The organism is Mycoplasmopsis sturni DSM 22021 (assembly GCF_000701485.1).
GTDB lineage: Bacteria > Bacillota_I > Bacilli_A > Mycoplasmatales > Metamycoplasmataceae > Mycoplasmopsis > Mycoplasmopsis sturni.
In genome coordinates this window covers 1-57,671 of record NZ_JNIZ01000003.1, presented here as the reverse complement: position 1 = coordinate 57,671, position 57,671 = coordinate 1, and the positions used below count along the sequence as shown (strand labels likewise).

60 protein-coding genes, 5 tRNA genes and 1 rRNA gene (1 of these 66 running past the window's edge) are annotated in these 57,671 nt (G+C 29.6%); 48 read left to right on the top strand and 18 right to left on the bottom strand.

Annotated features, from left to right (window positions below; genetic code table 4):
- The 6 genes from Q349_RS00330 to Q349_RS00305 form a co-directional block, all read right to left on the bottom strand.
- Positions 1-114: the beginning of an MAG3240 family lipoprotein gene (locus Q349_RS00330; RefSeq protein WP_036463652.1), read on the bottom strand. The gene continues 1,542 nt to the left of window position 1, outside the view; 114 of the gene's 1,656 nt are visible here — the first part of the coding sequence; the start codon lies at positions 112-114; its stop codon lies beyond the left edge, outside the window.
- A 71-nt stretch (positions 115-185) separates the two neighbouring features.
- Positions 186-269, bottom strand: a tRNA-Leu gene (locus Q349_RS00325).
- Between the two features lie 39 nt (positions 270-308).
- Positions 309-384, bottom strand: a tRNA-Thr gene (locus tag Q349_RS00320).
- Between the two features lie 2 nt (positions 385-386).
- Positions 387-462 (bottom strand) — tRNA-Val (locus tag Q349_RS00315).
- Between the two features lie 5 nt (positions 463-467).
- Positions 468-543 (bottom strand) — tRNA-Glu (locus Q349_RS00310).
- A 4-nt stretch (positions 544-547) separates the two neighbouring features.
- Positions 548-622 (bottom strand) — tRNA-Asn (locus Q349_RS00305).
- Positions 623-1,155: 533 nt separating this feature from the next.
- Here Q349_RS00305 and ptsP point away from each other — a divergent pair.
- From ptsP to Q349_RS00270, 7 genes are all read left to right on the top strand, one after another.
- The gene (gene ptsP / locus Q349_RS00300) at positions 1,156-2,859 is read left to right on the top strand and encodes a phosphoenolpyruvate--protein phosphotransferase (RefSeq protein ID WP_036463650.1); all 1,704 of its coding nucleotides are present in this window, start codon (positions 1,156-1,158) and stop codon (positions 2,857-2,859) included.
- A gap of 97 nt (positions 2,860-2,956) precedes the next feature.
- Positions 2,957-3,772 carry a DNA adenine methylase gene (locus Q349_RS00295; RefSeq protein WP_036463647.1) on the top strand — a complete coding sequence of 272 codons (816 nt, stop codon included), beginning with the start codon at positions 2,957-2,959 and terminating at the stop codon, positions 3,770-3,772.
- Between the two features lie 4 nt (positions 3,773-3,776).
- Positions 3,777-4,661, top strand: coding sequence for a DNA-binding protein WhiA (whiA, locus tag Q349_RS00290; RefSeq protein WP_036463644.1), 885 nt, complete (start codon positions 3,777-3,779; stop codon positions 4,659-4,661).
- 72 nt (positions 4,662-4,733) lie between these two features.
- Entirely contained in the window at positions 4,734-5,720 is a 987-nt protein-coding gene (locus tag Q349_RS00285) for a hypothetical protein (protein ID WP_036463641.1), read from the top strand.
- A 1-nt stretch (position 5,721) separates the two neighbouring features.
- On the top strand, positions 5,722-6,597 hold the full coding sequence (gene grpE / locus Q349_RS00280; protein ID WP_036463638.1) for a nucleotide exchange factor GrpE: 876 nt from the start codon (positions 5,722-5,724) through the stop codon (positions 6,595-6,597).
- Between the two features lie 99 nt (positions 6,598-6,696).
- Complete coding sequence (dnaK, locus tag Q349_RS00275; protein ID WP_036463635.1) at positions 6,697-8,490, top strand: molecular chaperone DnaK; 1,794 nt, start codon at positions 6,697-6,699, stop codon at positions 8,488-8,490.
- 858 nt (positions 8,491-9,348) lie between these two features.
- Positions 9,349-9,549 (top strand): hypothetical protein, encoded by a 201-nt coding sequence (locus tag Q349_RS00270; RefSeq protein ID WP_036463633.1) that lies wholly within the window; start codon positions 9,349-9,351, stop codon positions 9,547-9,549.
- 724 nt (positions 9,550-10,273) lie between these two features.
- Here Q349_RS00270 and rpmB read toward each other — a convergent pair.
- Entirely contained in the window at positions 10,274-10,465 is a 192-nt protein-coding gene (gene rpmB, locus Q349_RS00265) for a 50S ribosomal protein L28 (RefSeq protein ID WP_036463632.1), read from the bottom strand.
- A 217-nt stretch (positions 10,466-10,682) separates the two neighbouring features.
- On the opposite strand from rpmB, the gene Q349_RS00260 reads away from it, so the two are divergent.
- The 23 genes from Q349_RS00260 (at position 10,683) to rplO (ending at position 23,384) form a co-directional block, all read left to right on the top strand.
- A complete protein-coding gene (locus tag Q349_RS00260) occupies positions 10,683-12,350 on the top strand; it encodes an MBL fold metallo-hydrolase RNA specificity domain-containing protein (RefSeq protein ID WP_036463630.1) in 1,668 nt (555 codons plus the stop codon).
- Positions 12,328-13,581: a hypothetical protein gene (locus Q349_RS00255; protein ID WP_036463628.1), complete on the top strand. Its 1,254-nt coding sequence runs from the start codon at positions 12,328-12,330 to the stop codon at positions 13,579-13,581. The genes Q349_RS00260 and Q349_RS00255 overlap by 23 nt, the downstream gene beginning before the upstream one ends.
- A complete protein-coding gene (locus Q349_RS00250; RefSeq protein ID WP_036463626.1) occupies positions 13,581-13,916 on the top strand; it encodes a thioredoxin family protein in 336 nt (111 codons plus the stop codon). Before Q349_RS00255 ends, Q349_RS00250 begins: the two co-directional genes overlap by 1 nt.
- 281 nt (positions 13,917-14,197) lie before the next feature.
- A complete protein-coding gene (gene rpsJ / locus Q349_RS00245; RefSeq protein ID WP_036463624.1) occupies positions 14,198-14,503 on the top strand; it encodes a 30S ribosomal protein S10 in 306 nt (101 codons plus the stop codon).
- Positions 14,504-14,537: 34 nt separating this feature from the next.
- Positions 14,538-15,332 (top strand): 50S ribosomal protein L3, encoded by a 795-nt coding sequence (gene rplC / locus Q349_RS00240; protein WP_036463622.1) that lies wholly within the window; start codon positions 14,538-14,540, stop codon positions 15,330-15,332.
- A gap of 2 nt (positions 15,333-15,334) precedes the next feature.
- Positions 15,335-15,985 carry a 50S ribosomal protein L4 gene (gene rplD, locus Q349_RS00235; protein WP_036463619.1) on the top strand — a complete coding sequence of 217 codons (651 nt, stop codon included), beginning with the start codon at positions 15,335-15,337 and terminating at the stop codon, positions 15,983-15,985.
- Entirely contained in the window at positions 15,985-16,434 is a 450-nt protein-coding gene (gene rplW / locus Q349_RS00230) for a 50S ribosomal protein L23 (protein WP_036463617.1), read from the top strand. The genes rplD and rplW overlap by 1 nt, the downstream gene beginning before the upstream one ends.
- Before the next feature lie 124 nt (positions 16,435-16,558).
- Positions 16,559-17,404, top strand: a complete 846-nt coding sequence (gene rplB / locus Q349_RS00225; protein WP_036463614.1) for a 50S ribosomal protein L2 — start codon at positions 16,559-16,561, stop codon at positions 17,402-17,404.
- Positions 17,404-17,682, top strand: a complete 279-nt coding sequence (gene rpsS, locus Q349_RS00220) for a 30S ribosomal protein S19 (protein ID WP_036463610.1) — start codon at positions 17,404-17,406, stop codon at positions 17,680-17,682. Before rplB ends, rpsS begins: the two co-directional genes overlap by 1 nt.
- Positions 17,682-18,023, top strand: a complete 342-nt coding sequence (gene rplV, locus Q349_RS00215; RefSeq protein ID WP_036463607.1) for a 50S ribosomal protein L22 — start codon at positions 17,682-17,684, stop codon at positions 18,021-18,023. Before rpsS ends, rplV begins: the two co-directional genes overlap by 1 nt.
- On the top strand, positions 18,023-18,694 hold the full coding sequence (gene rpsC, locus Q349_RS00210) for a 30S ribosomal protein S3 (RefSeq protein ID WP_036463604.1): 672 nt from the start codon (positions 18,023-18,025) through the stop codon (positions 18,692-18,694). The genes rplV and rpsC overlap by 1 nt, the downstream gene beginning before the upstream one ends.
- Entirely contained in the window at positions 18,672-19,097 is a 426-nt protein-coding gene (gene rplP / locus Q349_RS00205) for a 50S ribosomal protein L16 (protein WP_036463601.1), read from the top strand. The genes rpsC and rplP overlap by 23 nt, the downstream gene beginning before the upstream one ends.
- Entirely contained in the window at positions 19,097-19,288 is a 192-nt protein-coding gene (rpmC, locus tag Q349_RS00200; RefSeq protein WP_036463598.1) for a 50S ribosomal protein L29, read from the top strand. The genes rplP and rpmC overlap by 1 nt, the downstream gene beginning before the upstream one ends.
- Positions 19,288-19,551: a 30S ribosomal protein S17 gene (gene rpsQ / locus Q349_RS00195; RefSeq protein ID WP_036463595.1), complete on the top strand. Its 264-nt coding sequence runs from the start codon at positions 19,288-19,290 to the stop codon at positions 19,549-19,551. The genes rpmC and rpsQ overlap by 1 nt, the downstream gene beginning before the upstream one ends.
- Positions 19,551-19,916 carry a 50S ribosomal protein L14 gene (gene rplN, locus Q349_RS00190; RefSeq protein ID WP_036463592.1) on the top strand — a complete coding sequence of 122 codons (366 nt, stop codon included), beginning with the start codon at positions 19,551-19,553 and terminating at the stop codon, positions 19,914-19,916. The genes rpsQ and rplN overlap by 1 nt, the downstream gene beginning before the upstream one ends.
- Positions 19,917-19,928: 12 nt before the next feature.
- Complete coding sequence (rplX, locus tag Q349_RS00185; RefSeq protein ID WP_036463589.1) at positions 19,929-20,258, top strand: 50S ribosomal protein L24; 330 nt, start codon at positions 19,929-19,931, stop codon at positions 20,256-20,258.
- 1 nt (position 20,259) lies between these two features.
- Positions 20,260-20,805 carry a 50S ribosomal protein L5 gene (gene rplE, locus Q349_RS00180; RefSeq protein ID WP_036463587.1) on the top strand — a complete coding sequence of 182 codons (546 nt, stop codon included), beginning with the start codon at positions 20,260-20,262 and terminating at the stop codon, positions 20,803-20,805.
- A complete protein-coding gene (locus Q349_RS00175) occupies positions 20,805-20,990 on the top strand; it encodes a type Z 30S ribosomal protein S14 (RefSeq protein WP_036463585.1) in 186 nt (61 codons plus the stop codon). The genes rplE and Q349_RS00175 overlap by 1 nt, the downstream gene beginning before the upstream one ends.
- A gap of 2 nt (positions 20,991-20,992) precedes the next feature.
- Positions 20,993-21,388, top strand: coding sequence for a 30S ribosomal protein S8 (rpsH, locus tag Q349_RS00170; protein ID WP_036463582.1), 396 nt, complete (start codon positions 20,993-20,995; stop codon positions 21,386-21,388).
- 7 nt (positions 21,389-21,395) lie between these two features.
- Complete coding sequence (gene rplF / locus Q349_RS00165) at positions 21,396-21,935, top strand: 50S ribosomal protein L6 (RefSeq protein WP_036463579.1); 540 nt, start codon at positions 21,396-21,398, stop codon at positions 21,933-21,935.
- 21 nt (positions 21,936-21,956) lie between these two features.
- The gene (gene rplR, locus Q349_RS00160; protein ID WP_036463576.1) at positions 21,957-22,307 is read left to right on the top strand and encodes a 50S ribosomal protein L18; all 351 of its coding nucleotides are present in this window, start codon (positions 21,957-21,959) and stop codon (positions 22,305-22,307) included.
- Positions 22,307-22,942: a 30S ribosomal protein S5 gene (gene rpsE, locus Q349_RS00155; protein ID WP_036463574.1), complete on the top strand. Its 636-nt coding sequence runs from the start codon at positions 22,307-22,309 to the stop codon at positions 22,940-22,942. The genes rplR and rpsE overlap by 1 nt, the downstream gene beginning before the upstream one ends.
- A gap of 1 nt (position 22,943) precedes the next feature.
- Entirely contained in the window at positions 22,944-23,384 is a 441-nt protein-coding gene (rplO, locus tag Q349_RS00150) for a 50S ribosomal protein L15 (RefSeq protein ID WP_036463571.1), read from the top strand.
- 117 nt (positions 23,385-23,501) lie between these two features.
- Here the strand turns inward: rplO and Q349_RS00145 are convergent, their stop codons facing one another.
- A complete protein-coding gene (locus Q349_RS00145; protein WP_036463568.1) occupies positions 23,502-24,806 on the bottom strand; it encodes a glucose-6-phosphate isomerase in 1,305 nt (434 codons plus the stop codon).
- Between the two features lie 192 nt (positions 24,807-24,998).
- On the opposite strand from Q349_RS00145, the gene Q349_RS00140 reads away from it, so the two are divergent.
- The 10 genes from Q349_RS00140 (at position 24,999) to Q349_RS00095 (ending at position 33,534) form a co-directional block, all read left to right on the top strand.
- Positions 24,999-25,433: a hypothetical protein gene (locus Q349_RS00140; protein WP_036463565.1), complete on the top strand. Its 435-nt coding sequence runs from the start codon at positions 24,999-25,001 to the stop codon at positions 25,431-25,433.
- The gene (locus tag Q349_RS00135; protein ID WP_036463562.1) at positions 25,433-26,209 is read left to right on the top strand and encodes a F0F1 ATP synthase subunit A; all 777 of its coding nucleotides are present in this window, start codon (positions 25,433-25,435) and stop codon (positions 26,207-26,209) included. Before Q349_RS00140 ends, Q349_RS00135 begins: the two co-directional genes overlap by 1 nt.
- 9 nt (positions 26,210-26,218) lie before the next feature.
- On the top strand, positions 26,219-26,542 hold the full coding sequence (gene atpE, locus Q349_RS00130; RefSeq protein WP_036463560.1) for an ATP synthase F0 subunit C: 324 nt from the start codon (positions 26,219-26,221) through the stop codon (positions 26,540-26,542).
- A 6-nt stretch (positions 26,543-26,548) separates the two neighbouring features.
- A complete protein-coding gene (atpF, locus tag Q349_RS00125) occupies positions 26,549-27,145 on the top strand; it encodes a F0F1 ATP synthase subunit B (RefSeq protein WP_051616709.1) in 597 nt (198 codons plus the stop codon).
- Complete coding sequence (gene atpH, locus Q349_RS00120; RefSeq protein ID WP_036463558.1) at positions 27,145-27,708, top strand: ATP synthase F1 subunit delta; 564 nt, start codon at positions 27,145-27,147, stop codon at positions 27,706-27,708. Before atpF ends, atpH begins: the two co-directional genes overlap by 1 nt.
- Positions 27,698-29,275, top strand: coding sequence for a F0F1 ATP synthase subunit alpha (gene atpA / locus Q349_RS00115; RefSeq protein ID WP_036463555.1), 1,578 nt, complete (start codon positions 27,698-27,700; stop codon positions 29,273-29,275). The genes atpH and atpA overlap by 11 nt, the downstream gene beginning before the upstream one ends.
- Positions 29,276-29,277: 2 nt before the next feature.
- The gene (gene atpG / locus Q349_RS00110; protein WP_036463552.1) at positions 29,278-30,138 is read left to right on the top strand and encodes an ATP synthase F1 subunit gamma; all 861 of its coding nucleotides are present in this window, start codon (positions 29,278-29,280) and stop codon (positions 30,136-30,138) included.
- Positions 30,139-30,148: 10 nt separating this feature from the next.
- Entirely contained in the window at positions 30,149-31,546 is a 1,398-nt protein-coding gene (gene atpD, locus Q349_RS00105; protein ID WP_036463550.1) for a F0F1 ATP synthase subunit beta, read from the top strand.
- A complete protein-coding gene (gene atpC / locus Q349_RS00100) occupies positions 31,546-31,965 on the top strand; it encodes an ATP synthase F1 subunit epsilon (RefSeq protein WP_036463547.1) in 420 nt (139 codons plus the stop codon). The genes atpD and atpC overlap by 1 nt, the downstream gene beginning before the upstream one ends.
- 123 nt (positions 31,966-32,088) lie before the next feature.
- The gene (locus tag Q349_RS00095; RefSeq protein ID WP_036463545.1) at positions 32,089-33,534 is read left to right on the top strand and encodes a hypothetical protein; all 1,446 of its coding nucleotides are present in this window, start codon (positions 32,089-32,091) and stop codon (positions 33,532-33,534) included.
- A 153-nt stretch (positions 33,535-33,687) separates the two neighbouring features.
- Here Q349_RS00095 and Q349_RS00090 read toward each other — a convergent pair whose 3' ends face one another.
- From Q349_RS00090 to Q349_RS03455, 3 genes are read right to left on the bottom strand one after another with little or no spacing between them, the layout of a single operon-like run.
- A complete protein-coding gene (locus tag Q349_RS00090) occupies positions 33,688-36,132 on the bottom strand; it encodes a DEAD/DEAH box helicase family protein (protein ID WP_036463543.1) in 2,445 nt (814 codons plus the stop codon).
- Entirely contained in the window at positions 36,119-37,432 is a 1,314-nt protein-coding gene (locus tag Q349_RS00085) for a site-specific DNA-methyltransferase (RefSeq protein WP_245601324.1), read from the bottom strand. Before Q349_RS00085 ends, Q349_RS00090 begins: the two co-directional genes overlap by 14 nt.
- A gap of 5 nt (positions 37,433-37,437) precedes the next feature.
- Complete coding sequence (locus Q349_RS03455; protein ID WP_036463538.1) at positions 37,438-37,830, bottom strand: hypothetical protein; 393 nt, start codon at positions 37,828-37,830, stop codon at positions 37,438-37,440.
- Positions 37,831-38,106: 276 nt separating this feature from the next.
- Here Q349_RS03455 and Q349_RS00075 point away from each other — a divergent pair, with 276 nt between their 5' ends.
- Positions 38,107-44,184 (top strand): MGA_1079 family surface serine endopeptidase, encoded by a 6,078-nt coding sequence (locus Q349_RS00075; protein WP_036463535.1) that lies wholly within the window; start codon positions 38,107-38,109, stop codon positions 44,182-44,184.
- A 325-nt stretch (positions 44,185-44,509) separates the two neighbouring features.
- On the opposite strand, the gene Q349_RS00070 is transcribed toward Q349_RS00075, so the two are convergent.
- From Q349_RS00070 to gmk, 7 genes are all read right to left on the bottom strand, one after another.
- Positions 44,510-47,101: a DNA topoisomerase IV subunit A gene (locus tag Q349_RS00070; RefSeq protein ID WP_036463533.1), complete on the bottom strand. Its 2,592-nt coding sequence runs from the start codon at positions 47,099-47,101 to the stop codon at positions 44,510-44,512.
- 81 nt (positions 47,102-47,182) lie between these two features.
- A complete protein-coding gene (locus Q349_RS00065; protein WP_051616707.1) occupies positions 47,183-48,763 on the bottom strand; it encodes an APC family permease in 1,581 nt (526 codons plus the stop codon).
- 106 nt (positions 48,764-48,869) lie between these two features.
- Positions 48,870-49,556: a ribulose-phosphate 3-epimerase gene (locus Q349_RS00060; protein ID WP_036463531.1), complete on the bottom strand. Its 687-nt coding sequence runs from the start codon at positions 49,554-49,556 to the stop codon at positions 48,870-48,872.
- A 9-nt stretch (positions 49,557-49,565) separates the two neighbouring features.
- Positions 49,566-50,399: a ribosome small subunit-dependent GTPase A gene (gene rsgA, locus Q349_RS00055; RefSeq protein WP_036463529.1), complete on the bottom strand. Its 834-nt coding sequence runs from the start codon at positions 50,397-50,399 to the stop codon at positions 49,566-49,568.
- Positions 50,389-51,393, bottom strand: coding sequence for a serine/threonine-protein kinase (locus Q349_RS00050; RefSeq protein ID WP_036463527.1), 1,005 nt, complete (start codon positions 51,391-51,393; stop codon positions 50,389-50,391). The genes rsgA and Q349_RS00050 overlap by 11 nt, the downstream gene beginning before the upstream one ends.
- Positions 51,377-52,138, bottom strand: a complete 762-nt coding sequence (locus Q349_RS00045; RefSeq protein ID WP_036463525.1) for a PP2C family protein-serine/threonine phosphatase — start codon at positions 52,136-52,138, stop codon at positions 51,377-51,379. Before Q349_RS00045 ends, Q349_RS00050 begins: the two co-directional genes overlap by 17 nt.
- Complete coding sequence (gene gmk / locus Q349_RS00040; RefSeq protein WP_036463523.1) at positions 52,113-52,736, bottom strand: guanylate kinase; 624 nt, start codon at positions 52,734-52,736, stop codon at positions 52,113-52,115. Before gmk ends, Q349_RS00045 begins: the two co-directional genes overlap by 26 nt.
- Positions 52,737-52,877: 141 nt before the next feature.
- Between gmk and truB the strand changes: the two genes are divergently transcribed.
- The 7 genes from truB to Q349_RS00005 all read left to right on the top strand — a co-directional run.
- Positions 52,878-53,711 (top strand): tRNA pseudouridine(55) synthase TruB, encoded by an 834-nt coding sequence (gene truB, locus Q349_RS00035; RefSeq protein ID WP_036463521.1) that lies wholly within the window; start codon positions 52,878-52,880, stop codon positions 53,709-53,711.
- A gap of 2 nt (positions 53,712-53,713) precedes the next feature.
- Positions 53,714-54,529, top strand: a complete 816-nt coding sequence (locus Q349_RS00030; RefSeq protein ID WP_036463519.1) for a YcsE-related riboflavin metabolism phosphatase — start codon at positions 53,714-53,716, stop codon at positions 54,527-54,529.
- On the top strand, positions 54,529-55,335 hold the full coding sequence (locus tag Q349_RS00025; RefSeq protein ID WP_036463517.1) for a YcsE-related riboflavin metabolism phosphatase: 807 nt from the start codon (positions 54,529-54,531) through the stop codon (positions 55,333-55,335). The genes Q349_RS00030 and Q349_RS00025 overlap by 1 nt, the downstream gene beginning before the upstream one ends.
- The gene (locus tag Q349_RS00020) at positions 55,335-56,171 is read left to right on the top strand and encodes an FAD synthase (protein ID WP_036463515.1); all 837 of its coding nucleotides are present in this window, start codon (positions 55,335-55,337) and stop codon (positions 56,169-56,171) included. Before Q349_RS00025 ends, Q349_RS00020 begins: the two co-directional genes overlap by 1 nt.
- 111 nt (positions 56,172-56,282) lie before the next feature.
- Positions 56,283-56,549 carry a 30S ribosomal protein S15 gene (gene rpsO / locus Q349_RS00015; RefSeq protein ID WP_051616706.1) on the top strand — a complete coding sequence of 89 codons (267 nt, stop codon included), beginning with the start codon at positions 56,283-56,285 and terminating at the stop codon, positions 56,547-56,549.
- A 70-nt stretch (positions 56,550-56,619) separates the two neighbouring features.
- Positions 56,620-57,294, top strand: a complete 675-nt coding sequence (locus Q349_RS00010; RefSeq protein ID WP_156932505.1) for a hypothetical protein — start codon at positions 56,620-56,622, stop codon at positions 57,292-57,294.
- Positions 57,295-57,494: 200 nt separating this feature from the next.
- Positions 57,495-57,671 (top strand): 16S ribosomal RNA (locus tag Q349_RS00005); the annotation flags it as partial.

The window sequence follows — 57,671 nt, the reverse complement described above, 5'->3', positions numbered from 1 at the left end:
CATTTGAAAAACATCTTCTTTATATTGAAAGTCTATTTGATCTTGCGAACAACTAATTGCCAAAATTGGTGAGAAGATTATCGGTGCAGTAAACAATAATTTAACTTTTTTCATTAATATTCCTTTTTTACATTATATACAAAAAAATAAAAAAACTCACACCGTGAGCCATTTTATAAATTAATTGGTGCGCGAGGAGGGACTCGAACCCTCATGCCGGAGGCACTAGAGCCTAAATCTAGCGTGTCTGCCAATTTCACCACCCGCGCACAAACGAAAAAAAGTAATAAAAAAAGCGCTAAGCTTATTGGTGCCGTCTATAGGACTCGAACCTACGACCTACTGATTACAAGTCAGTTGCTCTACCAACTGAGCTAAGACGGCAATGGTGGAGAATAAGGGACTCGAACCCATGACATTCGCCTTGTAAGGGCGACGCTCTCCCAACTGAGCTAATTCTCCATAAATGGCAGTCTGTACGGGGATCGAACCCGTGTATGCATGGATGAAAACCATGTGTGTTAACCGCTTCACCAACAGACCATAATGGCGCCGATTATTGGGATTGAACCAACGACCAACTGGTTAACAGCCAGCTGCTCTACCGCTGAGCTAAATCGGCAATTTGCTTAGCTTAAATATTATAACATTAAAAAATTATTATCAAAATATTTTTTAATTATTTATTTTATTTATATTGATTCTTGTACAAACACCGCCTAATGTGATTGCTAACAAATAATACCATAATTTTTAAATAGTTCAAAGTATTTTTTTTATTTTTTTAAATAATTTTATTTTGATAGTTAAAGTTAAAATTCTAAAAATCTGTTTTATAAATTTTTAAAATTTAAGAAATCATATAAAAATATAAAAATAAAATATTTAATTGTGAGTTTATGAACTCAAACAAACTAATCATATTTTATTTATAATCTAAATATAAATATTAATAATTTTAGGTATTATTAACTAATTTAATTACTAGATTAAAATCGGTAATTTTAGTTGTTTTAAATCAAGAAAAGCAACTTTCTAAATATGGAAACGGTTTCATATTAAAAAAATAAAGCACTCAAAATAAAAGGTCAATATATAAAATACTTATATTATTTAATTACATAAAATACTATATTTAAGTTTAAGGAGATACTTATGAAAATTAAAGGTATCGGAGCCTCAAAAGGTGTGGCAATCGCAAAAGCTTTTAAAATAGAAGAAGTTCATGTTAAATATGAACAACAAACCCAAAATAAAGAAGAAGCTTTAAAAGCTTACGAAAAAGCCAAAGAAGTGGTTTTAGCAGGTATTGCAAAAACAAAAGCATTAGCAGCTGACCCAGAACATGCAGCGATTTTTGAAGCTCATGCAAATTTTGTAACTGATGAATATGCTAATAGTTCAATTGTTGATTTTATTTCAAATCAAGGATATACAGCTGAATTTGCTATTGAAACTTTCTATAAACAATTTGCTGAAATGTTTGCTGCAATGGATGATGAATACATGCGTGAAAGAGTAGCTGATGTTAATGACGTATCTAAGAAACTTATTTTTGCTGTTCAAGGTGTTGTTGAAACCGATTTAGGTGCAATTAACGAAGAAGTAGTTATTATTGCTGAAGACCTTTCGCCAAGTCAAACTGTACAACTTAATAAACAATTTGTTAAAGGTTTTGTAACCAATATCGGTGGGACTACTTCACATACAGCTATTATGGCTCGTAGTTTAGGAATTCCATCTGTTGTAGGAACAAACTCAATTATGGAAAAAGCACAATCAGGTGATTTAATTGCTTTGGATGGTTCAAAAGGAGAAGTAATTGTTAACCCTGATTCGACTCAATTAGAAGAATACAAAAAAGCTCAAACAGCTTACTTAGAATACTTAGAACGTTTAAGCGCTCTTAAAGGAAAAGCGTCAGTTTCAAAAGATGGACATAAAATCGAATTAGCTGCTAATATTGGGACTCCAAAAGATTTAGCAAGCGTTGTTGAAAATGATGCAGAAGCTATTGGGTTGTTCAGATCTGAATTCTTATATATGGATAATGAAAACTGACCAACTGAAGAAGAACAATTTGCAGCTTACAAAGAAGTTGCACAAGGTATGAAAGGTAAAAAAGTTGTTATTAGAACATTAGATATTGGTGGTGATAAAACTTTAAAATACTTTAAATTCCCTTATGAGTTAAATCCTTTCTTAGGGTACCGTGCAATTAGATTTTGTTTACAAAACAAAGATATCTTCAAAACCCAATTAAAAGCTTTAGTTCGTGCAAGTGAATTTGGAAAAATTGGAATTATGTTCCCAATGATTACCAATGTGCAAGAATTTTTAGATGCTAAAAAAGTTTTTGAAGAAGCATACGAAGAAGTAGTTAAACAATATCCAAATGTTGCACCAAAAAACGAAATTGAAGTTGGTCTTATGATGGAAACTCCAGCTGCTGCGGTTCTTTCTGACCAATTCTGTAAGTATGCAGACTTTGTTTCAATTGGAACAAACGACTTAATTCAATACTCAATGGCTGCTGATAGAATGAACGAAAATATTTCATATCTTTATCAACCACTTAATCCATCAATTTTAAGATTAATTAAAATGGTAATTGATGGAGCTCACAAACATGGTAAATGAGCTGGAATGTGCGGTGAAATGGCCGGTGATAAAGAAGCCTTTCCAATTTTACTTGGACTTGGACTTGATGAGTTTTCAATGTCTGCTTCAAGTGTTTTAGCAAGTAGAGAACTTGTGCAAAAACTTAGCTATGCGGAAATGAAAGAATTAGCCCACAAAGCTCTTGAATTAGATACTGAAGAGCAAGTCAAAGAATTATTTAAAAATGTAACCAAATAATAAAAAATCCATCATTAGATGGATTTTTCTTCACCTGACTTATTTATTCAACTAAATTTCAAGTATAATGATATTAAGAATTTAAAAAAGGAGCATTATGGAATTACACCCTTTTGTTAAGTGAGTCGGAGGAAAGCGGCAATTAATTACTGAAATTCAAAAAAGAATGCCAAAACAATTTAATAATTATTATGAACCATTTGTTGGCGGAGGTGCAATTTTACTTGCAATTCAACCACAAAAGGCTTTTATTAATGATATTAATGATGTGTTAATTAATGCTTTTGAAATTGTCAAAAAGTCTCCAAAAGAACTAGTTGACATGCTCCAAATTATGGACCATTTTTCAATCTCAAAAGATGATTATTACTATTTTAGAGATCTTTTTAACCAAAAGTTGCTCAATCAGGAATTGGATTTGTTTAACGCTGCTTTATTTATTTATTTAAATAAAAGATGTTTTAATGGTCTTTATCGCGTTAATTCAAAAGGTCTTTTTAATGTTCCTTTTAATAACAAAGCCAAAATTCAAAGTGCCGATCCCGAAAATTTGCTTAAATTAAGTCAATTTTTACAAAATGTTCAAATTACTAATGTTGATTTTGAAGAAGCGGTTAAAGATGCTCAACCTGGGGATTTTATTTTTTTTGATAGTCCCTATGCTCCGCTTAAAGCAACTTCATTTGATTCGTATACTAAAGAAGGCTTTAGTTATGATGATCATGTTCGTTTATCTTCTGTTTTCAAGAAACTGGACCAAAAAGGTTGTTTTGTTATGATCACTAACAATAATACTGATTTAATTCAAGAACTTTATAAAGACTATAAGATTGAGGTGTTACAAACTAAACGATTGATTAACTCTAAAGGTGACAAAAGAGCTGGTGAAGAATTAATTATTACTAATTATTAAATCAATGATGCAAAAAAATTCATTTACAAGTAAAATCAAAAAAGAAATCATTCAAAAACCTAAAAAAATCAAAGAAATACAAGTGTTTATGGATGGTTTTTTATTTGCTATTTCGCATATTCACAAGAACCCTAGTTATCTTGAGTTTCAAGTTAAAGACCCATTGGTGTTCAAGCATGTAGAAAACTTTTTAAAGAAATTAAAATGAGATTTTACAACAAAAGGTAATTTGTGAAAAACAATTACTATTGATGAAAATCCTTATTTTAACATCCGAGAAATAGATTTTAATAAGTACCATAACGTTATGTCGCTTTTTTTTGCAGGCTTTTTCTACGCAACAGGATCTGTTTCTAATTTAGATAAAACCTCTTATTATCTTGAATTATCAAGCAAAAACGAAGGAATTCTTCTTCAAATTCAAACCTTTTTAAATCAATATAATTTCAACTTTAAATATAAAAAACAACAAAATAAGTCTTTTATTTATCTTAGAAGTTCTGATACCTTATTAGAATTTTTAAGTGCCATTGAAGCAATACGAGCGTACTCACATTTTCTTGACTTAAAAATTAGTAGAGATATGAAAAATACCGTTAACCGAATTAATAACCTTGATTTTGCAAATTTACAAAAGATCGCAAAAGTTTCAATTGATTATATTTCTTATATACTATATGTTTTTGAACACAATTTAGAGAATCATTTTTCGGAAAATGAAATGGTTTTTTTTCGTTTAAGACTTGAAAATCCTGAATTTTCTCTAAATCAAATCCGAGAAAAACTAGAAAGTGAGCACAATATTTTTATTTCCAAGTCAGGTTTAAATCATTGAAATATTAAATTAAAGAAAGTTGTCGAAGATCATAAAACTACTCAATTGTCTTAGCAATTGAGTTTTTTAATTTAAATAATTTAGCAATTTACTTTATGATTTGCTAAATTGTGCTAAAATTATTTTATGAACAAAATTAAAGAAAAGCTCGAGTGTGTTCTTACCTGAACAATTGAAGAGTACATTAAAACAAATGCTCCTGTTTCAAGTAATCAGTTAATTAAAAGTAATCCAAATATTACATTTTCAAGCGCTAAATTAAGGTATTTAATGAATGAGCTTGAAACTATGGAGTATTTAAAAAAAGCACATAGTTCAAGTGGGCGTATTCCAACTCCGCAAGGACTCAGCTACTACGCTAAATATATTGCTAAGGCAAATGAAAAAGCGCTCGAAACCAGATTAAAGAAAGAATTTCTAAAAAAAGAAGATTCATTTAATGTCACTGTTTCACAAGCAGTAGAAGCCATTTCTGATATTACTGGTTTAACTTTAATTACAACAAAATTTGATAAATCATTAATTTTAAAAGGGATCAATTTAGTCGTAATTGATGATACTACCGCAACAGTTGTTATGGTTGTATCAAATGGAGAAGCCTATTCAAAAATTATTAAAATTAATCCTAAAGAAGTTCAAATTAATGATTTAAAAGTAGCTGTTAGAGTCTTTCAAGAGCATCTAATTGGTTCATCAATTGATGAATTAGTTTATAAAACAAATCAATTAAAAATGGTTCTTAAACAACAAATTAATAATTACATGCAAGTTATCCATCAATTTGTAGATAAAGTGTTTAATACTATTAAAACTAAAAATAATGTCTATGGAAAAAATCAACTAATTTTAAATAAACAAATAACTCGCGAAGAAATTGATATTTTGTTGTATCAAATCGAGAATTTTTCAATTTGAGAGCAAATTGAAGAAAAGATGGATGAGCAAGAACAAATGAAAATTGAAGTTAGTCGAACTAATTCATATATCTCAAAACGGATTCAAACTAATAATGGAATGACTGAAATTTCAATTATTGGAAACCATAATGCTAATTTTAGTGAAATGAAGGCAGCCATTGCTTTGATAGAAAAAATCTTCAAAAAGGAGAAATAAAATGAGAAATTATAGTATCAAGAAAATTAAAGAAGGAAATGTACTTAATGGAGAGTTTCAAGTAACTTTAAATGGAGAAATTCTACCTGAATTAAGTGGTGCAAAATCAATTGTTATAGGAGAAAACGATTTATTACCTGAAATTGATTCAGCATTAATTGGTCAAAAGTTTAAACGTCATTATGCTTTTAGCATTAATATTTCGCCAGATTTTACAAACGAAAAATTAAGAAATCAAACTTTAGAAGTTTCTATAAATAATGTTAATATCACTCTTCATCCAAATCATGAGACAAATACTAAGGCTAGGCCAAAACTAAATCTTAAAGAAAATCAAAACGCAGAAATTGAAGCACTAAGAAAACAAGTGGCCGAATTAATTCAAAGAAACCAGAAATTAGAAACTGATATTAAAATTAATGAAATTTCTTTTAAAGCAAAAATTGAGGAAGCCTCAAGAAAAGCAAAAGATTTAATCGAAGAAAAAGTGGCGCAAGCCACAGCTAAACTAAATGCCGAAAAAGATCAGGCAATTAAATTTTCAAACCAAAATTTAATTCAAGACTTAGCGTTGCCATTTAATAACTTTGTTCTTGCTATTAAAGCAGGTGAAAATTCAGATATTGATCAAGTAAGAAATTACTGTATAGGCTTTACTATGATCGCCAACCAATTTGAGCAAGCCTTTGAAAGTAATGGAATTACTTTAATTAGACCAACTGTTGGTGCTTTATTTAATGCTCATCAAGAAGAAGCTATTGATTTTGTTAGTGACTCATCATTAGAACACGAAACAATTGTTCAAGTAGTTAGATTAGGAATGGGAATAAATGGCAGAGTTATTGTGCCAGCTCAGGTAAAAGTAAATAAATTATAAAATTTAGCAATTAATTACTTTGATTGCTAAAAAATATGTTATAATATTAATAATTAAATAATCAAATATCATGTTTTGACATGTGTAAGGAGATTGAGAATGGCTAAAGAAATTGTATTAGGAATTGACCTTGGAACAACTAACTCAGTTGTTTCAATTATCGAAAATAAAAAACCAGTTGTTTTAGAAAACCCAAACGGAAAAAGAACAACTCCATCAGTTGTTTCTTTTAGAAATGGTGAAATTATTGTTGGGGACGCTGCTAAAAGACAAGTAGAAACAAACCCAAATACCATCGTTTCTATTAAAAGATTAATGGGAACTAATAAAACAGTTCATGCAAATAATAAAGAATATAAACCAGAAGAAGTTTCAGCAATGATTCTTTCATATTTAAAAGATTATGCAGAAGCTAAAATTGGTAAAAAAGTAACTAAAGCAGTAATTACTGTTCCAGCTTACTTTGATAATGCACAAAGAGAAGCTACTAAGATTGCAGGAAAAATCGCAGGTCTTGATGTATTAAGAATCATTAACGAACCAACAGCTGCCGCTCTTGCATTTGGACTTGATAAAACCGATAAAGCAATGAAGGTGCTTGTTTATGACCTTGGGGGAGGAACCTTTGACGTTTCTGTTCTAGAACTTGAAAATGGAACCTTTGAAGTTCTTTCAACTAGTGGAGATAACCATCTTGGTGGAGATGATTGAGATCATGCTATTGTAGATTGAATGATTAAAGAAATTAAAGACAAATATAATTTTGATGCAAAATCAGATAAAATGGCAATGTTTAGACTTAAAGAAACAGCCGAAAAAGCAAAAATCGATCTTTCAGCTCAATCAGTAGCAAGCATTAATTTACCATTTTTAGGAGTTACTGCAAGCGGACCTGTTAACGTAGAGTTAGAACTTAAAAGAAGTGATTTTGAAGCAATGACTGCTAACTTATTAGATAGAACTAGAAAACCAATTGAAGATGCATTAAGAGAAGCAAATATTACAGCTGCTGATTTACATGAAGTATTACTTGTTGGTGGTTCAACAAGAATGCCAGCGGTTCAAGAACTTGTTAAAAGAACTTTAGGTAAAGAACCTAACCGTTCAATTAACCCTGATGAAGTTGTTTCAATTGGAGCAGCAATTCAAGGTGGAGTTTTAGCCGGTGAAATCGATGATGTTTTACTTCTTGATGTTACACCATTAACATTAGGAATTGAAACTATGGGTGGAATTTCAACACCTCTTATTCCAAGAAATACAACTATTCCAGCAACTAAATCACAAGTGTTTTCAACTGCTGCAGATAACCAAAGTGAAGTTACTATTCGTGTAGTTCAAGGTGAAAGAGAAATGGCCAACGATAACAAATTACTTGGACAATTCAACCTTGGAGGGATTGAACCAGCTCCTAGAGGAGTTCCTCAAATCGAAGTTACTTTCTCAATTGACGTTAATGGAATTACAACCGTTACCGCAAAAGACTTAAAAACTAACAAAGCTAACACCATTACTATTGAAAACTCATCAAAATTAAGTGATGAAGAAATTCAAAGAATGATCAAAGAAGCAGAAGAAAACAAAGAAGCTGATAAAAAACGTAAAGAAGAAGCAGAAACCATTGTTCGTGCAGAATCACTTATTGCTCAAATTGAAAAAGCAATGAGCGAACAAGGTGATAAAGCAGATGCAAAAGCAAAAGAAGAGTCAGAAAAACTTGTAAAAGAACTTAAAGAACTTGTTGAGAAAAAAGATATCCAAGCTCTTAAGGAAAAACTTGACCAAGTTGAAAATGTTATGAAAGATTTCGCTAACTATGCTGCTCAACAACAAGCTAGCGAGGCATCTCAAAATAATTCACAAGAAGATGAAGCAACCGTTGTTGAAGAATAATAATAAATAAAAAAACTCACTTTTGTGAGTTTTTTTATTTAATTGAAGAAAATAATATTTGTTACGTTTATAATTAAAATATAAAAAAGCTTAAAAAGCGATATTAATGCAAAAATGCTATTTTAAATGAGCCGTTGATTTAATTGGCTTAAGGTTAATAATCAATTGTCAGTAAAACTTTTAAAATTTAAATGGATAAAGCTACTAATAATTCTATAAAAAGCATTAACTCTTAAAAAATGAATAAATAAAAATAGCAAATTACAATAATAAGTTTTTATTTTGAAGCACAATTACCAAGGGAGTTAAAAAAATATCCAAATATTAAAAGTTTTGGACATTGAAAAAAATAACTTTAACTATAGTTCAAATAAAATATCGATACTATTTAAGCAAATAAATTAAGTGTTTTTAGGTTAATCTATGAATGTTTCAGTAATACATATTTATTCTATTGTGTTGTTTTTCTTATTTATATTTTATTTTATTAGCGCTATGATTTATTATTTCATTGATAGAAAAAGACTTGCAGAAACGGTTAAATTTTTTAAATTAAAATATAAATATTACTAAAAACATAAAATGCTTTTTCGAGGCGAATTCCAAGGTTTTAGACGTTTTTCTTTGGCTATTATAGGAAGATATTATTTGTTTGTATGAATATTTCTTTTTCAACTTATTTGCCAAGCTATCTTAGGTCCAGTGTTATTGGATCAAGACACTTGACAATTTGTGGTTTTAATTAATTCTTTGATGTTATTGATGTTACTTTTTTATTTAGCATTTAATTGAAAAATACATTTTTGACATTTTAAATTTCTTTTCTTTTTCTTATTTAAAAGAAAAGAGCAGACCCAAATGCACATTAAAATTGATTCTAATCGTTACTTAATTAGAGATTTTTTAAAAGAAAAAGAAAAGATTGATCTTCAAATTATTTTAAAAGATCTTTGAAATATGAAAGAAAGTTATCCTTTGTCATTTCAGTCATTTTTGTATAACTTAGATTTTTATTCAGATATTAATATGAAAGGGGATAAATTAGAGACTTTTGATTAAAAAATCAAAAGAACTTAAATTCTCTAATTAAAAAAATTGTGTATTTAGACGTTGTACATTCTGTGTTGTTTGCTCTTCATCTCCTTTTCCTTTTTCTTTTAATTTATTTGCTTTATCCAACTATTAAGTATAAAGCAAGAATTAAGGCTTTTTGTAAATTTTTAAAATACAAGATTAATTTTTACAAAGAAGCAAAAGTTAGATATAAATACGAAATGGCTTCTTTTGTCTTTTTAAAAAAGACATCCGGTTATAGAAGTCCATCGCTTTACTATGGTATTTTTCTTTTAGAATTATTTAGTATGATTGTTTTTATTATACCTATTCCTGAAATTTTACCTATGAGCTTAACATTATGAGGAATTATGCAAATCCAAGTTCTATTGATTTTTATTATTACATGGGAGTATTTTTTTATATATTACTTTCTTTAAGCTACCTCGAGTAAATGAAGAATATCGTTTTTCTTTAACTTTTCAAGAAGTTGCTTATTTTCTTAAAGAAAAAGCTGATATTAATTTAGAAGATCTTTATATTCATGATCCAGATTTTGAACTTGATAAACCATTAGATCAATATGCACACCTCTTCCTTGCTAGAACAGGGATAGAAGAAAAAGACAGCAAAGTCGAAGAAACAAAATCTTAATTTAAAAAAGCACAAATTCATCTTTGTGCTTTTTTATTGCTAAATAAAAATCAGCTGATCAGGCTGATTGAAATTATTAGATTAAACCTTTAGTTTTTAATGTTCTAAGGGTTTTAGTTGAAACTCTAATGGTTTGTCTTTGACCATTTACGTTGATTCTAACTTTTTGTAAGTTTAAATTGAATTTACGTTTAGAAGCATTCATTGCGTGAGAACGTGTGTTCCCAGTCATTGGTCCTCTACCTGTAATAGCGTCTTTTCTAGCCATGACTTTTCCTTTCTATTAATTAGCTAATTATATTAAGTTAAATAAGTATGTTTATTATACCAAAGATAGTGCAAAGTAAAAGAATTTTTTAAGGTCTAATTTATCGAATTAAAAGAACTGTCTAACTTTAAAATCGATACCTTTTTGCTATAATTAAAATAACTTTTTATTTTAAAAAAACTTATTTTTCACACAATAATTTTTTAGAGGAGATTTTATGGATCAAATTAATATTTTTGCCCTTGGGGGGCAGGATGAAAATGGTAAAAATTGTTATGTTTTAGAGCACAATGATAATATTTTTATCATCAATTCAGGAGTTAAAGTTCCAATTAATTCTAATAATGGAGTTGATACTCTTATTCCTAATTTTAGTTATTTGTCTAAGCACAAAAAAAGAGTTAAAGGAATTTTTATTACCGATGTTAAAAACGAAAGTTTTAGTGCCTTACCATGACTTGTAATGGCTATTCCTGGTATTAAAATTTATGCTTCATCTTTTAATAAATTCATTATTGCAGAACGTCTAAAAAAATACAAAATTGAATCAAGCATGTATTCTATTGAAGTTATTAATAAGCCTATTTCATTTGGTAGTTTAACGGTTCATCCAATTCCTCTTGCTGGAACCTTACCTGAATCGCTTGGCTATAATTTTCAAACCCCAAGTGGTTCATATTTATTTATGTTTAATTTTGTTGAAGGTAACTTGGGATATTATGGAAGTTTAGACTATAAAAAACTTGCTCAAAACTTAAGAGGCAGCCGAATTAATGCTTTAATTGTGGATGCAGGAAAAAGTAATGCTCAAGGTCGTGCTATTGATCGTTTAGAATTGCCAAAACATATTTTAGATATTTTTAAAGATACACCACAAGAAGAAAGAATTATTGTCGGAGCTTATTATGAAGATATGGTTATGCTTCAACAAATTTTAAAGCAAGCAATTTTAAACAATCGACCAGTATGTGCATACGGCAAAACGTATGGACAATTATTAAGTTTAATTGCTAAAACTACTCCAAATTTTAAATTACCTCAAATGATTGATTACCGTGATTTAAACAAGCATAAAAATGCTGTTATTTTAGTAACCGGATCATTAGAGAGACTCTTTTTAAGATTTGTAAGAATTGTAACTAAGAAAGACGTTTATTTAAAAATCAAACCTAAAGACACGGTTATTATGTTGGCCGCTCCAATTAATGGTTTGGAGTCATATGCAGCTGCGACATTAGATTTAATTGCCAAGATTACTCCCAAAATTGTAGATATAAGTGAAGGTGTTTTTTATAAGCATCACCCAACAAGGGAGGATTTAATGGAGCTTGTTAAGGTTTTAAAACCTAAATACTTCATTCCAGCACAAGGTCTATATCGTTATTTGGTCGATGTTGCTAATTTAATCAATAATGATGCAGATCTTTCAAAACATACCAAAACACTTATTTTAATGAATGGAAAAATAGCGCACTTTATTGATGATAAGTTATTTAGCCAAAACGGCAAAATAGCTGAAGTAGGAGACACGATTATTGATGGTTTTGGGATTGGTGATATCTCAAGCGAAGTTATTGCTGAACGTGAAGCTTTAGGTCGTGAAGGTGTTGTTTTAATTAATGGCCGTTATTCAAGTAAAACCAAAAAAATCGTCGGAAAATTACACATTGAATTTTGTGGAGTAATTGATCCGATGGATGAAGCTGAAATTGCTGATTTAATTAAACGTGTAATTATTGAGACACTTAAAACAAAAGACTTTGCTAATATGCGTGAAGTTAATGAAAAACTTAGAAAAACAATTCGGAAAAAAATTTTTAAAGTTACAGATAAAGACCCAATGGTGGTTCTAGGTTTAATTCATGAACAAACAAAAAACAACTAACCAAACTTTTGAAAAATATTCTAAGCATCAACTTTATAATTATTTTAATTTTAAATACATCGAACAATCTGAACTGGAAATTTCTAAAATAACTAAAAAACAAATTTTTCTAAGATTGCTTTATCTCTTTTTATCGTTAATTATTTTGTCTTGAAGTATTTGAGCTGCCATTGATATCTTGCCTACTTGATTAGCTATTGTTTATAAGTACACCATTAATGTTTTAATGGGGAATGTAGCCTTTATTTTACCTATTTTTATCTTATTTGGACTTTGTTTATCGCTTGGGTCTAAGAAAATGAAAACTTCTAGTTTTGCTTGATTTAATCGTTTTAATAAAGTATCGTGAACCATTGTTAAAAGGCAAATAGAATGATTACTTTTTACAACTTTTTTAATGAGTGTTTTAATCGATCATTTAATCTTATATTATGTAAATCATTCCGATGAAATTTTAAGCTCTCAAACAATTGATTTATTTTTCAAAAATCAATTTTGGGGGCATACAGCACTTTTGAAACCCTCTGTTTATTCATTTGCTCATACAGGTTTTTTAATTGATACTATATTAAATGTATTGTATTTAGCCGGCTTTACAAGCTCGCTTCCAATTGTTATCCTTTGCTTAATGCCTTTTGTAGCTTTTTTCAATTTCTATTTTCTTAATTCTTTTAGCAGACCAATTTTAAAACTAAAAAAATTAACTTTAGTAGAATATCAGCAAAAACTCAAGAGTAATAATTCGCTTTTAATTTTTAGTGAAAATACTATTTTTTATATTAATTTCCTTTTTGCTGCTGCTCGTTTTTATAATCTTAACTATCACGATCGTTCATTAAAGAAACTAGAAAAACAAATTTTGAATTGTCTTATTAGCCAAGAAGAGGTTGACAAAATTCTTAAAATTCCAACTGAGGAAAAAGAAAAAATTCAAGCTCCCCAAGAAGATTTACCTACTAAGCAAATGATAACAAAACCGATACTTAATAGTGTGGTTTTAGAAAAAAACGCAGAAAAAGTCCAAAATAATAGCGAAAATGTTATTTTTATTTCAAAAGATGAAAATTTAGATACAATTAGTATTAAGGAAAAAGAAGACACAATTATCAAGGATACTCAACCTGATATCAAAAAAGAAGCTTCAGAAGAACCAAAAGTTCAAGAACCTGAGGTCTTTGATATAGGAAAGCAACTAGATTTATTGTCTCCGATAGGAAAGGATAAAAAATAATGATTAAATTACCTTGAAAAGATGCTGAAAAATTAATTTCACAAAACCCTGAAGATCAACTTATGTTTGTTATGTTTACAGTTACCTGATGTGGTGATTGCAAAATGATGATGCCAGTTGTTAAAAAACTTGACGAAAAATATAGTGGAAATTCAAAAATTCAATTTTTAGAAGTTGATGCTGAAGAAGCTCAATTATTTAGAAACCCAAATACTAAATGAGAAGTCCTTAAAGCACCTACATTAATGCTTTTAAAAGGAACAGAAATTGTTGAAAAAGGATATGAATATATTCCAGATCAAGTTTTAACTGAGTGAATTGAAAAGAAACTATAAAATGAAAAATGTTTGCAAAGGCAAACATTTTTTCTTACTCTTTATGTTGTTCTTTTTGTGAACATTCATGATTCTTAAATTGAATCACGTGGTCGATACACCAAAATATGAGGTTATTTAAAAAAAGTTTAATTATTTGTTTCCGTTTTTTTAGTTTACCTTTATAATAAATAAGCAACTATAACGATGAACTATAAGGTTGCTAACTTGCTATCGTTGTCAAGAACAAGTTAGGTTTTTATAGGGAGTTAGGTTTCAAAACATTGAACAAAGGAGACAACATGAGCAAATTACAAATCAAGGTTAAAGGATTTGACCACACTTTAGTGGATGAAGCAGCTAAAAAAGTTTACGAAGTTGCTGTTGCTACTAAGTCAAAAGTAAGTGGACCAATTCCATTGCCAGTTAAAAGAGACGAAATCACTATCTTAAGATCAGTGCACGTAAACAAAAAGTCTCGTGAGCAATTTGAAAGCAGAACTCACCAAAGATTACTTGTAATCACTGAGCCATCAAGTGCTTTTAAAGATAAACTTGATAGACTTGAACTTCCTCACGGAGTTGCTGTTCAAGTTAAAATTAAATAACACTTAATACTTTTAAACATTTTAAGGAGAAATTATGAAAGGAATCTTAGGACGTAAAGTTGGAATGACCCAGATTTACACTGATGCAGGATACGTAGTACCTGTAACAGTAGTCGAAGTTCAACCAAATGTTGTGTCAAAAGTACTTACCGAAGAGAAAAACGGTTATGTTGCTTTACAACTTGCTACTGTTGAAAAGAAAGCTTCAAGAACAACTAAACCTGTTGCTGGACAATTCAAACAAGCAAACACAACACCTAAGCGCTACGTAAAAGAAGTTCGTAACATGACTGGATACGAACTTGGTCAAACTGTTTCAGTTGATATTTTTAAAGCAGGAGAACTTGTTGATATTACAGGGACTTCAAAAGGAAAAGGATTTGCTGGAACAATCAAAAGACACAACCAACACATTGGACCTAAATCTCACGGGGGAGGTGGAGGTAGCCAACCTGTAAGACAAACCGGATCACTTGGGGATATCTCAGGTAACCGTGTTTACAAAGGTATGACAATGCCTGGTCACCTTGGAAACGTGAAAACTACAGTCCAAAACTTAGAAATTGTTAAAGTTGATACTGTAAACAATTTATTACTTATTAAAGGTTCAATTCCAGGACCTAAAAAATCACTTGTTGTTGTTAAACAAGCAGTTAAAGGACTTCCAAATCGCGAAGCAACAAAACTTGTTGATGTAAAAGAAGTTATGTTAATGAATGAGCTTGTTGAAAAAGCTAAAAAATACCACATCGAAGTTACTGTTGGAATGCACTCAAGCGAACTTGCACAATTAATTAAAGAAGCTGAAGAAAAAGAAGGAGATCAATAATTATGGCTCAAAGCAAAGAAACGGCAAAAGTAACTGTTGCTAAAGACAAACAAGTAGATAAAGTTGCTTTTGAAGCTAAATTACCTGAAAACCTTTTCGCAAGTGCTAAAATCTACGAACAAGCAATTTTTGATACTATTTTATCAGACCGTGCTTCACGTCGTCAAGGAACTCACCAAGTTAAAAACCGTGCTGAAGTTTCTGGTTCAGGGAAAAAACCTTGAAGACAAAAAGGAACTGGACGTGCAAGACATAGTTCTATGCGTTCACCTATTTGAGTAGGTGGTGGTAGAGCATTTGGTCCTCAATCAGAAAAGAACTACTCACTTAAAGTTAATAAAAAAGTTAGATACAACGCTTTTGTTTCAGCTCTTACTTTACTTGCTAATGATAAAGCTGTTGTAATTGAAGATCTTCAACTTGAGAAAATCTCAACAAAAGCATTAGTTGCTAAACTTGAAGAACTTAAAGTAACTCACTTAAAACACGTTCTTATCGTAACTGAAGATGCGACAGTGTTCAAATCAGCAGGTAACTTACCTTATGTTGAAACTTCAAAAGCTAACTCACTTAGTGTTGAAGCACTTATTAAAGCTGATGTGATGATTCTTTCACAAGCAAGCTTAGCAATTTTAGAAGGGAAGGCTAAATAATGGAACTTACACAAGTTATTAAAGCTCCTGTGTTAACAGAAAAAACCTACGGTCAAATGAACGACGGTGTTTATACATTTAAAGTTGATTACCATGCAAACAAATATCAAATTGCTAACGCTATTGAATTTATTTTCAAAGTTGATGTAGTTAGAGTTAACACTATTAAAGTTGAGAAAAAAGCTAAAAACGTAGGACGTTTCCACGGATTTACCAACAGATACAAAAAAGCTATTGTTAAAGTAGCACCAGGTCAAGAAATTAGATTATTCCCAGAAGAAAAAGTTCAAAGTGAAGAATCTAAAGACCAAGCTGCATCAAAAGCTAAAGCCAAAGAAGCTGAAAGCAAAATCGCAGCTAAACTTGCTGCTAAAAAACAAAAAGCAACCAAAGCTTCAACAACTTCAACAAAAACAACAACACATAGAAAAGTTGGTGGTGGAGAATAATTTCTCGCTCAATACTTTTGATTATTTAAACTTATATTATTAAATTCATTTATATTAAAGATACGCGGAAATATAGCTTGCTTAAAAGACAGATCCGCAACTATTTTTAAGCAAAGGAGAAGACATGGCTATTAAAAAATTTAAGCCAACTACTAATGGTAGAAGAAACATGTCAACTCTTGATTTTAGACAGAATTTATCTGGTCACAGACCTGAAAAATCATTACTTGTGATTTTAAAAAACAGTGCTGGTAGAAACAACCAAGGTAAAATTACTGTTAGACATCACGGGGGACGTGTTAAAAGATTCTACCGTCTTGTAGACTTTAAACGTAATAAAGATAATATCCCTGCTATTGTTAAAACAATTGAATATGATCCAAATAGATCAGCAAACATTTGTTTATTAGCATATGCTGATGGGGAAAAAAGATACATCATTGCTCCTAAAGGAATTAAATTAGGACAAACAGTTATTTCAGGAGAAAATGTAGATATTATCGTTGGTAATGCTTTACCACTTGCTAATATTCCTGAAGGTACATTTGTACACAACATTGAAATGCAACCTGGTGGAGGAGCAGTTATTGCTCGTTCAGCTGGAACATCTGCACAAATTCTTGGTAAAGACGAAGACGGAAAATACGTTGTTTTAAGACTTAAATCAGGTGAAACACGTCGTATTTTAGCTCGTTGTCGTGCTACAATTGGTTTCGTAGGAAACGAAGAACACTTACTTGTTAATGTTGGGAAAGCCGGAATTAACAGACACAAAGGAATTAGACCTACTGTTCGTGGTTCAGTTATGAACCCTGTAGACCACCCACACGGGGGAGGGGAAGGAAAACAACCTGTTGGTCGTAAAGCTCCTCTTACTCCTTGAGGTAAAAAAGCTCTTGGTGTTAAAACTAGAAAAACTAAAAAATCTTCAAATAAACTTATTATCAGAAGAAGAAAGGATGCTAAATAATGGCTCGTAGTCTTAAAAAAGGTCCATTTGCAGACGAACATTTACTTAAAAAAGTTGATGCTATCGTTGAAGGTAAAGCACCTAAAAAACCAATTAAAACTTGATCAAGACGTTCAACTATCTTCCCAAGTTTTGTTGGATTAACATTTGCAGTTCACAATGGTAAAGTATTTAATGAAGTGTATGTAACCGACGATATGGTTGGACACAAACTTGGAGAATTCTCACCTACACGTACATTTAGCGGACATGGTGCTGACAAAGGGAAGAAAAAATAATGGCTCAACAAGCAAAAGCACACGTTAAAATGCAAAGAGTAAGCGTTTCAAAAGCTAAACTTGTTGCTAACTTATTCCGTGGAAAAGATGTCGCTACAGCGATTGCTATTCTTCACAATACTTCTAAAAAATCTGCTCCAATTTTCTTAAAATTACTTAACTCAGCCATTGCTAATGCAACAAACAACCATTCAATGGACGCATCTAAATTATTCGTTAAAGAAGTTTATGTTAATGAAGGTCCAACACTTAAAAGATTCCAACCAAGAAGCCAAGGAAGAGCTTATTCAATTTTTAAACGTACATCAAACTTATCAATTACTTTAGAGGAGAGAAACTAATGGGACAAAAGGTTAATCCAAATGGATTCCGTTATGGAATTACAAAAAACCATAACTCAACATGATTTGCTGATAAAGCAGATTTTGGAAGCCGTTTAGTTGAAGATGCTAAAATCTACAAATTCTTTGATAAAGTAGTACGTGAATACCAACTTGGAAAAGTAAATGTTAGAAGAAACCAAAATAACAAAGTAACCGTTTACCTTTACACAGCAAAACCTGCTGTTGTACTTGGAAGCGAAGGAAAAAACATCCAAGAATTAACATTAAAACTTAAAAAATTCTTAAAAAACAAAAACCTTGATTTAAATTTACAAGTTATTGAACTTAAAAATCCAGATCTTAACGCAAGATTACTTGCTGAAATGATCGCTCAAAAATTAGAAAACCGTGAAAGCTTCCGTTCAGCTCAAAAAATTGCTATCCGTAGCGCAATGCGTAATGGAGCAAAAGGAATTAAAACAGCTGTTTCAGGTCGTTTAAACGGAGTTGATATGGCTCGTACCGAAGGGTACTCAGAAGGTGAAATGAAACTTCACACCTTAAGACAAGACGTTGATTATGCAACAGCAACAGCTAGAACAACATATGGTGCTATCGGTGTTAAAGTTTGAGTTTCACTAGGTGAAATTTTGGAAGGAGATAAAGATGCTTCAACCAAAAAGAACTAAATATAGAAAACCATTTTTAGTAAAACACGACAAACGTAAAGCTACTAAAGGAAATACAGTTGCTTTTGGAGAATACGGACTTCAAGCTGTTACATCAGCATGAGTTGATGCACGTCAAATTGAAAGTGCTCGTATTGCTGCAACTCGTAGAATGGGTCGTGAAGGGCAAGTTATTATCAGAATCTTCCCACACTTTGCAAAAACTTCTAAACCTATTGGAGTTCGTATGGGATCTGGTAAGGGAGCGCCTGAAAAATGATACACCGCTGTTAAAGTTAATACTGTTATGTTCGAAGTTTCAGGAGTTAGTGAAGAAGTAGCTCGTGATGCTTTAAGATTAGCTGGACACAAATTACCTGTTAAATGAAAAATTATTACTAGAACACAAGAAGGGGATAAATAATGCAATACAAAGATTTATTAAATAAAAGTGTTGAAGAACTTCAAAGCTTAGTAACTGATCTTAAAGCAGAACTTTGAACCTTAAGATTTCAAAATACTACAGGTAATTTAGATCAAAGCCACAAAATTAACGTAATTAAAAAAGATATTGCTAGAGCACTTACAGCACTTAATGCTAAAGGAGCTAAATAATGGAAAGAAACACTAGAAAAACCCTTGTTGGAACAGTTGTTTCAGCACACAAAACCCCAAAAACCATCATCGTTGCTGTTGATACTTACAAAAAACACCCACTTTACTCAAAACGTTTCAAATCAACCAAACGTTTTGCTGTACATGATGACAAACAATTAGCTAACTTAGGTGATACAGTTGTAATAATGGAAACTAGACCACTTTCAAAAACAAAACACTTTAGACTTGTGTCAATCAAAGCTGCTCAAGGAGATAAATAATGCTTTTAGAGCTTTCAAGAGCAAATGTTGCTGATAACTCAGGTGCAAAAGAAATCGGAGTTATTCGTATTTTAGGTGGATCTAAGAAAAAAACAGCAAACATTGGTGATGTTGTTGTATGTTCAGTTAAAAAAGCCATTCCAAATGGTGGGGTAAAACAAGGTCAAGTTGTAAAAGCAGTTGTAGTTAGAAGCCGTTACGGAATTACAAGAGAAAACGGATCATACATTCGTTTTGATGACAATGCTGTTGTATTACTTAAAGAAGATGGAACTCCAAGAGGAACCCGTGTATTTGGACCAGTTGCACGTGAAATTCGTGAAAAATATCCAAAAATCGTTTCTCTTGCTCCAGAGGTTTTATAGTTAGGAGTTACAATGAAAGTTAAATTTAAGAAAAATGACCAAGTTATTGTAATTGCAGGAAAAGAAAAAGGTAAAACTGGAACAATCGAAAGAGTATTACACGCACAAAACAAAGTAATTATCAAAGATCTTAATATCGTAACCAAACACAACAAACCAACACAACAAAACCAAGATGGTTCTATTACTAATAAAGAAGCTCCAATTCACGCTTCAAACGTAGCATATCTTGTTAAAAAAGAAACCAAAGACAAACCAGCACAATATTCAAAACTTGGATACAAACTCAACAAAGACGGAAAGAAAGTAAGAGTTGTTAGAAAAACTCAAAAGGAAATTTAATATGTTAAAGCAAGTTTACTTAGAAAAAGCAGTTCCTGCTTTAAAAGAAAAATTTAATTACTCTTCAAGCATGGAGATTCCAAGAATTGAAAAAGTTGTGCTTAACATGACAGCTGGTAAAGAAGTTTCAAACTCAAAAGCAATCGAAGAAGTTTTAAATGAACTTACTTTAATTGCTGGTCAAAAACCATATCAAACAGTTGCTAAAAAATCAAACGCTTCATGAAAACTTCGTGAAGGAATGCCTATGGGTGGAAAAGTTACACTTCGTAGAGACAGAATGTGAGATTTCTTAGATAAATTAATTAATGTGGCAATGCCACGTATTAGAGACTTTAGAGGAGCAAACCCTAAAGCATTCGACGGTAGAGGAAACTTTGCCTTAGGAATTAAAGAAGAAATTATCTTCCCAGAAATTGAATTTGACAAAATTCGTCGTATCAAAGGACTTGATGTCCTTGTTGTAACTACCGCAAAAACCGATAAAGAAGCAAGAACCTTACTTGAATTAATTGGTGTTCCATTTGAGAAAAAAGGAGATAAATAATGGCTCGTAAAGCACTTATTGAAAAAGCTAAACGTCACCCTAAATTCTCTACTCGTGCATATACACGTTGTGAATTATGTGGACGTCCACATGCGGTTTTAAGAAAATATAAAGTATGTCGTATCTGCTTTAGAAACCTTGCACACGAAGGTAAAATTCCAGGTATGAAGAAAGCGAGTTGATAATTATGTTCATTACAGATCCAATTTCAGATTTAATTGTACGTATTAAAAACGCTAATCAAAGAAAACACAAAACCGTAGAAATTCCTTTCTCAAATAAAAAAGAAGCAATCGTTAAATTAATTCAAACAGAAGGTTATGTCGGAGAATACAAGGTAGAAGGTCAAGGAATTGACAAGAAAATTGTGGTTTCACTTAAATACAAAGGTTCTCAAAGTGCTATTGTTGGAATCAAAAGAGTTTCAAAACCAGGTCTTAGAGTTTATGTTAAAGCTCAAGATATTCCTTCAGTGCTTTCAGGATACGGAACAGTAATTATGTCTACTTCAAAAGGTCTTATGACTGGAAAAGAAGCTAAAAAGGAAAATGTAGGTGGCGAAATCGTTGCTTACATTTGATAGGAGTAAAATGTCTAGAGTTGGAAATAGAGTTTTAACTATCCCAGCTGGAACTACAGTTACTGTAGAAGGAACTAAAGTTACTGTTACCGGAAAACTTGGAACCTTAGTTAGAGAATTTAGTCCAAAAATTACTGTTAATGTAGAAGATTCAAAAGTTACTACTGTAAGAGCAAATGAAGAAAAAACCACAAAACAACTTCATGGAACAACCAATGCTCACATTGCAAACATGATCAAAGGTGTTTCAGAAGGATTCAAAATTGAACTTGAAATTAAAGGGGTTGGTTACAAAGCCGTTCTTAAAGGAGATCAATTAGTAATTTCAGCTGGATACAGCCACGATGTTACTTTAAATATTCCTAGTGATGTAACTGTAACTCTTGCAAAACCTACCGAAGTAGCAGTGTCAGGGATTGATAAACAATCAGTTGGTCACTTTGCATCAGTAGTTAGATCAGTGAGAAAACCAAGCGTTTACTCAGGTAAAGGTATTTCATATAAAGGTGAAAAAATCAGACGTAAAGAAGGGAAAACAGCTTCTAAATAATTTGAAGCTAGGTAAGATATTATGGCAAAATTATCAAGAAATGCAGCTAGAAAAGCTAAACATATTCGTATCCGTCAAAAAATCGCCGGAACTTCACTTAAACCACGTCTTAGCGTTTTTAAATCACACCAAAACTTTTACGCACAACTTATTGATGATTCAAAAGGGGTTACCCTTGCAAGTATCTCAACTCTTAAAGATGCAACCTATGGCGGAAACATAGCCGCAGCAGCAGCTCTTGGAGAAAAATTTGGAGATGCAATTTTAAAACTTGGAATTCAAGAATTAGTCTTTGATCGTTCAGGGTACATTTACCATGGAAGAGTTAAAGCATTCGCTGAAGCAGTTAGAGCAAAAGGAGTTAAATTCTAATGGAAAATCAAAAACAAGCACCTGTAGCCGGAACTAAAGAAGTTAAAGTAGTTCGTAAAGACAAACCAGCACCAGCTAACAAAGAAACTCTTGCAAAAGGAACAAAAGCTAACACCAAAGAACGTCGTCCAAGAGCAAGAAGAAACTTTGAAGCTCCTGTATCAGAATTTAGTGAAAAAGTTGTTGATATTGCTCGTGTTACTAAAGTTGTTAAAGGTGGAAGAAGATTTAGTTTTAGTGCCTTTGTAGTTGTAGGGAACAAAAAAGGAAGTGTTGGATTTGGACACGGTAAAGCAAAAGAAGTTCCTGATGCAATTAAAAAAGCTATCAAAGATGCACAAAACAATTTAGTTGAAGTACCACTTGTAAATGGAACAGTACCACACGAAATTAGAGCAAAATTCTTAGCTTCACGTGTAATGCTTAAACCTGCTCCAAAAGGAAAAGGGCTTATTGCTTCTGGAACAGTACGTGCTGTTGTTGAACTTGCAGGATACACCGACATTGTAACTAAAACATACGGTTCACGTTCAAAAGCAAACACCGTTAAAGCAACTTTAAAAGCCTTAACACAACTAAGAACAGTAGAACAAATTGCTGAAATTAGAAATAAAGATGTAAAGGATTTAGTATAATATGGCACTTTCATTACATTCATTAAAACCAACCGAAGGTTCACGTAAAGACAAACACCGTAAAGGACGTGGACACGCTGCTGGTAAAGGTAAACAAGCTGGTAAAGGTCAATCAGGACAAAACAAACGTAAAGGACACAGACTTGGATTTGAAGGGGGTCAAACTCCTTGATTCAGAAGAATTGGAAAACGTGGATTTACCAATGTAAATCACATCGAATTCCAAATTGTTAACCTTAAAGACTTAGAAGCGAAATTCCAAGACGGAGAAACCGTATCAATTGAATCATTATTTGCAAAAAACCTTGTAAAAAGAACTTTACCTATTAAAGTTTTAGGAAATGGAACTTTAACTAAAAAATTACAAGTTCAAGTTCACGCTGTGTCAGATTCAGCTAAAGAAGCTATTGAATCAGCTGGTGGATCAGTACTTGATTTATAATTCAATTTCAATAATGTTAAACTACACATTTGTGTAGTTTTTTCTTTGCCTACTTGATAAAGTAAAAGAAAAAACTAAATGCATTAACAGCATTTAGTTTTTTTGACTTCTTTTGTTTTATTTTTTTAATAAAGCAAACATATTTTTTTTGTAAACTTCAACACCAGGTTGGTTAAATGGATTTACTTCTAATAGGTAACCAGACATAGTTACAGCACGTTCAAAGAACATAAAAAGAGCACCAAGTGAAGCTTCACTAAAGTCTTTAAAGATTAATTGAGCATTTGGTACATTTCCAACATTAGCATGAGCATTTAATGTAGCTTCTAAAACAGTATTATTAACACTGTGTAAGTCTTTACCGTTTAAATATGATAATTTATCGATGTCTTGTGCATCACTTTGTAAATTAAGGTTATATTGAGGTTGTTGCACTGATAAAATAGTTTCAAAAAGAATTTTGCTTCCTTCTTGGACCATTTGACCTAGTGAGTGTAAATCAGTTGTGTAAATAGCTGATGCAGGTCAAAGACCTTTACCTTCTTTTCCTTCACTTTCACCAAATAATTGTTTTCATCATTCAGTAAAGTATTGTAATTTAGGTTCATAAGTTACCAATAATTCAACAGCATATTTTGCTTGTGTGTGAAGATAATAACGACTTGCAGCATAAAGATAAGCAGGGTTTTCTTCTAATTTATCAGAAGCAAGTTCTTTAGCAGTAACTGAAGTACCTTGTAACATTAAGTCTACATTAATTCCGGCACAAATAAAAGGAAAAAGCCCAACAGCTGTTAATACTGAGAAACGCCCACCAATATCATCAGGAACAACTAATTTTAAATAACCTTTTTCAGTAGCTAATTCGTTTAATAATCCTTTTGCTTTATCGGTTGTTGCTACTACAAGTTCAGCAGCTTCTTCTAAAGAAGAAGTTTGTGATTCTAATAATTTTCTAAATTCTCTAAATGCTACACTAGGTTCCAATGTAGTTCCTGATTTAGAAATAACATTAATAGCAAATTTTTTACCTTTAACATATTCAAGTTTTTCGCTTAGTGATGTTGATGATAAATCTGTTCCGGCAAAAACAAGCTCCATTTGTGGTTTTTGTTTTGCATAAGGGCCAAAAACAAAATCATATCCAGTTTTAGCTCCTAAGTATGATCCACCAATTCCAATAACAACAACAACTTCAACACCTAAGTCTTTTCATTGTTGAGCTTTTTGTTTCATTACTTGTAATTCTTGTTGGTCTACTTGATCAGGTAAGTTATATCATCCTAATCATTCGGCTTCATTTGTGGTTTTTGTTTCTACTGCATGGTGAATTTTTGAAACTTTATCTTGTAGATATTTAACTGTTTCAATACCATTAGGTAAAAGTTTCTCAATTTGTAAATCTAAATAAGTAATTTTCATAAGACTCCTTATATTTAATTTCTTAATTATATACTTTTTTATATAGCACTATTTTGAATCGGTATAATAGCAACTTTATTTATGTAAAAATTTTTACATAAAGCTAGAATTAACTAGCAAAAAATTTTTTTATTTTGCTATTTTTAAAAAATAAAAGTTATAAAATAAAAAAAGCAAACAAAAGGAGCAAAAATGACAAAAAGCTATAACGAAAGATTTATAAATATTTCGTTCTTTAGCTTATTTTTTATTTTCTGCTTAATTTCTGCTATCTTAATTTATTGAGATTACGGAATAATTTTTGGTTTTGCTCTAGGAAGCGCTTTGGCTTATTTAACTATGCAAATTAATATTTTAGTAGCTCGTACCATTTTAACGACTAGACCCAAGAAAATAGCGATTTTATCGATTTTATTGAAGAATTTCTTTCTTTATTTAATTGTCTCAGGTGTTATTGTCGGTGCTATTTTTATCAATAAAAGCAAAGCAAGTGCTGATGCCTCACGCCTTGCTATTGTTGATCGACCAATTAATATTTTTGCTTTAGTTTTTGGTTGAACTATTTTAGGTTGATCTTATGCTTTAGCGCATATTCTAGCAAAAAAATTAAATAGAAAGGAGGATTAATGGCAAATTTTACTGCTAAACTTTTTGAATGAGCACAACCACAACTTTTTTCACTAATTTTAACAGTTCTTTGTATTTGTGTTTTAAGTGTTATTGTGTATTTCAAAATTAAAAAAGTTAAAGCCAATGAAGCACCACAAGGTATTGCATTAGTTGCTGAAATTTATGTAACTGGTTTTGATAATAGTTTTGATGATACTGTTGATAATAAAATCCCTAATGCAAGACATTACTTAATGACTTTATTTACTTTACTTTTACTTGGGAATTTATTAGGTGTTATTGGTTTAGAACCCATTGGTACTTCGTATTCGATTCCTTTAACATTAGCTTTAGCTTCTTGATTAGGTATTTTCATCACTGGTTTTATTTACCAAAAAATTAAATATTTGAAAAAATATCTTAATCCACTTGAAATTGTTGGGGCAGTTGCGCCGCTTATTTCGCTTGGTTTCCGTTTATATGGAAACTTAATTGGTGGTGGTGTGGTTATGTTTCTTTTATACAGTGTTTTTGGTCTTGTTTGAATGGAATTACCAAATATGGGTAATCATCAATGATACTTTTTAGCACCAATAATTACTCCATTTTTCCATTTCTACTTTGATATATTCGACGCGGTTATTCAATCTTATGTTTTCATCGTTCTAACTACGAGTTATTGAATTGGAGAAACCGGAGAGGGACACTCAGCCGTACCAACCAAAAAAGAACAAGCTAAGAAAAATATCTTTAATCGTTTTAGAGGTAATCAAAAAATTAAAGCCACTTATTAAGGAGAAATTATGATTCAAAATCTTACTAAATTATTTGAAGATACAGCTACAACAACACCTGTAGCATCAGATACTACTGCTAAAGCAGCAGAACAAGGAACAAGCATCGGATTTGGGCTTGTATGTTTAGGGGCCGGAGTTGCCATGATTGGTGCTCTTGGATCAGCTGTTGGACAAGGATTTGCTGGTGGAAAAGCTGTTGAAGCTATTTCAAGAAACCCAGAAGCAGAAAGCAAAATCCGTACTATGTTCATTATCACTGCCGGAATTTCTGAATCAGCTGCAATTTATTGTTTAGTTATTGCATTCCTTTTATTCTTCCTAGGAAAATAATTTATTATGGTACAGACCCTAGAAAAAGTTTTTGAAGCAACTCAAAATAACAATGCTATTGATGCTCCAAAAGACTTTGCTGAATCAATTAGTGAAAAATTTAGTGCTATTTTTCCAAGTGTTCCATTGATGATTGCGACAATTCTAGCTTTTATTATTTTATTTGTTGTGTTATATGTATTTGTTCGTAAACCAGTCAAAGAAATGATTAAAAGAAGAAAAGATTTTATTCAAAACAATATTGATGAGTCAATTAAAATTAAAGAAGAAATGATCGAAAAACTCAATCAAGTCAATGTAGTTTTAGAAAATGCTAATAATCAAGCAGAAAGCATTGTCAACAGAGGATATGTTCGTTCTGAAAAAATTGTGATCGAATACACTGGAAAAGCAAAAAATGATGCTAAACAATTATTAGAAGAAGCGCATTTAGATATTAACAAGCAACAAAAAGAATTTAAACTTAAATCACGTCAAATTGTTGCTCAAACTGCAAAAGAACTCGCTGAAAAAATTCTTAAAAGAGAAATTTCCAAAGAAAGCACAGAAGAAATTATTGAAAAATTTCTTGATGATACCACCCCAATCAAAGGACTTAATTAATGTTAGTTCAAGCCAACGTTAAGGGATATGCTGTTGCTATTTTTGAACTTGTTAAAGAACAAAACAAATTCAAAGTTATGCACCAAGACATGGAAACTCTTTTGAAAATAATCAATCAAAATCCCGAATTCATTGCTTTTTTAAGTAACGAATTCATTGCAAAAAAAGAGCGCCTTGATTTAATTGATCAAGTTTTAGATGGACTTGATAAATTAGTTATTAATACAGTTAAAGTCGCTTTAGAGCGTCGTTCAATTTTATATTTAAAAAAAATTGTGACGCAATATCTTAAACAATCTAACGAAGAGATGAATATTTCTTTTGTTAAAGTTATTACTCCTGAACCTATTTCAGAAGCTCTATTAGATAAAATTCGTATTCGTCTTGAAACAGATCATGGTAATACTTTTGAAGTTGTTAACGTGGTTAATCCTAGTTTAATTAGTGGATTTCAAATTGTTTCAGATAGCAAAATTATTCAAGATAACTATTTAAATGATTTAAACAAACTATCTAATGCAATTGTGCAAAATAAAATAAAGGAGGTAGTAGATGGCCATTAAACTTGATGATATTTCAGTTATTATTAAAGATAAAATCAAGAATTATGATTTAAAAGTAGATCAATCAGAAATTGGAAAAGTTATTTCAATTGGTGATGGAATTGCTTTAGTATCAGGAATTGATAATGTTATGAACTCTGAGATTGTTGTCTTTGATAATGATGTTTATGGACTTGCTCTTAACCTTGAAGAAGAAGCTGTTGGGGTTGCTCTTTTTGGAGATGCTAACTCAGTTTCTGAAGGGGACACCGTTAGAAGAACCAAAGAAGTTATCTCAGTTGAAGTTGGAGATGAATTGCTTGGAAGAGTTGTTAATGCTCTTGGAATGCCAATTGATGGTAAAGGCGAAATTAAAACCAACAAAAAACGGGAAATTTTCAAAGTTGCTCCCGGGGTTATGACTAGAAAAGAAGTTAATCAACCACTAGAAACCGGAATTATTGCAATTGACTCAATGATTCCGATTGGAAAAGGTCAACGTGAACTTATTATCGGGGATCGTCAAACCGGAAAAACATCCATTGCTATTGATACCATTATTAACCAAAAAGGTAAAAATGTGTATTGTGTTTATGTAGCAATTGGACAAAAAAACTCAACTGTTGCACAAATTGTTAAAAAACTTGCTGACTTTGAAGCACTTGAATATACCACTATTGTTGTTGCAGGAGCTTCTGAATTAGCTCCACAACAATATATTGCTCCTTATACTGGAGTTACAATCGCCGAAGAATGAATGAGTCAAGGAAAAGATGTTTTAATTGTCTATGATGATCTTTCAAAACATGCTATTGCTTATAGAACTCTTTCGTTATTACTTCGTCGTCCACCTGGACGTGAAGCTTACCCTGGGGATGTTTTTTACCTTCACTCTCAACTTTTAGAGCGTGCTGCTAGATTAAACAAACAATATGGTGGTGGTTCAATTACAGCTTTACCAATTATTGAAACACAACAAGGGGACATCTCAGCTTATATTCCAACTAATGTTATTTCTATTACTGATGGACAAATTTTTACCCGTGAAAACTTATTTAACGCTGGTCAAAGACCTGCTGTTGATGTTGGTTTTTCTGTTTCGCGTGTTGGTTCATCAGCGCAAACCAAAGCGATGAAAAGTGTCGTTGGTTCTCTTAAACTTGAGCTTGCTCAATATAATGAAATGCAAGCTTTTGCTCAATTTGGTTCGGATTTAGATGATTCAACCAAAACAATTTTAGAGCATGGAGCTAAAGTTTATGAATTACTCAAACAAGAGCAATATAAACCAATTGCTCAAGCTGCCCAAGCTATTATTTTAACCGGTGTTAAAGAAAGATTAATTAATCCATTACCAAAAGATAAAATTCACGAATATCGTGATCACGTTTTACAAGCTATTCATGATGATAAAATGCTTCATTCAGTGTATAAAGATATTTTAGAAACTGGCAAAATCGAAGAAGAAAATAACGAAATTATCATCAAAAGCTTACTCAAAATCATCCAAGAAATTATTTCAAGCATTCCAAACTACGATCCAAAAAATTACAAGTCATTCCCTGAAAAATATAAAGACTACATTTAGACATGGCTAATTTAAATAGTTTAAAAGGTAGAATCGGAGTTGTTTCTAACACCAAAAAAATTACAAAAGCCATGCAACTAGTTGCAACGGCTAAATTACAAAAATCACGTAAAGAAATTCAAAACATTAAAGCTTATCGTGATTTGATTGTTGAAACTTTCTCTGAATTGACTAAAAATATTTCACGGCGTGATTTTGAAAGTGTTTTTACTTTAAATTACAACCAAACCAAAGACTTGTATATCGTAATTTCTTCAGATTTAGGACTTTGTGGAGCATATAACTCTAACGTTTATGCTCAAATGCAAAAACACATTCAGCCTGATGATCTTTTTATTTTTGTCGGTGCAAAAGCTTATGTTTATTGACATAACAAAGTAGCAAGTGAACAAATTGTTCAAAAATACTTATCTTTTGGCGATAAATTTACTTACGCATTATCAGAATCTATTTCTAAAGATGCTCTTGAACTTTATTTTGCTAACAAAATCCGTTCAATTAAAATTATTTATACTGAATTTGTTAATAACATTACTCAAGATGCTCGTATAGTAACGCTTTTCCCATTTGATTTACCTGAAAAAGCCATTGAAAATAATTTAAAAGCCGAAGTAGAATTTTTACCAAATGCTGAAATTATTTTACGTAATTCAATTCCGCTTTATATTTCAAGTATGATTTATGCACTTGGAAGCTCTTCAAAAATGTCTGAAATGGCTTCAAGAAGAAACGCAATGGAAAATGCAACAGATAATGCTGAAGAATTAATTAAAGATTTAGGTCTTGAATATAACCGTAAACGTCAAAGTCTAATTACACAAGAAATTACAGAAATTGTTTCTGGTGCAGATGCAACAAATTAAAGGAGGACAGATGGCTAACAACAAAGGTACTATTGTACAAATTTTAGGTCCGGTAGTCGATGTTCGGTTCACCACTGGTGTGCTTCCAAAACTTTTACATGCTTTAGTTGTGCAAAAGGATGGTCAAGATTACACCTTAGAGGTTGAGCAACATATTGGAGATGATACCGTTAGAACTATTGCTATGGTTTCTACTAATGGTCTTAAACGTGGAATGGAAGTTATTGATACTGGAGCACCAATTCTTGCTCCAGTTGGAAATGATGTGCTTGGAAGAATGTTTGATGTTTTAGGTAATCCTATTGACGAAATGGGAGCATTAGAAAATGTTCCTAGAAACCCAATTCATGCACCTGCTCCTTCATATGAAGAGCAAAAAACCTCAAGTGAAATTCTTGAAACTGGTATTAAAGTTATTGACCTATTGATTCCTTATGCTAAGGGGGGGAAAATTGGTCTTTTTGGAGGAGCTGGAGTTGGAAAAACAGTTCTTGTGCAAGAACTTATTAACAACATTGCTACTCAACATAATGGGCTTTCAGTCTTTGCTGGTGTTGGTGAAAGAACTCGTGAAGGAAACGATCTTTATTACGAAATGAAAGCAGCAGGAGTTTTAGATAAAACCGCACTTGTTTTTGGACAAATGAACGAACCTCCAGGGGCACGTATGAGAGTTGCTTTAACAGGTTTAACTATGGCCGAATACTTTAGAGATCAACAAAACCAAGATGTGCTTTTATTTATTGATAACATCTTTAGATTTACGCAAGCTGGTTCAGAGGTTTCTGCACTTTTAGGACGTATGCCTAGTGCAGTGGGATACCAACCTACTCTTTCAACTGAAATGGGACAACTACAAGAAAGAATTACTTCAACTCGTCGTGGTTCAATTACTTCGGTTCAAGCTGTTTATGTTCCTGCTGATGACCTTACTGACCCAGCGCCAGCAACAACCTTTACTCACTTAGATGCTAAAACTGTTTTAGATCGTGGAATTGCTTCGCTTGGTATTTATCCTGCCATTGATCCACTTGAATCATCTTCAAGATTATTAGATCCATTAATTGTCGGAGTTGAACACTATGAAGTGGCTCAAGGTGTAGTTACTATCTTACAAAGATTTAAAGAATTACAAGATATTATTGCAATTTTAGGTATGGGTGAACTTTCAGAAGAAGATAAAAAAATCGTATCTCGTGCTCGTAGAATCAGAAACTTTTTATCTCAACCATTTACAGTTGCTGAAAAATTCTCTGGTATTAAAGGGCAATATGTCCCTCTTAAAGATACCATTAGAAGTTTTAAAGAAATTCTTAATGGTAAATACGATGAATATCCTGAAGATTACTTTAGATATGCTGGAAGCATCGAGGATGTTATTGCAAGAGCAGCTAAAAAAGGAAATTAATGGCCCAAACTCATTTAACCATTACTACACCTACTAAAGTTTTTTTTAGCGGTGATGTAGATATTGTTACATTAAAAATCGCTGATGGTTATATCGGGATTTTACCGAATATTTCACCTATTTTCTCAAGTGTAGAAACCGGTAAGTTAACCATCGGATACGAAAAAGATCCTAATAGCATAAAATGTTATATTGGGAGCGGAATTTTATATGCTGATCAAAATCGAATCAATATTATCACAGATGATATTATTAAAGCAAGCGATATTGATTTAGCCCGTGCTCAAAATGATTTAAAAATGTATCAAGAAGAGTTGGAAAAAATCAAACAAAATTCTTCAGGTGACACTATGAAACTTGAAGTGAAGCTCAAAAAAGCAATTAGCAGAATTGATGTTTATAATTCATCAAACAAATAAACTATCGTAAGATAGTTTATTTTTATTTTTTAAAATATATTACTTATTAGTAATATATAAGCAAAAATTTGATAAAATTTTTATAATTAGCTATAAACTGCCTACAAAGAAAGGGATTTAAAGATGAAAAGAAGAATTTCAATCAAAAGCACGTTATTATTAAGTCCTATTTTTCCATTAATTGCAATTTCGGCTAACCAGAGCCAAATGCAAAACCAAAGTTTAATTGAAAAAGCAAAATCTACCTTAGAATCTGGGAAAAAGATCATTGATCATTCAAATCTTTTTAATGCTTCAAGCAATTTAGCCCAAAATCAGTATAAAGCTTTTGTGAATAAATTGCAGGAGGCAATAGATAATTTAACTCAAGTGAACGATGAGGAATTAGCTAATTTAATCGAGCAGGTTCAAAATTATTCAAAGACATTAGATGGAGAAGAAAAATTAGAGCAAGCACAAGCTTATTTAGAAAAAATTAATCTAATTCCAAATTTAAATAATGATCAAAAAAAGATCTTTAAAAAACGGCTTTTGCAAGATTCAGAAAGTTATTTTCAATATAATCTTGAAGAGGCACAACTTTATTCAGAAGCACTTGAAAAAGCTCAAAAGAAACTTCAATTAGCAGAATCTGCAGTAAAATACAGAGATATGTATATTTTTGCTTCAAATCGAAGAAAAAATGCATACGATAAAGTTTTAGCAAACATCGATAAAGCGATTAAGGAAAACAAATCCTTATATGCTAGTGATTTAAATGATTTAATATACCAACTAGAATCGGCTCAAAAGAAACTTGATGGTGAAAAATATCAACCTATTTATCAAGAAGCTTTTAGTAGCATCAATAAATTAGAAAATTTAAACCAAATCCAAAAAAATCAATTATTACAAAAACTTAATATTGCTGATTCAGAAGAATATGAAGCTATTTTAAGTGAGAGCATCAAGCTAAATTCGCTTTATAGTGACATTGTTAAATTATTTAATAAAGCTTCTGATCTTGTTAATTCAAATATCTTCAAGAATGCAACTAACTTACACCAAAATAAACTTAAAAACCAAATTGCTCAAGCAGAATCTTTAATTAAAAATGATAGAGATAAAATTAGCATTGACATATATGAACAAACTAAAAATGATTTATCGCGTGCCATTCAATATGTCGATTCACCTATGAATCAATTTGTAAGTGCCCTAAAAGAAAATGATTTAAATGCACTTATTAAAGCCAATAAAAAACTTAATGATCAAAATATTCGTAACAATGATGAATTGGTCGAAGGTCTTGAAGATAATCATTTAATTAATGCTTTTAATCAAGATCCTAAAGATTTAAGTGAAGAAACACTCAATAAATTAATTAGTTTAAACTCCAACCAATTATCAACAAAAATCCGGCAAGCTTATCAAGAAAAATTAAATGAAATAGAAAGTCAATATTGACAAAGCCACGCACCTAAAACTGATTCAAATTGATGATTATGAATGATTTTAGTCCTTGTTCCTTCCGGCATTGTTTTCTTGTATATTTTATGAGTCATTATTCAAAAAAAGAGGCAAAAATAAAAAACTTTTAAGTCTGCAAAATAGGCTTAAAAGTTTTTTCTTTATTTTGTGTAGTATATTAGCAAATTTATTTGTTTTTTGTTTTTGTTAAAAGCTAAAAAATTTTAGTCTTTCTTTATATTTATATTAAATTTTCAAAAACCAAATTAGAGTTTATTTTAAGATTTTTAATATATCTTTTAAATCATTAATTTGGTTTGATTCTAAAGCTTTATTTAATAACTCATTAGTACTTGCGCCTTCAAAAGTAAATTTATTTGAAGCACTTTTTTGTTTAATTATTATTAAGGTTACACTTTTATCATGTGAAGTATTAACTAAGGTTTGCGAAAGTTTTACATTATAAGCTTTAATGTAGCTTTGGTAATTTTCTAATAATTTTTGCGTTTTTTCTGGATCATAATCATTATCTAAGGATTTGATTTCCATTAAAATGGTATGTTTATTTTTGTACTTGCAAACTAAATCCGGATATGAATTTTTTAACAAATCATCTTTATCAAAAATTTGAAGATTAACTCCTTGATACACTGAGTTTTTGTATCAAAAACTAACATCTTTTTTATATTGTTCTTGATCAAGGGATTTAATTATTTTATTAAGGGTTTGCATTTCGGTTTTAGAATCTAGCACGATGTTATCTGAAAGTTCTGATTCGTAGGCATAATTGTCAAATTTTGAAACATTAATAAAGCGATCTTTAGATGAAGAGTTATTTGCTTGTTCTTGTCAATTTTCATCTAAAACTTCGTATTCATCAGTAATTCTTGTTTCACTTAGTTTGTAAATTTTAGTAATATCATCAGTTGCTTTTTTGGTTTCAATATTTGAGTGAATAATTTTTCTAATTTCACCAAAAGCATGTTTATAAAGCGCAAAAATGACAAAATTATAATCTATTTGAATCAAGTGTTGTTTTTTATTGAAGCTAGCAATAGCTTTTTGATAGTCAGCTTCAAAAGTTTTAACATTATCAATTAAATTCAAAATTTCTTTATATCTTTTGCTTATTTCGCTGATAAAAAGATGTAATTCAATTTTGTTGTAAGCTTTTCGTTCAATGTATGTTGAGACTTCATATGAATTGGTTTTTTCATTATAAGTAGTGGTATCTCTTGTAACAAGGGGCAAGAAGTGATATTTTATTCCATCAATTTCAGATCAATGATTTTGATATTCTTTGAGTTCGTGTGCAATTCATTGCTCGATATTATCAAGATTTATTAATTGAGTGACTTTTTGAATATTATTTTCACTATTGGTTTGTTCTTCTAAATAATTGGCATTAATTTTACCACTATATACTACCGGTTTTAAAGCAGCAATTTTTTCTTTTAAGTGTCAAATATTTTTATTCTTTTGAATTTTTGGGTTATTTGAGTAAATAAAATATTTATAAGCTACTGAATCTTTGGCGTGCTTAAAAGCCGGATTTGGATTTCGTTTGATTCGTCCAACAGTTTGTACATTTAAAGATTCTGATGAAACGTTTCTTAATTGCACGAGCATATTGGCTCTGGGGTTATTTCAACCAGTAGCTGGTCCAACTTTAAAAATAATAATTTGATAAGCCGAATCATTTTTACTAATTGATTTTAAAGAGTTATCTTCTCTGAGGATATTGTTATCAAGTATTTTTTTGATTTCCTCATCATCATTAATGTGATGTGTATAAACTAAGTTATATTCTTCGAGAACTTTTTTAATTAATTTAATTTGGTCATAAAAATCTTCTGTATGATCTGTGTTTTTGTTTTTGACTTGAATTAACATTGTTGGATTGATATTAACAAGACCAGGTTCTCTGGTTTCATCAGCATATTCTTTAATTAATTCTTTAAATTTCTTGCAAGCACTTCTTAATAATTGTTCATTATCAAGAGTTTCAAGATCACCAATAATATCGGCATTAATAAAATGAGAAGATTTTAACAGTTTGGGTTCTTCATCTAAAAGTTCTCTTTCGGTTAAAATCACTTTTTTAGCTTCTTTATGTTTAGGAGTAGCAGTCATAAAGAGCTGATAATTTGCATTTTGAGCAAGTAAAGTTTCAAATTTTTGATCATTTGAACTAACTTTGTTGGTTTTGTCCAAACCTTCAACACCTACGTGAGCTTCATCACGAATATAAACAATTTTATAACCTTTATTTTGAGCATCTTCAAGCAGTGATTCAATAATTTCTTCTTCGGTATAAATTCGATTTTTGCCAAAGGTTGATTTTCCAAAAATAAAGACTTTATTATTAATTGGTTTTAATTTATTGTGTCGATCTTTTTTACTTGCTTCTTTAACAGAAGGAGATTCTTCATAAGAAACTTCAAAAGTGGAATTTTCTAAATATTGTTTGTATTCATTGAGGTTACTTTCTAATTGTTTTGGTAATTCCCCAGTGGAAAGAGTAGCAATAATAAACATAATTGGAGTATCAATTTCACTAGCAAATGAAATCATTTTATCAATTATATTTGCCATCATAAAAGTTTTACCACTACCTGTAGGGGCAGAAAAGGTCACAATTGGAGTATTAACATCTGAATTAGTGAAATAATTTACTATTTCATTAACTTTATCTTCCTGTACTTTAGTTAACTTCATTTGTATCCTTTTCATCAACTAAAGCTTTTAGATTTCTTAATAATAGTAAATAATCATCATCTGATCTATTTGTTTTTATTCCAAAATCATTTAGTTCTTTTTTAATTATTTTAACTAAATCTGATGTATTCATTTTTGAGTTAAAACCTATTTTATAAGTTTTTTCGTAAAAGACATCTAAATTATCAGCGTATGGTTTATTCTTTTTTAATCAATCAAAAGTTTCACCTTTTGTTCCTTTGCCAGTATTAATTCTATATAGTCTTTCGTAAGTAATATTTTCACCTATATTATTTTCATTATTTGTTACTAACGTATATGTTCTATTACCACCATCTTCTCTATTTAATTCTAGAACTGCATGACCTGTCGTTCCACTTCCCGCAAAGAAGTCAAGAATCCTAATATTTTTTGATTGATGCAATTTCATGATAAATTTAATCAAGTCAAGAGGCTTTGCGGTATTAAAACTATTTTTGTCTATAAGTGAACTAAGTAAGTCATTACCATTTTTATTATTTAATTTTTGACCCAAAAGTAGTGACTTAGGAGTAAAATCAAATTCCCTCTTTTTAGTGTAAATATAATATTGATTTCCTCTTTTTACTACCTCTAAATCATTTTTATCTTTTTCTATTTTTTCTTTGCTTCATCTTCAAACTTTATATAGATTTTCTCCATTAGATTTTGGCCATAACTCGATATATTTCTCTTTATTCTTGTTAAGTGATATATTATATTTTCCGTTCTCATCTTTATAAATATATATTGGATAAAAAAGATTAGGTCTACTTAAATTATTGAATTTTCAATTACTGTTTTCTAAAGTATTTAAAAGAATATAATCACCTTTGTTATCATTTAAAACCTCTCTATCTCTTGTGTTGTATACAGATGGCATAAGTGAATTTATGTATTTTTCATCTAAAGTATTAAAATCAAAATTATTCATTTTATAAACAAGTATATATTCATGCGTTTTTGCAAAATTAACATTCACTTGTCTACCTTTTAAATTAGAGATAAAGGGCATTGATGTTATAAAATTATCTTCCCCAAAAATCTCATCCATTAAAACTTTTAAATAAGATTGTTCTGAATCATCAATTGACACAAAAATAACACCATCATCTTTAAGAAGTTGGCGTGCTAAAATTAATCTTTCTTGCATCATATTTAGTCAACCATTACGGCTGAATTTGTCTCTATAAATAAATTTAGATGCTTTGATATTTTCTTTATTATCTGCAATTAAATTACCATCAGCTCCTGCTGATTCTGTATTGTATGGAGGATCGATGTAAATTACATCATAGAGCGCGTTAGCGTCTCTCTCTCTCTCTCTCTCTCTACTAACAATAAATTCTTTAAAACGTTGTAGTTTTCACCAATAATTAATTGGTTATTTGGTTTTAAAGGATCGTTTATAAACGATTTTTGTTCATCTTTTTCTAATAAGGTAATTGAGTCTTTGGCTTCACCAGGAGCTGAATCAAAGGTAAAACCAACCTTAACTCTTTGGATTAAAACTCTATAAGCATTTTCAAATTCCAATGTAGTTGTGTTTTTATCGTGAAATAGTAAAAGTAACATCTTTTTAATTAGATCTTTTTGATCTTTGTTTAATTGTTTGCTACTTATATCATCAAGTTTTTGAAAATATAAGTGCAATGTTTCTTGTTTTTTAGTGTTTTGCATAATCCTCCATTTAATATACTTATTTAATTTTCAAAAACATATTTTAAAAAATAAACAAAGATGAAGCTATTTTGCAAAAACCAAAATAAATTTAGAAAATCAATTACCTCATTTAGACGGTTTTTTATTTATTTTTCTTGAAAAATTTCTTAAAAAAAGAATCATTAAAGTAATTTATTTTTAAATAAATTATTTTATTAGAATATTGAAAATATTATAATTTTAAATATTAACCAAAATATTACCTAGTCTTAACTTTAAAAGGAGTAAAAATAAATGCAAAGAAAAACTAAAAAAATGCTTAAACTTAGTTTAGTTTTAAGCAATTTATCGCTACCAATTATTGGTGTTGCTTGTTCAACAAATAAACAAGAAAAACAAAATGATTCTCAAGTAAATCCTAATAATGAAATGCTTCAAAAATTAATCGATTTTAAAAATCGTAATTTTGAGCAAATATTAAATTCTTCATGATATCAAGAACAAGATAACAAAAATGAATTTGATTTATTAGCAAAACAAACAGAAGATATTTTAAATAATAAAGATAAAATAGATAATCAAGAAATTACCCAAGTCTTAGAAACTTTAGAAGCAATTTTAGAAAAAATTAAAAAACAACTTCAAATAGAACAGGCTAATCAATCATATTTAGATTTTATTAGAACATTAATTTATCTTTCTCCTTTTCAAAAAGAATATTTTGTTAATCAGGTCCTTAAAAAACCATCATTAAATGATTTTAAAAGCTTGCAAAATGATGCTGCAGATTTAAATATCAAAATGGAAGCAATTTCTAAACTATTAGAAGCTTCTGTAAATATCCAAAGTAATACTAATATTAAATATTACTTTGCCAGCGCAGACAAGAAAAAAGATTACGACCAAGCTTTGTCTAATCTTTCAAATAGCACAAATAATGATTCAAATAATTTAGCAATTGATAAGCTTCAATTGTTAATTTCAAATTACAATAATGCTTACCAAAATTTAGATGGTGAGCAAAATGCTAATTTAGAACAATATCGTCAAAATGTTATTAAAAACTGAAATAGCTTTAATTATTTTATAAACGAAGAAAAAGAATTATATTCAAATAATTTCTTTAAAAAAGCCACCTCAATTAGCCAATTAGAAAAACAAAATGCAATAGCAAATGATTTGAATTCGCTTTATAAGAAAATTAACACCATTTTTAATGATCAAGAAAAATTATTATTTAAAAACAAACTTATAGAATTACTAAAAAATTCAAACGAAAAAGAAATTCAATCACTAGAACAAAAAATTTTAGATTATTTAGCTATTGAGCAAAAAGCTAAAGCGTTTTATGTTCAAAATAATGAAACAATTAAAAATTCTAAATGAATAGAACGAGAAGATCAAAATAAAAATGTATCAAATGCTCTTGAAGTTCTTAAAAGTTTTTCTTCTAATGAAAAATACAATTTCAATAATATTGAATCAATTGAAGATGCATTGCTTCTTCTTGAAAAACAGTTACCAGTTATTGTTCAATATCAAAAAGATTATGATTTTATTAATGGTTTAACTTCTTTAACTCAAAGTCAAAAAGAACATTATTTTAACCTTATTAAAATTCAAACTAACGCAAATGCAAATCGCGAAAAAGCAACTTCTTTAAATACAGAAATGGCTAAATTAGCTGATTTAATGCAACAAGAAGAAACTGAAAGATTTAAAGCAAAATACAAAAAAGCAAAAGAAGAGCAAAAAACTGCTTATAACAGCTCTAAAACTGATTTACAAAATATTTTAAATGGTACTAAACAAGATGTTAATGATGCTCAAACATTAAATAATTTGATTCAAAAATTCATTGAAGCAAGAGATGATATTAATTCTGCCACTGCAGAAGAACTTAGAATCGAAACTTTAAAACAACCAAATTTAACTCGTTATCAAAAGTTACTTTTTATTGAAAAAATTAACAAATCAAATACCAAAGCTTTAAATGAATTAGAACAAGAAATTTATAGTGTAAATAATACAACTAGTTTATTGAAAACTCAATTTGAGATGCAAAGTCAATATTGAGAGAACCAAAAATTTATTGATGCTTCAAGTGAATCTCAAGAAAAATTTGTAAAAGTGTATCAAAAAGCTGGTGTAGTATTTTTAAATACCCAAGACACTCAAATTATTAACGATCAATATCTTAAAAACCTTTTAGAAGAATATAAAAATTCATACCAAAACTTACTTCCTTTTGAAAGTTCATCGGATTTAACTACTAAATTTAAACAAGGCGTTGAACTTGAAGTTAATCCTCGAATTTGAAAATATGATTTAAACTTAACTCCACTTTCTTTTTCAAAGGATAATTTTAGTTTATTTACAGTTCAAAATAATGTCGAAGGAATCACACCTTCTTTGGTAGACTTTGGACTTAAACCTAAAAAATATACTGATTTAGAAGTTAATTATGAAATTAAAGATCAGAATAATCATAAGGAAAAAGCAACCGTTAAAATTTCATTACCAAAAAATGAATATGATGTTGAAGCAATTTTAGATTCAATTCAATACACTAAAATTAGTGATTTATATGATTTTGATGATTCAATTTTTTATAAATTAAGTGTTGATGATTTTCAAGATCCTTCAAAAATCAAAAAATTCTTTACTAAAAAATTTAACAAAGTTGGAAGATTTTTTGATTACGACATTAACTTAAATAAAATTCAAATAACAGGAAGCGGAATTGATCGTGTGGTTCATTTTGAAGTTCTTATAAGCCACAAAAATCAAGTTTTTAAAGTTTTAGATTTAACTCATAATTACACTTTAATTGGTTCAGTTGATAAACCAATATTTTTTCCTACAGAAAAATTTAAGGCATCTGAGTATTATTCAAATACATTTGAAAATAATAAATTATTAGTTGATTATATTCAAGAGCTTTTTGATGCGGAAACAAAAAAATACGGAATTTTTGATAATTCAAAATGATACGACAACTCTTCAACAAAAGTTTCAACTACTAAAAGAACTGAAATTTTAACTAAAATTTATCAAGATAACTTTATTTTAGGATTTGATTCATATGATCGTTTTGAGGCTAAACCAACTTCAAATTTTAAAAATCCTTTTGCTTCATTTAATGAAAAAACTAATGAACTTAAAATAGGCGTAAAGTTCTTAACTAATGAAATTGAAAAAACAGAATCTACTCAAGAAATAAGTATTAGACCTGGTGATTTTTCAAGTTGAGTTCAAGATGCTATTGATTTTGAAAAAATATATAGCTTAATTCATGAGGAAAATAACAAAAAACTTCAAATAGAAAACATTTTAGTATTAACTAAAATAAAAGAAGGCGTTGATAAGCCTCATAATTATTACATAGCCTCAGAAGGAAAATCAAAATTAAATGATATTTATGATTTTGCAAAAATTGGTAGATATTCATTAAAAGTAGATTATGAAGCTTCACAAAACTTAAAAATTAGTGAAGTAGACAGCTGAGTAGAAGTAAAATTTAGAATTTACAAAGATAATCAACCATTAAATGATTCTAAATATTTATCACCAATATTTAAGTTTGAAAATTTTAAAACATTTAGTCAATGAGATATTAAGCCCAAAAATGGCCAAAGCTATACTGATGATGATTTTGTTAGCTCTATAAACACTCCAGAAGCATCTTCCGACCAAGAATTAATTAGTAGAATTAATGCTAGAAACTTCAAACCCAAACGTGTTTTTGGTGTTTCGTGACTTAGTGGCGAAAGAATTGTAGAACAAGATGCTTACAACAAAATGATTTACTTACTTGATATTCTTCCTACGCAATTTAAAGATCAATCTTCCACAAGTTCTGAAGCAGAGAAACTTGTAGATGCTAAAGATATAATTTATTATTCAAGAACTGAAAAATACAATGATTCGAATATTAAAAAAATTATAGATAATTATTATTTTTATTTTATAAAAGATACTTCATATAAGGGAAGTGTAGATGGTAGATTATTACCTGTTAAAATTGGATTTATTAATAAGAAAAATCATGATATTAGATTTTTATCAAAAAGAATTATTTTCTACAATTTAATTAGTGAATACGATAAAGAGTTGGCTCCATTTGTTCTGCTTAATAATTTGACTCCATCAGATTTTCAATTTAATCCAGCGATTTTAAATAATTCAATTAATGATTTTATAACTAAAGTATCTAATAATACATTAGGCGATAACCAAATTATTATTAGTAATTCCAATGCTTTTAAAACATACTTATTTGAACCCACAAGAAATACATACGAACAAAAAGATATCGCCTCTACTTTAAAAATTGCAGATGTGAAAATGCAAAATTATCAAGATCATACTATTTATGTAAGATTAAAATGAGACCTAAATGGTAGAACATATGAAAGTAGTACTTGATATAAACTTAAACTTAACGATATATATAATCAAAATGATAACTTTAGAAGAAGTGATGATCCAAAAAACATTTTAAAAATACTTAAAGTAAATACGCTTAAATATGGAAAAGATTTATTAGATAAATCAGGGGATGTTGAAGGTGATGCAATAACGCCTAATCATTTAACCAAAATCTTTTTAGATAATAATACAGTTCTTCGTGAGCGTGATATTGAAATTGATTGAATGGATAGCGTTTGAACTTTAGACAAGGAAAAAAATATTGCTTCATGGGTGTTTAAAAAGAAATATTTTGATGCACTATTTAACCGTGACAATTTAACTAATCCAACCATCCAATTTCACTTAAATGGAAATGTGGTTGTTATTGATAGAATGCGCGCTAAACGTATTTTTAATGAAAATCAAGGTATTAATTTAGAAATAGATTATGATAAATTAAAGAAAGATAGACAAATTACTTTTGATCTTACAACAGAAAAAGTTGATAATACTGATGGTTCTTATGTTCCATTTAACTATCAAATTGTTGCTTCTTTAAGAGAAGAAGGGATTTTATTTGAAGTTAAAATGAAAGATGATCAATACAAAATTGTATTAGGTAATATTAAAGATAATCTTTATATTTACCCAATAGCTGATGATGTTCCTGCTAATAGACAAATAGGACAATATGGTAGATTTTATAAAGAAAGAGCATTCTATGTTGATCGATTTGGAAGTAATATTAAAATTAGCTATCAAAATAATATAGAGAATGAAAAATTTGGAAGCGACACTAATAAAATTGCATACGATAAATTGGTTTATTCTGCTCATGATTATTATGGTAATCCTAGATATCCTTTTGTTCTTTATTCAAAAGATTTTGAAACAGAACCTTTCGGATATAATCCGAATCAAAATCTTCTTTATAAATTGCATGACGGATATAAATTTAATGTAAGTTATTTACTTAATGCTTATGATAATAATAAGCTTATTGAAGAACTAAAAAGTAAGTCAATTGCATATACATTAGGTTCTGCTACAATTTTAGGAAAAGTTAGTGATGATCCTAGTGATGGAAAATTTTATGTTATTACCAATCATCATGTCCAAAATAATAATAAAACCGAATCCGATTTAATTGGCACCATAAATGACGGAACAACCGTAAGCATTGTTTATAATGGCTACGACCATGACAGAAGAAACAGGGACGCTATAGCTCCTTCGTGACCAATATGAAGCGGAACTAATCAATATTCTAATCCTAAAAATCAAGATCTAACTAGAAAATTAGATGAACAAAATAGCTATTCTGAAAAAAGAAAAGGATTGATATTTAAAACTGGAAAATGAGTTGATCTAACTATTAGCATTATAGATGTTAATTCTTTAATAGAGGATGCAAAGCGTAAAAATAAATTTGGCTTATCATTAGATTATGCAAAATGATTCAAACTTGAACCAACAAAATTTAATACAATTTTTAGTGATTACTCACCGATTTTATATGGTAAAGGATATAACAGCGAAGTTTTAGGAAATGATATTAATACATTCAATGGTAGCTTTAATGCTTTATTTAATGGATGGCCTTATCACAATGAAAATGGATACCTTGTAACTAGAGCATCAATAGGACAAGAAAATATTTCATATAAAAGACAAACTAAATTTGTTCCTACTTTCTTTGCTGGCGGTAACAGTGGAACAGGGGTTCAAGGTCCGGGAGGATATTATTCAACCATTAATTCAGGATATCCTCTTAGGGGGCTTGTGTCTTGAGATTATCTTAACCCAGATTATAATTATTTAGGTCTCACTACAGAAAAAGCTCCGCAATTTTTAGATGCAAATGAACGTTCATTTGCAGCGGCAGTTTTAAAACTTAATGCATATGATCCTAGTTCCTACAATTTACCTTGATATTGAGATTTAAAGAAAAATAATTAATTATTTAACTAGTAACTTTCGTTAAATAAAAAGTACATAAAAAATTTTATGTACTTTTTATTTTTGTCTTATAGCAAATAATTTTTGCTAATTAGTTTGAAAAGTATACTGTGTTTTTGTATGCAAATTCTTAATTAATTATTTATTTGTTAAAGGATTTGAAATATAAATTATGGTTTTTATCTTAGTGATTTTTAGGTTATTAAAAAACAGATATCTAATATCTAAATAAATTAGCTACCGTTTTAAGAAAATATTTTTGTTTGTTAGTAGTTAATAAATTGATTTAATGACTTAGTTTAATTATTTTAAAAAAATTCATTTTTTATTTAGTTTTTTTTATTTTACTTAATGTTTGATTTACCTTTGATAATAATTTATCTAAATTTTGGTCTAATTTATCTAAATTTTGTGATGTTAATCTGAATTCATATTGCTCTTTTTCTGAATTTGTGGATTTAAATAGTTTTTTGTCATGTTTGTTTTCTTGTTGAGTTTTATATGTTTTTTTAATTTGCACTTTATATAAATTTGGAATTTTAATTTGAGTTCATTCAAAATTAGATTCTAAAAGAGAATATTTTTGAATTGGCTCTAAGAAAGTATTTCCTTTAGTATTTTTAATAATTAATAAATTATTTTCTTTTGTTGGGTAAATATCCGAAATAATCAATCCTTTTTCTTTGTTTGAATCTTTGAAAATTGACTTTCCTTTAATGTTTTTAGGTACATAAGGAATTTTTTGATTATTTATCTTTTTGAATTTTCCATCATTAGTTACAAAAGCAATATCATCATTGTAATGTGCTATTGTAAAATTTTTTACAAGATCAGATAAAGATAAATAAATACCTTTATTTCCTTTGGCTTTTGTATTGTAAATAGCAATATCGTTTTCAGAATATTTACTTAATAGTCCGCCTTCTGTAATTATGATTATATCTTTAGTTCCATTTGATAAACAAGCATTTACCAATACATCATTATTTTCTAAAGACATTGCTGTATAGGTTTTGTTCATGCGAGAAACTTGGAAATTTTTTAGCAAAGTTTTTTTGAACATACCGTTTTTTGAGCCCATAACTATGTAAAATGGTTTCTCTCATGAAGATACATCAATAATTGAAATAATCTTTTCATTTGGGTGAACATCAACAAAATCTGTTAAATGCATACCTAGATCTTTTCATTTGGATTCATTAATTTGATATACAGGAATAATGGCATAATTACCAAAGTTAGTAATGATTAATAAATGGTGTAAAGTGTTTGCTTTGTCGTAGTAAATCAAATAATCATCTTCTTTTAACATATAATTTGAAAAATCATTTGAATCAGCAACTCTTTGGGAAATTCTTTTGAAGTATCCGCGCCTTGAGATTCCTAAAATAACTTCTTCTTCTTTAATTAAGTCGGTTTTATCGTAATTAAATTGGTATTCTTCCTCAAGAATTTCAGTTTTTCTTTTGGTGGAAAAATCTTTTTTTATTTCCATTAAATTACTAATTAAAAATAAATTAAATTTATCTGTATTTGATAAAAGTTCTGTAATTTTAGCAATTTCTTGATTTAATCATTTTTCTTCTGCTAAGAATTCTTCTTTGTCGGTTTTGCTTAAACGATATAGTCTCATTTGAGCAATAGCGGTAGCTTGGTTTAGTGTAAAACCAAAATTTTTGATTAAATCTTGAATAACCCCTTCTTTAGAACCTTTACTTTTACGAATTATTCGAATCACTTCATCTGTAATTTCACTAACTTTAATAAAACCTATAATAATTTCAAGCCTAAGCTGATGTTTATTAAGATCATATTTTAAGGTTTTGGTTTTTATATTAGTTATGTGACTAATATATTCTTGTAATAATTTTAATAGTGGTGCTGTAATTGGCGAATTATTAGAAATGACAGTATTGTTGTAATTATAAAAGACTTGTAAAGAAGTTTTTTGAAAGAGATAATTCATAATGCTGATCTCATTAGCATCATTTTTAAGAGTAATTAAAATGCTTATACCATTTCTATCTGATTGATCTTTGACTTCAACGAAACCATCGATATTCTCATTAATAGCTAATGTTTCAATTTCATATACTAAAGATGATTTAATAACACCATAAGGGATTTCGTAAATTTCAATAAATTTATTTTTGCTATCTTCAAAAGTACGATATTTGCTAAATAAACGAATTTTTTCTTTTTTATTTGTCCCATTGCTAAAAGCTTCTAAAATTCCTTTATTACCATAAATAATTCCCCCTGTGGGAAAATCAGGACCTAAAATAATTTTAGATAAAGCTTCAAAGGTTAAATTTGGTTTTTTAATTAAAGCAATCGCAGCATCAATAACTTCGCCTAAATTATGCGGTGGCATATCAGTGGCCATACCAATGGCAATTCCTTTTGCACCATTTACAAGTAAATTAGGAAAAATAGAAGGCAACACTTCAGGTTCAATTTCAGAATCATCAAAGTTAGGCATAAAATCAACGGTATTTTTTTTGATATCACCCAAAATATAAGTAGTTACTTTTGACATTCTTACTTCTGTATAACGCATAGCAGCAGCTGGATCATCATCAATTGAACCGACATTACCGTGCATATCAAGTAACTTGGTGTTCATTTTTCATCATTGAGACATATTGACCATAGCTTCATAAACAGATGAATCACCATGTGGGTGATACTTACCAATAACATCTCCAACTACACGAGCAGATTTTTTATATGGTTTATCAAAAGTTAATCCAAGAGAATTCATTGCGTATAAAATTCTTCTTTGAACTGGTTTTAAACCATCTCGAACATCCGGTAAAGCACGCTGTTGAATTACGTATTTAGAGTATCTTCCGAAGCCTTTTTCAATTATTTTATCGATTGAGTTATTGATGATTTTTTCTAATTTTTTATTCATATTTTTCCTTTTGCATTAAAATTTTACTTTAAAGTAATAAAAAAATTATTAAGACATTAAAAATATCAACCTAAGTTGATATTAAATCTTTACAAAGACTGGTTTTTTTGTTCGTTTGGACTTTATTCATTCATATAAGCTAGGAATGAGCATAATTATAAGAAAAGCAACAAAAACAATAATTAACATTAAATTCCCTATGATTGATTCGTGATTTTGGTAATGAATTGCTAATGCTAAATCAACAAAGGGTTGAATAATTGATATTATCATTGAAATAAAAACAATCACTATAGCTATAATTGCTGAAGGAACAAAAAATCTGCTTTTAACTGTTTTGATTTTGTTTGTTCGGCGATTTTTAAGTCCTCCAATAATTGCAGTTGCTAAAAAGATGAAAGCAATGACTGATAGCCATGTAGATATTAAATCAACAAAGGTATATAAAGAAGCCATGCTATTTGAGTCTTCTCTTTCATAAACACCAATATAATCTTGTCCAGGAATATAAGCAAGGGCTCCAATTATAGTTAAAGACACCACAGGAATAATTGTGAGTATCATTGATAGGATTCCACCAATAATTGGAGTTTCGTCACTAAATTTATTTTTTCATTTTGTCGGACAATACAATTCATTAGTTTTCATTAAGTGTTCTAAAAATCTAGGACCTCACATAGAATAACCATTGATAATCCCGAGCACACCAAAGGCTATAGCTATATTAACAACACCAAATACCCAACCAGCATTTTTAGATTTGAGTCAATCCCCAAATCCGCTAAAGCTTCCGCCTTTTGTTCCAAGGGACATTGATATTGCAATTATTAAATATAAGAACGTAATTATTCCAATTCCGATAATAATGGCCAATGGTAATTTTTTAGGATTTTTCATTTCTGTTTGAATTCCAGCGGTTAAATAAAATCCATCATAGGCAAAGAAAATCGCTGCTAAAGAACCAAAAATCCCAATTAAAGGACTAATTTTAAAGAAAGTAGTTTCAGGGTTAATTTGTGTAATTCATTTTGTGTGAGTAATGTCCAAGTTTTCCGCGTGTCCTTCTATGTACATTACTACAAATCCTAATACACTAGCTACCACAAGAGGTATAAACTTCACAGCCATAATCACTCAATTATGATAGTTTCCGATTTTACTAAAAATTCCAGGCACTAAAATAAATCAGGCTGAAATCAACAGTACAATTAATAACCAAATTAATCAATCGACATTGGTTCCAAAATTATTTTGAAGACCAAATCCAGTTAAACCATCCTGAAAAGACATAATAAAATAAAAAGGCATATAAAAGTATGTTAAAGGAAGAGAAATAAAAACCATGAAATTTTTACACATTTTATAAATGTGTTTATTTGAAAAGGTTTTATTTCAACCAATCATTCCTAAATTATCATTTTGTGAACTTGTAATTTCAATTAGCGCAAGCCCAAGAGCAACAATTGCAACTGCAGCTACAATTCATGATATGATTGCGAAAATTAAATTATTTCCTGAATTAGATAATACTGTGCTTGATTTAAAGAAAATTCCGGCACCAATTGCTGAACCAATTACCATTAAAATAGCTGAGAAAAATCCAATTTTACGATAAAGAGGAGCATTAGCAATTAATTTTTGATCATTATTTGCATTATTCATAAAATTCCTTGCTCTTTATTTTTAATATTCTTTTTGATCTTTTAATTTTAACATTTTTCATGTGAATCACAAATATGATTTAAAAATAAAAAGCAGCTTATCACTGCTATTGTTTAGATTTTTTTGGTTTTATACCAAAGATAGAATTAATTTTTTCTTTTGTTGGTTCAAATACTAAGAATGTACCGGCAACACATGCATCAGCTCCTGCCTTAAAGCACTCAGGACCTGTTTTATCATTAATTCCTCCGTCTACTTGAATAAGATATGGGAACCCCTTAGTGAAACGATATTCAGATAATTGCTTGATTTTATCAATGCTTTCAGGAATAAATTTTTGCCCACCTTTTCCAGGTTCAACTGACATTACAAGAACTAACTTAAGATATGGTAAGAACTTTTTAATTTCGCTAACTTTGGTTGTAGGTTTAATAGCCATTCCAATATTAAATTCAGTTTTTTGAAGAAAATCAAGGAACTCTTCTTGAGCGTTATCATCTAATGCTTCAAAGTGTACGGTAAAAATATCAACATTATCTCTAAGTTGTTCAATATATGGAACCGGATCATTAACCATTAAATGGGCATCTTTAAAATGAGGAAGTCCTTTAGTATCAATTTCAATAATTTCTTCTGGAGTTATTGCGGTATTTGGTACAAATTGTCCATCCATAATGTCATAGTGAATTCATTTTATGCCATTGTTAACAAGAGTATTTGCTACTTCTAATCTTTTTTCTGATTCGATATTTAATAAACTTGGTGTTACGAATCTATTTTTAAATTTTTTCATGATTACTCCTTATTTTTCTAGTTGTGTTTGTAATTTTACATAATTTTCGTACCTAAATTGCGGAACTTGTTCTGTGTTTATTTTTTGTTTAACTGCACAAACATTCTCTGGTTCATTTAAGTGTAAACAAGTACGGAATTTGCACATTTGAGCCAATTGGTCAAAGGTTTGAAAACTTCTTGATAGTTGATATTTATTAATATCTAAATCTAGTGATGAAAACCCTGGTGTATCAATTAAAAATCCATCATTAAAACTAATAATATTAATTGTTCTAGTGGTATGTTTTCCTCGTCCTAGTGCCTTTGAAATTGCTTGTGTTTGGTAGTTATTGTTACTAATTTTGTTAATAGTTGTTGTCTTACCTACTCCTGTTTGCCCCATAAATACTGAGTATTTGTTTTTGAATAAATTTTTTATTTTATTTAAGTATTTTGGATTTTGATTATCAATTAAATAAACTTGGTATCCCATTTTTTGATAAACCTCAGCTCAGTAAAAATTAGTTGTTAAATCAGTTTTTGTAAAAAATAAAATTGGATGAATTTTTTTAGCTTCCACAATTGCTAAGTATTTATCCAAAAGAAATGAACTAAATTCAGGCTCTTTAAAAGACATTAGTAAAATCATTTGATCAACATTAGCGACTTTAGGGCGAATAAACTCGTTTTTACGCTCGAGAACCTCTATTAGTTGACCATTTTGAAAAATTACATTATCACCTACAAGAGGGGTTATATTTTGGTACCTAAGTTTTCCAGCACCAGGAATTTTATGCTCAATGTTATTTTCATCTACAATTGTATAAATTCCTGAGTTAATATTAAAAATTTTACCCTGCATAAAACACTCCTGGATAAACAAATAAAATTATAATTATAGCAACTACTAAAATAGTAATAACAAGCAATAAAGCGATAAAAAGAAATTTATTAGTAGCTAAAAATTCAAATTTAGTTTTTTTAAATTGCAATGTTACAGGATCAATTGGTCCTTGTAATTTTTTGCTTGGAGTAATTGCTTCTCTTAAGTCTTTATTAAATTCTCAAACGGACTTATAACGTTTTTTATAATCTTTAGCCACGGCTCGAGCAATAATGTTAAAAATAGATCAAGGCACATCAATTGAGTTGCGAATATTTGGGAATTGTTTTTCTTTGTGCATTTTAATTGTTTCAACCTCGTTTTTTCCATTAAATGGATATTTGCCGGTAAGCATTTCATAAAAAACAATTCCTAAAGCATAAATATCAACGGCTTTTGTCACTTTTTCATGAATTTCAGGAGCTGCATAATACGGAGAACAAACAACCATACGTGTTTGAGTTAATCTTTGGCTTCCCGGTGCAAGAGAAATTCCAAGGTCTACAATTTTAATTTGTTGGTCTTTTGTTACCATAATATTTTGTGATTTAATGTCTCGATGAATAATGTGAAAATTGTGTAATTCTCCAATTCCTTCATTAATTTGTTCCATATAATTAATTGCTCTTCGAGTATCTAAACGCCCTTTGGATTTAATCAAATTACTTAATGTTTGGCCTTCTATATATTCCATTACATAATACATTTCAACATTATCTTCGTAAAAATCATAAAATTGTGGAATATGTTTACTTTTAATTTGTTTTAATAAGCTAGCTTCAGAACGAAAACGATGTGCACTTGCTTCTTGTAAAGGGCCTTTGTAATATTTTAGTGCATATTTAACTTCGGGGTTATCTTTTGGCGATACTAGAAATACCGTACCCATCCCGCCTGAACCAATTACTGATTTAATGTTATATTGCTCATAAACACTTGAGCCAGAAAGAATGAAATTATTTTGTTTTGTCATGATTTTCTCCAAATTGGATCACAATTGCACTAATATTGTCAGTAGAATGTGCTAATTTAGCTGTTTCTATTAGTTGATCAACTATTTGTTTTGGTTCTTTATCTTGGTTCATGATGTATTGGATTTCTGAATGGTAAATATAATCGTGAATTCCATCACTTGTGATTAAGATTTTGTCTATTTTTTGATAAATTTCAGGAACGATTTCTTCGCATTGAATTTCAGCACTTATATTAAGACCAATTGCTGATGTTAAGTAATTAGATTTTAAAAAATTTCTCGCAACTTCTTCAGGAAAACCTTCGTCAATCATTTTATTCATTACGTTATTATCTCTAGTGGCTTGCACGAGCTTATAGTTGCTTAAAACGTATGTGCGAGAATCTCCGCAGTTAAAAATTACTCCTGTTTTTTGGTTTACAAAAAGCAAAAGTCCAGATAATGTTGTGCCCATGTTTTTGAGTTTTGGATTATTTTCGGCAACCTTTTTAATGTTTTTTTTAGTTTCTGCAACAACTTGATCTATTCAGTTTTGAACAAAAACAAAATCAAAGTTTGTTAGTTTGTTTTGAAAGTTCTCGCCAAAATCACGGACAACTATTGAAGCAGCTTGGTCTCCGCCTTCATATCCGCCAATACCATCGCAAATCATAAATAAAAAAGCGCCTTCTTTTTCAAAGACTCCAATTCTGTCGTCATTTTTGAGGCGAAAATCATTTTTAATTGACTTTTGGTAGTGTTTCATCAATCCCTAGTTCCTTGTGTAAAATTTCTCTAATTTCATTTGCTGCACGTTCAGGGATATCGTTAATAATTTTGTACTTAAAAATAGCAGATTCAGCAATTTCTTCTTCGGCTTTTTTAAGACGAGTTTTCATAACTTCTGGTGACTCTGTTCCGCGATTGATAATTCTTTTTCTAAGATCATCTATTGATGGAGGACCAAGAAAAATAGTAATTAAATTGTATTTTTCTTGGTCATCATTATTTTGTGAAAATTTTTCGATAATTTGTTTAGCTCCCCGTGTTTCTATTTCTAGCATAGGAACTTTATTTTTTTTGTGAATTTTATCCAGTTCAGAATATAAGGTACCATAGTAATTATTGAAGTGATATGAGAATTCAATTAATTTACGTGACTTAATTTTATTTCTAAATTCATCAACGCTAATAAAGTGATAATGAATTCCATTAAGCTCACCTTGTCGAGGCGCTCTTGTAGTAGCGGAGCAAGACAAAGATAAATTTAATTCTTCAAAATCAAATAAATATCTTTCAATAGTTCCTTTGCCAACTCCACTTGGACCTGTGAAAATAATAATTGGTTTCTTTTTATCCTTCATAATAATTTTCCTACAATATTACCTAATATTTCTTTATATTATAGCATTATTTAGTTAAAAATAAATTAGTCCAAGTATTGATAAATTCTAAAAAGCAAGGCATTTTTTAGTAAAATTGAAATACTTAAACAAAGGGGTTATATGTTTTTGAAATACTATAAACCAAGTGGGGTTTTTTCAAACTCTCAAATTCGCAAAATTGGTCGTTCATTAGGTACTTCCAAAATCGGGCACAATGGAACATTAGATCCAATGGCAAGCGGGTTGATGATTTTGGCTACCGAAGATGACACCAAGTTATTGCAATATCTCAAAGATTCAAAAAAAACTTATATTGCTCAAGCTAAGCTTTTTTATTCTAGTGAAACTTTGGATAATTATCAAGTTGACTTAATTGAACACCCTAAAATCAAAATAGACCAGGCAAAACTTCAAAATGCTATCAATAAAGTCAAACAATATACTGAGCAAATTCCGCCTAAAGTAAGTGCTAAAAAAATCAACGGAAATAGAGCTTATGACTTAGTTCGTCAAGGTGTAGATTTTTCATTAAAAAAACAAAAAATTGAAATTTTTGAATTAGAATTAATCGACTTTATTGAATCATATTTTACCTTTACTATTAAATTACAAATTAGCGCTGGAGGATATGTTCGTTCAGTTTTGCGTGATATTGCTCAACTTTTAGGAACTCATTGCGTAATGACTTCACTAGTGCGAACTGCAATTGGTGATATTGATATAGATGGTATGCAAGAAGAATCAATACAAGAAATTCCCTTTGAACAATTAATTGATTTACCGAAAATTGATTATCAAGAAAGTTATAAAAAAGAGCTCAAAAATGGAGCAAGAATTAAAATTCAAAAACCCAATGGACTATATTTAATGGTCAATAAGGAATTGGTACTATCAGTTGGTATGATAGAAAAAGGCTTTTATTATCCTAAAAAAGTCTTTCAAGAAAGGATTTAAATATGAGAACACTTCAGGATATTATTAAAATTGCTGCTTTTGATGTGGATGGAACTTTATTGCCAAATACCCATTTAGGATTTCCAATTGAAACTCGCCAAATGTTTGGTGAATTAAAAAAGAATGGAATTGTAACTGTTATTGCCACTGCTAGGGAATTTGCAACTATTGGGGATTTTTTGGAAAAATTAGCACCAGTGGATTACTTTATTGGAGCTAATGGCTCATTTATTTGAGATGTGGCTAATAAAGAATTTGTTTATAAAAAGACCTTAAATAAGGAAGAAGTTATTGAGCTTTATAATGAGTTTAAATCTGAAATTCAAGGGTTTTCAATTTCAGATTTTGACAAAGTTTTTAAATCAGAAGGATTAAATACAGATTCTTGATTTATTCGTCCTAATGTTCATAATTACTATGATTTCGAAGAAGAACTTTTAAGCACTGACAATTTATATTTAATTACTATTAATCGCGAGAATCCAAAAGAATTAATTGACAAAATTCAATCATTTATTGATAAAAAAGGTTTATCAATGGAAGTGAATTCAATTTGAAGTAGAGGATTGTTTATTTCGCCTAAAGGAATTAACAAATCAGCGACTCTGCAAGTTCTTTGTGATCGATTAAATTTAAAAATGGATAATTTAATTGCTTTTGGAGATTCTTCAAATGACTTTGAAATGATTCGTGATGCTGGCTTTGGAGTTGCTATGGAAAGAGCATCTCAAAAATTAAAAAATGTTGCTCAAGCAGTTGCTTTAGATTGTGAATATCAAGGTGTGTACCTTAAACTTAAAGAACTAGGATTAATTTAATGTCTTTTACTCCTCGAATTGCAATCTTTGATGTTGATGGAACAATTTTAAAAAAAGATTCGCTCACTTTTAGTGACAAAATTAAATGATCTTTTGAAAAATTGCATCAAAAAGGAATTAAGATTGCCATAGCTACGGCAAGAGATTTTGTTTCTATGCTTGATTTTTGTGAGCAATTGCAATATGTTGATTATCTAATTGGAGCTAACGGAGCTTTTGTGTGAGAATTTCAAAAACAAGATTATTTATATAATAACTTTTTGAATAAAGATGAAGTGAAGCTTTTATTTGATGAATTATCAGAAATTTTTCAAGGAATCATTGTTTTATCTAAAGATTATGCTTATGCTAGTGAAACTTTTAATAAAAAGCATTGATATTTTGCCCCTTTTGCAGAAAAAATTAAATTGTACAATCGCAAAGAAATTGCCAAAGAAAATTTATTTTTTATTGAAATTAGAGACGAACATTTTTTGGATAAAAAATCTTTTCTTGATGAATTTTTCAAAAAACATAATCTTAATTTAACTTTATCTTCTTTTTGAAACCGCGGAGCATTTATTAGTAACTTAAATGTCTCAAAAGGAACGGCAATAAAAAATTTATTAAGTAATTTAGGGTTTCAAAACCAAAGTGTAATTGCCTTTGGCGATGGACACAATGATCTTGATATGCTAAGTTTATCCGGCTATGCCATTGCTATGGGAAATTCTTCAGATGAAGTTAAACAAATTGCTAATTTAGTTACCAAAAGTGTTGAAGAAGACGGTGTGTATTTTGCTTTAAAGGATTTAAAAATTATCTAATGGATATTTATAAGTTAAATAATTTTCAAGCTCAAGATGGCGATAACTTTATTATTGGATCTTTTGAGTCCTTTCATATTGGTCATTACCAACTTTTTAAAAATATCCGAAATAATCCTGGCCGTAAAATCATAGTTACTTTTAATAATGAATTAGGTATGCCTAAATTTAATGGTCAAATTTTTACGGATAATTACGCTAAATACACTTTGCTAGCATCACAAGGATTTGATGCAGCAATTGAATTGAATTTTAATGAAATCTCGCAACTAGATGGGAAGGATTTCCTTAGCAAAATTGTCCAAAATGCTCATCATTTAACTATTTCAGTTGGTAAAGACTTTCGTTTTGGCAAAAATGCTCACTATCAAGCTAGTGATATTCAAAAATTCACTAGTGCAGAAGTTTTTTTAAATGATTTATACAAATTTAAAAATGTTAAAATTTCAACTTCTCACTTAAAAAATTTATTAGAGTATGGTCAAATTGATTTATTAAATATTTTATTGGTAGAGAATTATTCTTTTGGAGCTAAAATTAAAGGCAAAACTTTGTTGCAAGTTCATGAAAAACTTGCTTCAATGCATTCTGGTATTTATAATGCTTTAGTGCATGATGGGGTTTTAAGTTATTTTGCAATTTTGCATATTAATTTTGAAAATCAACGCCAGATTTTGCTCATTGATGCTAAAAATAATTTTAGTAACAACAAACAAGTGCTTATTGAAGTCTTGCATACAATAAGATTAATTACCCAAAAAGCCCAAGATCAAATTTTCGAACAAGACATCCTTCAAGCTAAGAATTATTTCATTGACAAATTCGTGAAAAAATAAAGTTTGTAGTATAATTAATTCACTAATTAAATTTTTAAAGTAAACACAAATTTTAGACTTGGTTTAGAGGATTTTTAAGCTAGGTTTAAAACATAATTCAAAGGAGAAATTATGGTTTCAAAACAAAGAAAAGCTGAATTAGTTGCTAAATATGGAAAAAATGCTAAAGATACAGGGAATACATTTGTTCAAATTGCTATTTTAACTGAAGATATCGAGCTTTTAAAACCTCACTTCAAACAAAATCCTAAAGATAACCATTCAAAAAGAGGATTTTTAGCAAAAATTTCACAACGTAAAACCTTATTAGCACACCTTAAGAAAACTAACCCAGCTGAATACGCTAGATGTTTAGAAGAACTTAACATTCGTAAATAATTTAAAGCAACCAAAATTGGTTGCTTTTTTATATTTTTCTAACATTGAATTTAATAAAATATTAAATATTATGGGTACATCTTTTATTAATGGAGTTTATCTTGGTTATCAAAAAGTAAGTGATAATAATTTTATTACTTCATTTATTACTGATAATGGTATGTTTAAGTTGCGGGCTTTTGGACTTGAAAATTTAACATCCAAAAATAGAAATAATTTAATTCCTGGTGCAGTTGTCAAATTAGAGTACTTTGCTTCTCGTTTTCCTGAAGGTATTGGAAGACTCAAAAAAGCAACCAAAATAGATCGCTTTGAAGTAATTGATCTTGATATTGTTGCTTTTTATCAAAAGTGCTATAAATTTTTTCAACAAATTCAAGAACCTAATTATTTGGTAAAACTATATCAACATTTGATTGAAAAATCCATTAAAGAAAATTTAAATGCTATTTTAATTATTATATATATGCATGGACTAGTTCATTTTGGAGCTAGATTGTCATATTGACATTGTGCTAAATGTAATAAGACTACTAAATTAACAACTTTTAATTTTGAAGAAGGTGGTTTTTTGTGTACATTGCATCACCGTGGAAAGTATATGTCAAGGTATGCTTTAGAGCATTGTTACTATATATATACAAAACCTTTAGTCTTCCTTAAGAAATATGATCCATCAATTATATCTGAAATTTGGTTTTATGGACATAGTTATAATCTTTCAAAAAAGTTATTTAAAATTTAAAAAAAATATTTGACTTTTTATTTTTTGTATTATAATAATATTACGCTTTAAGACGCGAAGCTAACTAAGTAAAAAAAGAATTAAAAAAATTCAAAAAAATGTTTTGAAAAAAATTCTTTTGATGTTATAATAATTTAGCAACGAAAAAAGCAAACAAGTTCTTTGAAAACTAGATATACACAAAATACATGACAGTCAATTTTTTCGAGAGTTTGATCCTGGCTCAGGATGAACGCTGGCTGTGTGCCTAATACATGCATGTCGAGCGAAGTTCTTCGGAACTTAGCGGCGAATGGGTGAGTAACACGTACTTAACGTGCCCCTTAGATTGGAATAACGCTGAGAAATTAGCGCTAATGCCGGATACTTATTAAGTT